Raw genomic sequence first — 56555 nt, forward strand, 5'->3', positions numbered from 1 at the left:
ACCCCGCAAACGCGAAGGTCGAGACGAAAATCGGGGGTCGCACCCTCACGGGTGCGTGAATTGAAACCCGTCCCGTTGACGTCTATCGTGTCATACTTGACGTCGCACCCTCACGGGTGCGTGAATTGAAACAACGTCTTCCCCCACAACACCGAATAGAGCGGTTGCGTCGCACCCTCACGGGTGCGTGAATTGAAACGTCCATGCGTGCGGTTACGTGGTGCGCCCGTCTCGGTGTCGCACCCTCACGGGTGCGTGAATTGAAACAAAAACTACTATGCGACATCGAACACAATATATGTCGTCGCACCCTCACGGGTGCGTGAATTGAAACACGTCCGACTACGCGATAACGCGCGTGTCAATGTCGCACCCTCACGGGTGCGTGAATTGAAACATCCGACGGCATGACGTTCATCCCGCACACCAGTCGCACCCTCACGGGTGCGTGAATTGAAACGATTCCGCGGAAAGCGTGTCCTATGAGTGGAGGTCGCACCCTCACGGGTGCGTGAATTGAAACGTCGGACTCTTTCAGCAATGCGGTATATATCGGCGTCGCACCCTCACGGGTGCGTGAATTGAAACTCAATCCCGCCGATTTTCTCGCTGATGAACGCGCGTCGCACCCTCACGGGTGCGTGAATTGAAACAAAATCATCTGAACCACCCTTTAATTTTTGCAAAGTCGCACCCTCACGGGTGCGTGAATTGAAACAAACTTCGTGGACTCCATCGAGACGCCCGCAAGGTCGCACCCTCACGGGTGCGTGAATTGAAACCCGTAGGTTTCGCAGTGGTGTACCGACGAATGAGGTCGCACCCTCACGGGTGCGTGAATTGAAACAAAAGCGTCGTCGCGCTGAAGTGGTTCGGCTTGTTGTCGCACCCTCACGGGTGCGTGAATTGAAACACCTCCATTACATTAGCAAGATGTATCGCATATAGTCGCACCCTCACGGGTGCGTGAATTGAAACAGCAGAGCCTATCATGATATTGCCTTTATTTTGCCGTCGCACCCTCACGGGTGCGTGAATTGAAACTAACACTCACATATGACGAAAAACACGTACCATAGTCGCACCCTCACGGGTGCGTGAATTGAAACTCGAATATTCCGACTACATCGCGGGCGTCTCTATGGTCGCACCCTCACGGGTGCGTGAATTGAAACTCGTCTGACTACATCGAGCAGTTGTATGCCAATAGTCGCACCCTCACGGGTGCGTGAATTGAAACTCGGAGATGGAACGGCGAAGCGCACCCGTATCGTCGCACCCTCACGGGTGCGTGAATTGAAACCGGCCGGAGAGACGGAGGGCACAATTTGCGTGCAGTCGCACCCTCACGGGTGCGTGAATTGAAACGCGTTCGCGTCCGAGACCGTGAAAATCGGCGCGTCGCACCCTCACGGGTGCGTGAATTGAAACCTCCTCGTCGAGGGCTTCAGCCTGCAACACGCGGGTCGCACCCTCACGGGTGCGTGAATTGAAACTACAATAAGGGAAGCTCGATTCTTTCTGATTTCGGTCGCACCCTCACGGGTGCGTGAATTGAAACTTTCATCTTCGCAGACGACGCTTTCCGCTTTCGTCGCACCCTCACGGGTGCGTGAATTGAAACTATCTGGTGCTGGTTCTCGTTGAGATACTGTTGGTCGCACCCTCACGGGTGCGTGAATTGAAACTCCTACTGCCAGGTATTTGAATTTTGCTGTGTTTCGTCGCACCCTCACGGGTGCGTGAATTGAAACTGTCCGTGTCGCTTTTGATTTGTCGTTCTTTGCGTCGCACCCTCACGGGTGCGTGAATTGAAACTGATATGTCGATTTCTGCCTGTCTTAAGTTCTCCAGGTCGCACCCTCACGGGTGCGTGAATTGAAACCTTCGCGCGACATCTCGATTGATATGTCGTATCCGGTCGCACCCTCACGGGTGCGTGAATTGAAACCGGATGACGGCACGCGAAGTCATGCTCCGTAATAGTCGCACCCTCACGGGTGCGTGAATTGAAACCGCGAATCAGAACGCGCTTGTCGAGGCGGTGAAGTCGCACCCTCACGGGTGCGTGAATTGAAACTTGAGCAACGACGAGTTGCTTGCAAGCGCGAAGGAGTCGCACCCTCACGGGTGCGTGAATTGAAACTACGGGATAATCCTCGGAAACACGAACGCGTTCAAGTCGCACCCTCACGGGTGCGTGAATTGAAACTACCAACGTATGAACGGAAACTGAATCTTTCGGGTCGCACCCTCACGGGTGCGTGAATTGAAACGTGTAAGACGCTGAAAAAGTTCCATCCGCTTTTGGTCGCACCCTCACGGGTGCGTGAATTGAAACACACAACTCGCACAACTCAAACACGACAGCAAAGGTCGCACCCTCACGGGTGCGTGAATTGAAACACGACATGGACAAAAAATTTCAAGAACTCTGGAGTCGCACCCTCACGGGTGCGTGAATTGAAACTTGAAAACGCAAATGTTCCGTTCAACGATGTCAAGTCGCACCCTCACGGGTGCGTGAATTGAAACCATGTCTTCACCTCCGTTTTTTTGCAAAGTATAGTCGCACCCTCACGGGTGCGTGAATTGAAACACATTTCGCGTCCGCACATCTCAACGCAAGCGCCGTCGCACCCTCACGGGTGCGTGAATTGAAACAGCGATGTCAAGTGGCTTTTGAACCCAATCGGCAAGGTCGCACCCTCACGGGTGCGTGAATTGAAACTGTTATCGCGCGGAGGTCACGGACGCGGGCGCGGTGTCGCACCCTCACGGGTGCGTGAATTGAAACCGGAGAGTATGGCGGCCGCACATTCCGCAAGCAGTCGCACCCTCACGGGTGCGTGAATTGAAACTCCGGATTCTTCCGGCTTTATTGCACGCTCAAGCGCGTCGCACCCTCACGGGTGCGTGAATTGAAACCCTATCGGCTCCTTTGGAGCCGCTCTCACGATGCGTCGCACCCTCACGGGTGCGTGAATTGAAACAAAGTGCAAATTGCGTCAAAAGTGACCGCCACGAGGTCGCACCCTCACGGGTGCGTGAATTGAAACCTTTTCCTCCTCCTCCGTTGTGGCGGGTAGTGGGTCGCACCCTCACGGGTGCGTGAATTGAAACTTTATGTTATCAGTGGGAGCGTGGATTATTTTCACGTCGCACCCTCACGGGTGCGTGAATTGAAACCTTATCGCCTCCTCTGGAGCCGTGAGCATTATGGTCGCACCCTCACGGGTGCGTGAATTGAAACATGGTCATGATACACTCTCCTCTGTAACGTCAGCGTCGCACCCTCACGGGTGCGTGAATTGAAACATAGTGAGATTCTGACCGACGCCATAGACGTCGTCGCACCCTCACGGGTGCGTGAATTGAAACCGTGAATTGCGTTGTATGAAGCGCAAGCATATTTGTCGCACACTCACGGGTGCATGAATTGAAACGAAGAAGCAATATTTCTTGCGGAAGCCGTTCACCATGAAAAGAGCTGCGTCAACCGTTTTCCGGACGGAGCCGAATAAAAAGGACTGCACGGAAGCGTGCAGTCCAAAAATGCTTAGGATCGGCATTTAAAATACGTGGCTTTCCCTTTTTTTGTGGGAGATATAATAGCCGTTCAGTTTTGAAACGGCTTCTTCTATCTCAAAGGGGGCTTCTAAGCAGTTCACCTTGTTTTCCTGAAGCAGGCGGTGGGGCTTGGGGCCGATTTTAGCAACAAGGAAATAGGTACAGTCGCTTACGACCTCTCCGACCTTCACCGCAAAGTTACTTCCGCAGGAGCAGCCGCTTTCACATTCCTCCTTTTCGGGGTCGCGGGTTATTTTCCGCTCTTCCAGAAAAGAATAGCTTCCGTCGCTTTCGTTCACCTCGTAAACTGAAACTGATTCAATTTCACCGAAGTGAAGGTTTACGCTCTTTTTGTCAGAAGTTCCGATTGCAATTTTATATGCCATAAATCCTCCGTTGGGCTTCTTTAGAGAACCTGAACGTTCTTGTCGATTGTTCCGTGCTTAAAGATTCCCGAATAGATTTCTTCGGTGAGTTTTAAGCCGCCCGTGTAGCCTGTGAAAGTTTTGTTCAGGATTACGTCGTCCACAATCGGCATGCTCAGGTGAATCAGCATATTGTTGTTCTTCTGGGCAACGATTTTTTCCCAGGTACTTCCGAAAATCACGGCTCTTTTTGAAGAACCAATCAGCTCGAAAAGTTTCTGCTGGATTTTTCCGCCGTCACTTTCAAAATAAACCACATCCCTGATTTCTTTGCCCAGAGTTTCGATTGTCTCAAGAATTTTTTCCTTTATTGTGTCCGTAGGTGGCACGTCAGTGATGAAAATTCCTTTTGGCTGAAGTCCAAGCTCGTTCACAAGATAATCCGAAACGCCGATTGCATATTCAGAATCAGCCACGAGATACAAATCATTCGGGATATTGCTCCTGAAATCTGACATGAAGTCAGCAAGGCCCACGATGTAGCTGTAGAATTTTTCTTCTTCCTTTTTGATTACGGCCGTAACTTTTTCAAGGTCAAGGTTTGCGAAGGCCGTAAGTTTTTTGAGGAAGAGGCTCGTCGCCTTTCCGCCCACAGGAAGATACGGGAAGTGGAAGAAAGGCGTTCCGTATTTTTTCTTCAAGAGCTCCACGGTTTTGAGTCCTACCCAAGGCGAAAGAAGGATGTTGAATTCAGCGTTGGGAATATTCTGCCACTCAAAAACGCCCGCACTTTCATATCCGAACAAAATATTAACTTTCAGGCCAATTGAAGTCAGAATCCGCTTGATTTCTTCAAGGTCGCCCCGCCAGAAAGGATCCTGATTTGGAACGACAGAAAAGACATTAACCAGCCCTTTCTGAACTTTTGGAGTCACGTTTCCAACGAACTGCTCGATAATCGAATTGACCACAAGCTCGTGTCCCTGATAGTTGTTGCCGGTGAAGCCGGAAGTTTCCGCACCCACGACAGGCCTTCCTTCTTCGCGAAACTCGTTCGCAATTGAAACGATGTCGTCGCCGATGATTCCCGAAGTACAGCCCGAAAGAAGGACAAACAAATCCGCATCCAGAACCTTGAAGGCATTTTCCGTAAGAGTGCGAAGCTTGTTTTCGCCGCCAAAAACGACTTCCTTAGTGCCTGTGTTGGTGCTTGAAATCTGTCCGCCGCCGCCAAAGCCTTCACCCTGGTTTCCGGCACACTGGGAAAGAGTCAGAAATGTTTTTGAAGCACAGCCCGGGCCTGCATGAACGATTGGCAATGCTCTCGGGATTGCAAGGACTGTAGTCTGGGCCGCAAGGGCACATGAAAATCTTGGTTGTTCAATCAATTTGCTCATTTTGTTTCCGCCTTTTTGTCAAAATAGAATGGGTCTTTCTGGTTAATCCACCATGAACTGTAAGGGAACTTAACGTGCTCCGAAATCGTCTTGAAGAATTTGTTTGAGTTCAAGGCATCGATGATTCTTGCTCCTAGATTTACAGAACCGTCGTAGCAGCTCAATACGTTGATGTCGTTTGCGCGGATTGAAGGGATTCCGAGTTTTGTTCCGATTGTGGCGATTGAGTCATGCCGTGTGATAAGGATATCCGGCTTGAGTTCGCTAAAGATTTTGTACATGATGAAAGGCTGCTTGTTGCAGACCGAGAAACGCTCGACATCGCCCGTGTATTTTATCATTTCACCAAGAGTGTCCAGGGACGGACTTTTTGTGTCCGTGGTCTGGTCGTGGTGAAGGGTCGTAACGCCAACGACTTCCATTCCGTATTCGCGGACCATGTTTGTAAGATAGTGGGCGAAAGAATCTCCTGAATAAACGTAGGCTCTTTTTCCCTTAAGGACTTTTCTGTAGCCTTCGATAATCGGCTTGATTCTCTCGTTTTCTTCTTTGATGAGTTTTTCTGCAAGTTCAGTGCGGTTTGTAAGTTTTGCAAGCTCGCGGAACCAGCGGTCAGTCCATTCAATTCCGTAAGGAGAAGAGACTTTAAGCTGGGGAACGCCGTAATTCTGCTCAAGGGCCGCCGCACCGTAAGTTCCCAGTGATTCACAGATTGAAATTGTGCAGGCAGCCTCAGACATTATTGCAAGCTGGTCTACGCTGGAGTTCGGAACGATAAGGTTCGGACGAAGATTGATTCTCTTGAACAAAGCCGTGTAAGCGTCCTGACCCGCAAAGTTGATGATGTTGACCAGATCTTCCTGTTTTTTGGTCGGCTTCTTTACGATTTTTCGCAAGATTCCATGGAAAACAGCATCGAAGCCGCTCGTCCAGGTCTTTGATTTGAAGCCTTCGCAGTAAATCGGCACAATCGGGATTCCAAGCTCGCTTTCCGCCTCGTCAACGACGCTTTCAATGTCATCACCGATAATTCCCGCCGCACAGGAAGAGTGAATCAGAATGGCCTTGGGATGGAAGCGGTCATAGGCTTCACGAACTGCCGCCTTCAGGATTTTGACTCCGCCGTAGACAGTTGAATCAATTCCAATGTTGGTGGAAATGACCTGAATTTTCGGAGCTTCGATTCCACGGACTTTGCTTGAAGCTTCAACGCGCTCGTAGATTGAAACAGGCGAAAGGCATCCCAGCGGTGAGTGAACGACGATTGCCGCGTCGCGAATCATGTAGGAAAGGACTTCCGCACAGCCCTGCGAACAGTCGCTGCACTGGGAGTAGATTCGCTCGTCCTCCTTTACCGCGCGTTTGCTCGAATCTTTCTGAAGCTCGCTCGCTTTTCCGTGGAACGCAAGCACCGCGCCGAGCCGGTTGTCCCGCGTCTCGACTTCCGATTTTGCAATGTCAATTGCCATTTTAGTACCTCCAGTTTTGTTTGAATCAGGCTAGATTTCCTTGTAATCAAAGCCCGGGAATTTGTTGTCGTTTTCAAGGAAATATTTCCACATGTCCCTGTAGAAATTGTCTTCCGGGAATTCCTTAATGATTTCAGTCAGCGCGCTGGCATAGACTTCGATGTTGAAGAATTCGTCAAGCCGCGCGTGGGATTCGATGTAGTTCCAGCCTGTCAGAATCTCGTAAATCGAAAGGACGCCGTTGTAGTTGGGGTCGGGATTGTAGGAGCGGTCGCCGTTCGAGTCTTTTGCGTAGATGTAGCGCGCGATGTAATCGATGTCCTCGCCGGTGAGGCGCGCAAGGCTTCTTATCGATTCGTCCGGGTTCGTGATGTAATCCTTGTACGCGCGGATTTGCCCTTTGAGGTACGCCTTGTACGCGTCCTTGTTTTTCTCGAACGAAGGACCGAACGCGTACTGGCGGCAGCAGACGTAATCTTTCTGCAGGTTCGTGAGATGGAACACAAGCTCAAGTCCGATCGAGCGCGCCGCCTCAAGATATTCCGAGGAAATCAGCCCGATGTCGAGCGTTCCTTTCGCGACGGCCGAGGAAATGGACGGGTAGCCGTCTATAATCCGGTAGTTCAAATCCTCGCCGACTTTGTAGCCGTAATTGTTTCCGAGCGCCGCCTTCGAGACCATTTCGGCTGTCGAAAGATGGATGACGCCGATTGTCTTTCCCTTCCAGTTTGCAGGATTCCTCAAGAATTCCGCGTCGGCTTTTTTCGCCACAACTTCCATTCCGCCGGAAAGTGTTCCCGCGAATATTTTGACGTCCGCTCCCTGCGCGCCGTAGCTGATTGGCGGGATAATCTGCTCGTATGCCGCATCGAGCTTTCCTGCGACAAGAGCTTCCGGCGTTCCAATCATCTCTAGCGTCGTGTAGTTCGGCTTGAATTTGTATTCCTTGAAATATCCCTTCTCCTCGGCAATCTGAATCAGCGGGTTCACGACTTTGTTTGCCGTGACCGCGATGTTGAACGAATAGAAGCCGTCCGAAGCCGTTTTCTCGTTGCAGCCGAAAAGCGCGATGGCGAGAACGAGGATTGCCGCGTTCAGGAACGACTGTTTTGCGATTGACTGTTTTTTGTTTTCCATTTTTTTCTCCTTAATTTAGGGAAATCCCTAATAATTCCATTTGACAAGATGCTTTTTCGCCTTCTGAATCGCGATGTTCAGAACCGTCACCACGAAACCGATGAAGATGATTCCTGCGATTGCCTTGGTGTAGTTCGCGTAGTTGAGCGAGACCCGCACGTAATAGCCCATGCCCGTGTCCGCGCCGAGCATTTCCGCCACCGTGAGCGTCATCAAAGACGTGGCGAGGTGAATCGGGAGCGCGTTGATGTATCGCGGGAGGTTGAACGGAATGATGATTCTGAAGAAAATCGTCGGAGTCGAAAGGTTCAGGACTTTCGCCGCGCTGATGATTTTCTTTTCGACGAATGCCGTGTTGTTGATTGCCCCCATGAAGCTTCCCCAGAAAATGCTCAAGAATATGACCGTGAGGGAAGCGAGCTTGAAAGTCGGCATGATGAGGACGATGTAGGGCGTGTAAATCAGTGCCGGGACCGTCGAAAGCGCCTTCGCAATCGGATAGACCGCGTTCGTGAGGCGCTTGTTGTAGCCGACGAGCGTTCCCAGAATCACGGAAGAAACGACAGAAAGGAAAAGGCCCGCCAGAATCAGTTCCATCGAGCTGAAAAAGCCGATAAGAATCGTCCTCCAGTCCGAGACGAAAATGTCGAACACGTTTTCTGGGGCGGGAACGAAAATGTAGGGGAGCAGGTTCAGCCGTGAGACGATGAACTCCCATGCGAACAAAAATATATGCACGGAAGCCGTCACATCCTTCACCGCCCGCGCCTTTTTTGAATTCGCCAGCTGCGAGAGGAAGAGAATTTCGACAGCCACAAGCACGACCGCGAACGCGAGCGGGGATTTCAGCCCGCCCCGCATTTCCGCCGCGTACCTGCTCGGAAGCAGGAAGCACAAAATCGTGAGCACGAAAAACAGGTTCGCCAGATTGAGCACATATTTTGAAAGAAATTTTTTCATAGAGCAGCCCCCTCGCTGTCGATAAGCTCGCTTGTCTCGTGGTAAAAATATTTGACGAGTTTCTGGTACAGCTCCTTGTACTCCGCGCTGTCCTGGATGTAGGGATAATGCCGCGGCCGGGGAAGGTTGTCCTCTATGACGGCGTAAATCTGCTTCGGAATCATGAACACAATTCTGTCCGCCAGAAGCTCCGCCTCGTTCAAATCATGCGTGACGAAGACGACGGTCTTTTTCTTCTCATCCTCGCGCCACATTTTCAGCAGAAGGTTCTGCAGATTCTCGCGGATTTTCGCGTCCAGCGCTCCGAACGGCTCGTCCATCAGCAGAATTTCCGGGTCGCACGCCATCGCACGGGCAATTGCGACCCGCTGCTGCATCCCGCCAGAAAGCTCGCCGGGAAGTTTGTCCTCAAAGCCGTTGAGCTCGACACGCTTCAGGAAACTGAGCGCGATTTCGGAAGCCTTTTTCTTCGGGATTTTCTTGCCGCGTTTTTTGCTCGTCTCGTACACGGCAAAGGCGACGTTCTCCCGCGCTGTCATCCACGGAAAGAGCGAGTAGCTCTGGAACACGACGGCACGTTCGGCTCCCGCGCCGTGGATTTCCTTTCCGTTGATTTTGACGCTTCCGCTTGTCGCGGTGTTCAGCCCTTCCAGAACGGAAAGCAGCGTGCTTTTTCCGCAGCCGGAAGAGCCGACAATGCAGATGAACTCTCCCCGATTTATAGTAAGGTTGATGTCTTTCAGCGCCTCATACGTCGCGTTCTCGGATTCATACAAAAGCGAAAGGTTTTTTATTTCGATTGCAGTTTCGTTTTCCACAAGGCGTTCTCCTTATTTCCTAGTAATGCACTATGTATACAATTTCTCAAAAACCTTGCCTAATACTTTTTTCAGATACGGGAAATAGGATTTTTTTATATGGACGCAAAAAAAACGGACTGCATCCAAAAAGAACGCAGTCCGTTTGATGGGGACGGGGATAGTTTTGCACGTGGAATTCCGTCAATCCGCGAACGCAAGGCGCATCTGGAACCATTTCGCGTCGCCGTGCGAGGACAGGGAGGGACCTTCGTTCCTGAAGCCGAACCGCTCGTAAAACGGAATCAATTCTTCCTTGCATGTGAGGACAAGTCCTTTCCTGTTTTGCGCGCGGGCATCGGAAACTGCCTTTTCCATCACTGCGGAGGCGAACCCGCGATGCCGGAATTCTGGCGCGGTGTCCACGCCGAAAATCATCTGCCATTCGCCCGACTCGTCGTGGAGGCCCTCGTCCTCGTACATCTCGTCGCGCAAATCCTTCTCCTTCGTGGAAAGCCCGTTCACGAAGGAGACAAGCTTCCCGCCGTAAAAGCCGAGCCAGAAATGGTTCGGGAACGCCTTGAGCCGCCGTAAAATCGACTCCGCGCCCGCCGCCTCCGATTTCGGGAAGCACTCGTTCTCAATTTCCGATATCCGTTTCGCGTCGCCGATTGACGCGTTGCGGATTTCAAGCCCAGTTTTTCCGTTCATTTTTCCATCGCCTTGAACAAATTCGGTGGGAGACGGCGCCCCAAAACGGAGCGCCGTGCAGGAAACGAGTGCCTGCTACCGTTTCCCTTCCGGATTGATGAATTTCTCGTTGCTCTGCTCGTACCACCATTTCGTGTACGGAAGCTTGATTCTGGCGGCAAGGTTCTTCTCGAACGAGCGGTTCGTCACCGTGTCGCGTATGAGCTTCGCAAAACTCAACGTTCCCTCGTAGCCGAAAACCGTGTACTCGTCCGCGACGAAGACGGCGGCATATCCCTGCTTGATTGCCCAGACCGTCGTTCCCGGGTGGCGGCTGAAGTAGACGTCCGGCTTGTAGCGGTTGAGGATGTTCAGAACCTCGTAGTTCTGCTGGTCGGCGACGGCGACTTTCATGTCCTTCGGGCTTGTCTTGAGCAGATGCTCCAGCGCCGGCGGAACCTGGCCGTTGTCGTACTTGTAGTCGTAGTGCCACGCGAGCGCGTAGTCGATTGTCATGCCGAATTCCTGCAGGACGCGCGCAATCTCGTACGTGAATCCCGGTCCCATTCCGATGACGGCGCGGAGACCGCGCAGCGGCTTTATCGCCTCCTCAATCTGCGGGATGTAAATCTCGCGCTGCTTCTTGATGTATGCCTCGACCTGCTCCTCGCGTCCGATTGCCTTGCCGATTCCGCGCAGCCACGTTTCGAAGCCGGTCACTCCCGAATGGTTGATTGTGCGCACATAAGGAACGCCGTACGTCTCCTCGAGCGCGTTTCCTAGATACGTTCCGAGCGTTCCGCAGATGCAGACCGTCGCCAGCGCCTCGCTCAAATGCGAAAGCTCCTCGATTGTCGAGTTGCAGTACAGAAACTGCGGCTCCGCGTCGAACACCTCGTTGAAAATCTTCGTGATTTGGGGGCGCGCGCTTTCGTAGAAGTTCTTGATGTTGATAATCCGGCGCTTCTCTTTAGGCGGCTTCACGATTCCCTGCAGGACAGCGTGGTCGGAGATGTCGAAGCCTGAAGCCCAGATGCGCGATTTGAATCCCTCGCAGTGGACCGGGATGACGGGAATCGGCAGCTCCTCGTTGATTTCGTCCGCAAGTCCGTCGACGTCCTCTCCGATGACGCCCGAAACGCATGACGTCGAGATGAAAATCGCGTCCGGCTTGTACGTGCTGTAGGTGTGCTCGACGATTTTCCTGAGGTCGTTCATCGCGCCGAAAACCGTGTCCTTCTCGTTCAGGTCGGTGCAGACGAAGACAGAATTCGTCGTCTTGTTGATTCTCGCGGCAATCTGTCCGAATTTCACGTTGTCGTTCGACGCCATCGCCGTGCATCCGGCAGGCGCATGGTAGACGACCGCGACGTTCCTTATTGCGGCGAGGGCGTTCAATGCGCACCCGGAAAGGCAGGAGCTCGACTGCGAGAAGCATCTCTCGCGGTTTTTGAGGGAGCCGCATTCCGAGCGGTAGACGAGCGTTTCGAGGTCGCCCGTGAAACCTGTGATTGAGCCGAGCCTGTTCTCGCGGACGGCAAGGTTAGCGTTTTTAAAGTTATATGGCATAAAAAGATTCCTCCGTTTATAAATGCCGAAACGAACTTTCGTAAGAAAAATTGTCCGTCATGGATGCGCCATCCCGAATTCGCTTCGGTGGCGCTCTTTACAATTTCAGCTTGCTCATTGCCGCCGAGAAAATCTGTTCCAGCAAATGGAGCCCGCCCGAGTAGCCTGCGATGTGGTCGTTGATTACGAGCTTTTCGAGCATCGGGTAGCTCACGTTCACGTAATGCGCCCCGATTTCGGCAGCAAGCTTCTTCTCCCAGTTCGAGCCGATTATGAGCGGCGTTCCGGCAAAATCAGTCTTCTTAATCTGCTCCTGGATATCGTGACCGTCCGTCGTGAACTGGACTTCCGCCTGGATTCCGTAGTTGAGGTTTGAAATCTCGTTCGCTATTCCCGTGCGGAACGCTTCCGGCGCATCGTCCGTGATGAAGACTTTCTCGGGGAACAAGCCCATGTCGTTCACGAGGAATTTCGTCACTGCCATCGTGTACTGGCTGTCGCTCACGACGGTGAATCGCTTTCCGAGGATTCTCGTCTCGAGCAGCGTGTCCGCGAAGCGCTCTATATAATAGTAGAATTCGGCTTCTTTCTCGGCGATGACCTTCTCGACCACGTTCTTGTCCGCGCCCGTGAATTCCTGGACGGCGCGCAGGAATTTCGTCGTCTCCGTCGCGCCAATCGGAAGAATCGGGTAATGGAGGAGGGGAACCTTGAATTTCGTCTCAAGGTACTTCGCGCTTTCCAGCCCGACCCACGGGGATATGAGAATCGTGAATTCCGCGCGCGCGGCGTTCTTTATGTTCTCGATTCCGCGCCCGAACCCGAAAATCGTGTTCGGCTTGAGGCCGATTGCCGAGATGAGGTTCTCAATCTCGCGGAGGTTCCCGAGCCAGTACGGGTCTTGCTGCGGAGGTCCCGCGAAAATGTTGACCAGGCCTTTGATTGTTCCGCCGGCTTCTTCACGCTCGTCGCGGATTTCAGGGCGGTTAAGGAACTGCTCGAAAATCGACTTCAGAATCCAGTCGTGCCCGACGTAGTTGTTTCCCTTGAAGCCGGGCGTTTTTGCCCAGATGACGGGCTTCTCCTCGTCCTCGAATTCCTGCGCGACTTCCTTGATGTCGTCGCCGATAATCTCGCCCGTGCATCCGGAAAGGACGACGAATAAATCGGCATCGATGACGCGGAGCGCGTTGTGGATTGTCGAGCGCAGTTTTTCCGCGCCGCCGAAAACAACTTCCTTCTCCGAAATCGAAGTACATGGGAAGATGTTCGGGCTGTATCGTCCGCTCGTTCCGTTGTTGTCGTTCAGTTTTGAAGCGCAGCCCGGCCCCGAGTGGAGGACAGGTATCGCACCCGTAATCGACTGAACAGTCTGCATAGCCGCAAGAGCGCATTTGTAACGCGGCTGGTCCAAGATTTTCGCCATAAAGTACCTCTTTAAATTGCCCCACTTCTGTGCGGCGTTTTTTTATTTGTTTTTTCTTTCTTCAGTTTTTTTTCTGTAGTCGTTGATTTTCGAAATCGCCTCGCCAATCGGAAGAACGATGTCGAAAGCCGTGACCCCGTATTTCGCCAATGCCCGTATCGCGTGCGGCCCGATTCTGGCGGCGAGAACGTACTGGACGTCGGAAAGGGCTTCCGCGATTTTGTCCATCGGAGATGAACCGTCCCCGCAGCCTTCCTGGCTGCCGCACTGACCGCCGGAACATGCCGCGCGCACGCTCCGCTCCCCGATATCCTCCGACCTTCCTGACTCCTCGTCGACCTCAAAAATCAGGAACGACTGTGCGTGCCCGAAATGGGAATCGACCGTTTTTCCGTCGCTTGTTGCCACAGCGACTTTGTATGTTCCGGACATAGACACCTCCATAAAAATCCGCCCGCAAACGGAAGTTATAACCTATTACTTTAGTAGGGTATAAATTTATTCTATCAACTTTTTTCCCACTTAATCAATAGGTTATATAAAAAATTCGCGGCGATTGTTGTAAACCTCCCCGATTTATGGTACAAGGGTTGTCCCTCCGCCCCGCAGGACGGAGAAACGTCGAAAAGGAAAGAAACATGACAAAACTCACATCGATATTCAGGCCGGAATCGAGGTTCCGCGCTTTTCGGCGGCTGGATTTGGAAAGTGCTCGGCATCGAGACGCTTTTCGCGATTTCGGCGGTTCTCGGGCTCTGCAACAGCGCCTACGCCGCGACGATACGCACGCGGGCGGGACGGTGAGCGGGTTTTTCGGCGAAATCTTTTATGAAACTGAAGAATCCGGGCGGACTTATGGTATAATGGGCGAGTTCGTAAATTTGTTATCGCTCGAAAGCGCCGGGGCAAAACCTCATTTGGAGAAAATGCGGATTGCGGGCCGGCGGAAATCTTGGCTTTTATAGGAAAACGCAATGGAAAGAACCACGGAAAAACAGCTCGGCAAGGAAGAATTCCTCAATTTTTTCAGGAAAATTCCCAAGGCGGAAATCCATCTTCATCTTGAGGCGGTGATAAGCCGCGATACGGTGCGCCGCTTCATTAGGCGCAGGAATCCTGAATTCGACGACGAGCGCGCCGAGCAGGAAATCGGGCGCATCTTCACCTATTCCGATTTGAACGGGTTTATCAAGGCGTACCTTGCCGTGCAGGATTTGTACGACAGCCCCGCCGACTTCAACGATGTTTTCCGCGATTTGAGGGATTACCTCGTCCGAAACGGAATCAAATACGCGGAGATTTTCGCGGCGCCGAGCGCGTTCATCAAAAAAGGCTGGGATTTTTCCGAAATTGTCTCGGTCTACATGAAAAACGTCATCAAAATCGAGACGGAGACAGGCATAAAGGTGCGGATTCTGATTGACGTCTCGCGGACATTCGGATTCGAGAACGCGGAGAAGAACCTCCAGCTTCTCCTCGCGAACATGACGCCCGTCATAATCGGAATCGGGCTCGGCGGCTCGGAGACAAACGGACCGGCGAGGCTTTTCGGCAGCGTTTTCGAAAAGGCTCGGTCGCGTGGGCTCGTCACGGTGGCTCATGCGGGCGAGGATGTCGGCCCGGAATCGGTATGGGACACCATCAACATTCTCCGCGCGGCGAGAATCGGGCACGGAATATCGTCGGCGGGCGACGAAAAGCTCATCGACGAGCTTGTGAGGCGGAACATCCCGCTTGAGGTATGCCCCACGAGCAACGTTTTCACGCGGAAATTCGTCAGCACGATGAAGGAGCATCCGATACGGAAATTCTTCGACAGGGGAATCACCGTGACGCTGAATTCCGATGACCCGCTTTTCTTCGGGGTGGAGCTTCTCGACGAATACTGGAACGCGTACGCGGAAATCGGTTTCAGCCTTGCGGAGCTGAGGAAGATTGCGGAGAATTCGTTCCGGGCATCGTTCATCGGCGACGACGAGAAGGCAAAATTCATCGATGCCGTCGGAAAGGCGTGGGACGGAAATCCCGCGACGGCACGGTAGGCTCTGTCGGCAAAAACGGTTGGTTCGTTTTTTTGTCATCTGGAAGTCATGCATCCGACAAAAATTCAGACGGAGCTTTTTGAAGATGAATTTACAATCTAAGTGCAACAAATGAAAAGACCCATAGAATCAACTATAATGGTGTTTAGTCAAGACATTATTACAGGAGATAAAATGGGTCACTACAAACATCTTAGCACAAAAGAGAGAGAATTTATACTGTGTGGAATCACAAAAGGAACTTCTCTGAGTAGAATTGCAAAAGAACTGGGAAGAAACAAGTCCACAATAAGTCGGGAGTTAAGACGGAACACAGGAGATGAATTTTACAGTCCTTGTAGTGCACAAAGCTTCTATTCAAATAGACGAAGAAACTGTTGTCCCAGAAAAAAACTTTTAAACCAGGATATATATAATCTTGTAAAGAATAAATTCCTGTGCCAGCAGTGGTCTCCTCAGCAGATTTCAGAAAGAATACGGCTTGAGAAACCAGAGCAGTTTGTAAGTTTTAATACAATTTATCGTGGAATATATTCAGGAATGTTTGATGCTAGAAATCTGTCCCACGGCGAAAAAGGAGCAAAAAGGCATTTAAGACACAAAGGAAAGCCAAGACATAGAAAAGGAAGTGAAGAACGACGAGGAAAAATTCAGATAAGCAACAATATTGTAGACAGACCTAAAGAGGCTAACGAAAGAGCTAGAATTGGTGACTGGGAAGCAGATACAGTATTGGGAAAGCAAGGGAAATCCTGTCTTGTGACTTTGGATGACAGAAAAAGCCGATTCCTTATCTGTAGGAAAGCAGAAGGTAAAAAATCGGCAGCTGTAAGGGATGTCATGATTGATGCTCTAAAGAATGAACCTGTAGAAACAATAACACCTGACAGGGGAAAAGAGTTTGCTGAACATAAAGCTGTTACTGAGGAGCTTGGCGGAAAACAATTCTATTTTCCTCTTCCTCATCAACCATGGCAAAGAGGTACAAATGAAAATACAAACGGTTTATTACGCGAATATTTTCCAAAGCAAAAAGACATTACTGATTATAGTGACAGCTATATAGCATTTGTTACCGAAAAAATAAATAAAAGACCAAAGAAATGTCTTGGCTACAAAACACCTTTCGAGGTCTATTATTCAAAAACGTTGCACTTGATTTGACAATTCAAGAACGGAAAAAATCCGCTTGTGCGGAAAAAAAGGAGTGTTTATGAGGACAATAGCAACATCGGCGGCGCCGGCAGCAATCGGCCCGTATTCGCAGGCAATCGTCGCGAACGGATTCGTCTACACGTCGGGGCAAATCCCGATAAACCCGGAGACGGGCAGCATCGACGGGAAAACGATTGAGGAGCAGGCGGAGCGCGCGATAAAAAACGTCGGCGCGATTCTGGAGGAGGCGGGGAGCGATTTCCGGAAAGTCGTGAAGACGACGTGCTTCCTTTCCGACATAAAGGATTTTGCCGCGTTCAACGCCGTCTACGAGAAGTATTTCACGGGAAAGCCGGCGAGAAGCTGCTTTCAGGTTGCGGCGCTCCCGAAAAATGCCCTCGTCGAGATTGAGGCCGTCGCCGTCGCCGAATAGCGCGCTGCGCGTGCCGCCGGATTTCCGCCGGGACGGGACGCGCACGCTCAGGAGAGCCCCGCGATATGCAGGATTCTCCTTACCGCGCTGATGTATGAAAGCGCGATTTTTTCCATCCGCCCTCCTTTTTTCGTGATGTACCCGAGCTCGAACGTCAGTTTCCTTCCGTCGCCGCTGTCTTTCAGCGGGACGAGGACGAAATCCTCGTTCGTCTCCTCTCCGAAAACGCCGGAAAGGAACGTGTATCCGTTGAGATTCTTTATGAGGCTAAGCTCCGTTGCCCTGTCGGCGACCGTAATCGCCTGATCGAGCGAGTAGCGCCGTATCGACTCGTCGGAGAAGAACGACTTGACGTCATCGGTATCGAAAGTCACGAATTTGTAATCGGAAAGCTCCTCGAGCGAAATCGACTCCTTTTCGGAAAGCGGATGCTTCCTGTGGAGGTACACGAAGGCATTGCATTCCGTCAGATGGTGGAATTCAAGGGCGGACGACCTGAGGCTCCTCGCGATTTCGTCTCGGTTTGATTCGCTTATGTACAGAATTCCGATTCCGCTTTTTTCGAGGGCGACATCCGCTATCACGTTCGACACCTTGTCCTCTCGGAACGCGAAGTCGTATCCGTCGTCGGAAAAGCCGTTCACGATTTCTACGAATGCCTTCCGCGCGAACGCGTAGTAAAGGGCAGACACGGAAAAATATTTTTTCTCGGAGCAGGTATGCTTCTTGAGCAGCATCTCGTACTGCGCGAAGAATTCCCGCGCGTCGGAGATGAACGAAATGCCTCGTTCGGTCGCCTCGACGCCGCGCGACGTCCTTCTGAATATCCTGAAGCCCAGCTCGTCCTCCGCATCCCGCAGGGAAGACGACAGCGACGGCTGCGATATGAAAAGCCGCTCCGACGCCTTGTTCAGCGAGCCGGAATCGGAAACCCCTATGATGTATTTTATCTGCTGGATGGTCATGTTTTTCTCTGCCGGAAAGTACGGAAGCCGTGCGCGAAGACGGGCCTCACGCACCCGCACGAAACGGGGCGCAAAGCCCGCCATCATAAAAACGCGCCGGAAACTTAGATTGAGTAGTTTCCTTCCGGCTCCATCATTCCGTTCTCGATGAGAATTTCCTCAAGGCGCTCCTGCGTTATCGGCGTCGGAATCGTGAAATTCGTGTTCTCGTCGATCGCCTGCGCCAAATCGCGGTACACCTGCGCCTGCGTGCTGTCGGGGGCGTACTCGATGACGGTCTTCTTCCTGATTTCCGCCTGCTGGACGATATTGTTGCGCGGGACAAAATAGATGAGCTGCGTGTTGAGCTCCTTCGTGAACGCGCGGAGCAAATCAAGCTCGCGGTCGACGTTGCGGCTGTTGCAGATGATTCCGCCGAGGCGCACGTCGCCGCGCTCAGCATACCGCGCGATGCCTTTGCAGATGTTGTTAGCCGCGTACAATGCCATCATCTCTCCGGAAGCGACGATGTATATTTCCTGCGCCTTTCCCTCGCGAATCGGCATCGCGAAACCGCCGCAGACGACGTCGCCGAGAACGTCGTAGAAAACGTAGTCCAAATCCTCGGTGTATGCGCCCAAATTCTCAAGCATGGAAATCGACGTGATGATTCCGCGGCCTGCGCATCCGACTCCCGGTTCCGGTCCGCCCGACTCGACGCAGCGCACTCCCTTGAACCCCGTTTTCTGCAGGTCGTCAAGCTGGATTTCCGTCTTGTTGTCGCGGATTGTGTCCAGAACTGTTTTCTGATGGAGGCCGCCCAAAAGGAGGCGGGTCGAGTCGGCTTTCGGGTCGCATCCGACGACGAGGACTTTCTTTCCCAGCTCCAGCAAACCTGCCGTAAGGTTCTGCGTTGTCGTGGACTTTCCGATTCCGCCTTTTCCGTAAATCGCTATCTGCCTGAGTTTCTTTGCCATTTTTGTATTCTCCTGTTTTCTTTTGTTTTTGCTTTTTTTTCAGACCGGAATTTCCTGTTCCTGGCTTTTGACCGGATTGAACAGCGTCTGTATCCTGTTGTATTTCCACACCCCGAGAATCGCATCGTCGATGCTTCCCGGAAGCTCCATCGGCGTGATTCCCACGGACGCGAGCGAAGACACCGCGCAGTCCCCGAACCGTGACGCCACGATGTAGCGGCAGTCGGAGAAAAGCCCGGCCCGCTCGTCCATCGCGCTTTTTATGTGCGAGCCGTCCATGCAGAGCTGGGAAACGGTTCTCCTTTCAAGAAAATCGTATCCCTCGTCGTCATCGACGGAATACACGAAAAAGCTGCGCGACTTTCCGTAGTGGCTGTCGACGCTTACGCCGGAAGCGCTTGCCACCGCGACTTTGTAGGAATCAGCCATGGGAGAAATTCTCCTTGAAATTCATCTCCCTCGGGAAAAGCGAGTAGACCTGCCTTGAAACGTCGGTCTTTCCCGGAATTCCTATCGCATCCGCGCGGCATCTGCTGCAGTGCAGGAAAAGCTCTATGTACTTTCCCGCCGCGCGCCGCGCCTCGTCTATGTCGAGGCACGACGGGGCTGGCTCGTTCTTCAGCTTCGCCTGCGGAATCAGCGGGATGATGTTGTATTTCTCTGCCCCCGCCTCCGCGACAGCATACGCGATGTCGGCGATGTGCTTTCCGTTTATGCGCGGGACGAGAACGGTGTTCACCTTGACGGTTATTCCCGCCGAGGCGATTTTCCTGATTCCCTCAAGCTGGTTCTTGATGAGGATTTTCGCGCCCTCGACGCCCTCGATTTTCTTCCCGTGGTAAATCACGTAATCGTTGAGCTGCGCCTCGATTTCGGGATCGACTGCATTGACGGTGACTGTCAGGCTGTCGATCCCCAGCTCGATGAGCTCTTCTGCCCTTTCCGAAAGAAGAAGCCCGTTCGTGCTCATGCATTTTATGAGGGAAGGGAATTCCCGCTTCACAATCCTGAATGTCTTTATGGCGTTGTCTGTCGCGAGCGTGTCCCCGGGGCCGGCAATTCCTGCCACCGTGATTTCGGGCGCGATTTCCAGAGCCTTCCGTATAAGCGGAACCGTCTCCTCCGGTTTCAGCACGCAGGCGGCGACGCCCGGACGGTTCTCCGTCTGGTTTATCGACCGCTCGCAGAACCTGCATGATATGTTGCAGCCCGGGCAGACAGGAAGATGAATTCTTCCCGTCTGTGCCGAATGTTGCCCGAAACAGGGATGTTTGTCCGTCAGTTCTGTAAAACTTCTTGGCATATCACGTACCTCTTCTTTGATATAACCCATATGTTTTATAGGAAATTGGGCAAAAGAACGACTCTCAGTTCTCGCTGAAGAGCGACGTGCTCAGATAGCGGTCGCCGGAATCAGGCAGGAGGACGACAATCGTCTTTCCCTTGTTCTCCGGCCGCTCGGCAAGAATGCGTGCCGCCTTAAGCGCCGCGCCGCTTGATATTCCGACGAGGATTCCCTCGCTTCTGGCAAACGCGCGTCCTTCCGTGAACGCATCCTCGTTCTCGATTGCGATAATCTCGTCGTACACTTTCGTGTTGAGGACATCGGGGACGAATCCCGCGCCGATTCCCTGGATTTTATGCGCGCCGGCTGTTCCCTTCGAAAGGACGGGGCTCGACGCCGGCTCGACGGCGACAATCTTGACGTTCGGGTTCTTCTCCTTGAGGAATTCCCCGACGCCCGTCAGCGTTCCGCCTGTTCCGACGCCCGCGACGAAGATATCGACTTTTCCGTCGGTCTGCGCCCAAATCTCGGGGCCGGTCGTCCGCTTGTGCACGGCAGGATTCGCCGGGTTGATGAACTGGCCGGGAATTATCGAGTTCGGGTTCAGCGAATGAAGCTCCTCGGCTTTCGCGATCGCGCCCTTCATTCCCTTCGCGCCTTCGGTGAGGACGATTTCGGCGCCGTATGCCTTGAGCAGGTTCCTTCTTTCGACGCTCATCGTCTCGGGAAGGGTGAGAATTGCCCGGTAGCCTTTGGCGGCGGCGACGGCGGCAAGCCCGATTCCCGTGTTTCCGCTCGTAGGCTCGATTATCGTCGCGCCCGGCTTGAGAAGCCCTTTCTGCTCGGCGTCCTCAATCATCGCAAGCGCAATCCTGTCCTTCACGCTTCCGGCGGGATTCAGGTACTCAAGTTTCGCGAGTATCGTCGCGTTCGTCGCGCCCGTTTTTTTCGAATAGTTGTTGAGCTGCAAAAGGGGGGTGTTCCCGATGAGTTCCAATGCGCTCTGCTTGATGTCTGCCATATTTTCTTCTCCTTGCTTTGATTTATCTTCGTTTTGTACTGGACTTTTTCATTTGACCGCGGCGAACCCGCTCTCGAGGTCGGCGATTATGTCGTCGATGTGCTCCGTTCCGATAGAGAGGCGGATTGTGCTTTCCGTGATTCCCTGATCGAGAAGCTCCTCCGCGTTAAGCTGGCTGTGCGTGGTGCTTGCCGGATGGATTACGAGCGACTTGACGTCGGCAACGTTCGCGAGAAGCGAGAAAATCTTGAGGTTGTCGATGAACGCCCATGCAGCCTCGCGCCCGCCCTTTATCTCGAATGTGAAAATCGACGCGCCGCCGTTCGGGAAGTATTTCTCGTAGAGCAGATGGTCGGGATGGCCGGGAAGGGAAGGGTGGTTCACCTTCTCGACTTTCGGATGGTTCTTGAGGAATTCGACGACCTTCTTCGTGTTCTCTGCGTGGCGCTCAAGCCTGAGCGAGAGCGTCTCGAGCCCCTGGAGAAGGAGGAACGCGTTGAACGGCGATATTGTCGCGCCCGTGTCCCTCAGAAGAATCGCGCGGATGTACGTCACGAACGCCGCGCCCTTTACCGCGTCGTAGAATGATATGCCGTGGTAGCTCGGGTTCGCCTCCGCGATGTTCGGGTACTTGCCGCTCTCCTTCCAGTTGAAATTGCCGTTCTCGATGATGACGCCGCCGAGAGTCGTTCCGTGGCCGCCGATGAATTTCGTCGCGGAATGGACGACGATGTCGGCGCCGTGCTCGAACGGCCTGATGAGGTAGGGCGTCCCGAACGTGTTGTCGATTACGAGCGGAAGCCCGTGCTTGTGCGCGATTTTCGCTATTTCGTCGATGTCCGGGATGTCGGAATTCGGGTTCCCCAATGTCTCAAGGTAAATCGCCCGCGTGTTTTCCTGTATCGCCGACTCAATCTCCGAAAGGTTGTGCGCATCGACGAACGTTGTCGTCACGCCGTACTGCGGGAGCGTGTGCGCGAGGAGGTTGTAGCTTCCCCCGTAAATTGTCTTCTGCGCCACGATGTGGCCGCCGTTCGCGGCAAGAGCCTGAATCGTATACGTTATCGCGGCTGCCCCCGACGCGACCGCAAGCGCCGCGCTTCCGCCTTCAAGGGCCGCAATCCTCTTTTCGAAAACATCCTGCGTCGAATTCGTGAGCCTGCCGTAGATGTTCCCCGCATCGGCGAGCCCGAACCTGTCGGCGGCGTGTTTTGAATTGTGGAAGACGTATGAGGTCGTCTGATAAATCGGAACCGCCCTCGCATCTGTCGCCGGATCCGCGCTTTCCTGTCCAACGTGAAGCTGCAATGTCTCAAACCTGTATTTCGCCATGTTTATCCCCCTGATTTCCTCTTTTCTGCTGATAGTCTGCTGCAACAAAAGAATTCATCAGCGGCGCATGAGCCCGTTGCGGAAGTTCTCCCGAACCAGTTTCTCAAAATAGACAGCCATTTTCGGCCCTCCTTTTCGTCCGTAATTCCTACTTAACTTATGGGTTTAATATATATTTATTTTCCTACTTGGTCAATAGGTTTTAATGCGAATCTGCTTTTTTCGCAATTTCCCTGATTCGAAAAAAAAGCGGCTCCCTCGGATTGGAAAAACCGGGGAAGCCGCACGAAGCAGCCCGGAAAATGCGGGGCAAATCCCAGAGCTGCTTTTCCGGAAACAAAAAACACCTTCTACAATGTCCGCCCTTCGACGGCCGCATATTTTGCGAGGATTTTCATCGTCTCGTCGAACTGCGCCGGCGTAAGCGACTGCTCACCGTCGCAGAGCGCTTTCTCCGGATTGTTGTGGACCTCGATGATAAGCCCGTCCGCACCGACGGCGACGGCAGCCTTTGCGAGCGTCGGAACCATCCACCGTATCCCGCACGCGTGGCTCGGGTCGATTATTACGGGAAGATGGGTCTCCTTCTTGAGGTACGGCACGATGCTGAGGTCGAGGCAGTTCCTCGTGTAGTTGTCGAACGTCCTGATTCCGCGCTCGCACAATATGACGTTCGGGTTTCCGCTCGCCATGATGTACTCGGCGCTCATGAGGAATTCCTTCACGGTCGAGGCAAGCCCCCGCTTGAGCAGAATCGGGTTCCGCAGCTTTCCGACTTCCTTCAGCAAATCGAAATTCTGCATGTTGCGCGCGCCAATTTGTATGATGTCCACGTCGGAGAAGAGCTCAATCTGGTTTATTGCCATAAGCTCCGTGACAATCGGAAGCCCCGTCTCCTTCCGCGCGACTTTGAGAAGCTCAAGACCTTCCGCGCCAAGTCCCTGGAAACTGTACGGGCTTGTCCTCGGCTTGAACGCCCCGCCGCGCAGGAACCGCGCGCCGCTTGCCTTCACCGCCTTCGCGACCTCGACAACCTGCTCCTCAGTCTCGACGGAGCAGGGGCCTGCCATGACGCAGACGCTTTTCCCGTCGCCGACAGAATTCCCGCCAACGCTGACGACGGTGTCCTCAGGATGGAACGAGCGGCTGACCTGCTTGTAAGGAGCCTTGACGCGCTGCGCGCTCTCGACGAAATCGTACGCGAGCATTTCCTCGGGCTCAACCTTGGAAGTGTCCCCAATCAGCCCCAGGACGGTCGCGCTCTCGCCTTTCGAGACGTGAACCTCGAATCCCCGTTCCCTGAGCTTCTGCATGAAACCGTCAACCTGTGCCTTCGGTGTATTGTTTTTCAAGACGACAATCATTTTTTTCTCCTCTTCCGGGAACAAAACTCCCGGCATCATTTTTCCGTCCCGTCGCGACTGCGCACATCGCGATGGGACGGATTTTTTTTCGAGCACGCTCTGTCAAGGCAAAAAAATAAGGGCCTCCTTTCGGAAGCCCTTTATTCTGCACTCGATTCGCATTTCGATTTACAGAAAAACGCACGATGCCCGGTTGATCACGTCGGGTCATTCGCATGACTTCCAGATACGGCAGGAAAACAAAAATAGCCGGCGTAATAGGAGTACGCCAGCGTAGTAGATGAGTAATATTCACCTGTCGTCCTGAAAGTGTTCTTCATGCGACGGAGTATCGCATTTCCGCCCGTCAGTGTCAACCCTCAAAAGACGCTCGGGGACCGGTAGGGCAAAAAAAAAGCCCCCGCGAAAATCCCAGGGGCTTCCTTTAATCCGCAAAAGCGTCACAAAACGAGGAGCGAAATCCTGTTGTTCTCGAGCGACGTGACCTCAAGCTCGAAGCGGGCGCCAGTCTCGGAATCCTGCATGGCGATTTTCGAGCCGAGCGAGATGTAATACGTGTAGCTTTCAACCGTGTGGCTTCTCCAGTCGTCGCCGACGATGAGATGGTGGTGAAGCTCAAGCTCCCCGGATTTGTCCGCCGTCGCCGCACGGATTCTGGCAATCGTGCAGTAGGACTCTATTCTCGGCTCCCCGTACTGATCGGTAAGAACGTCAAGCGGAAGAAATTCCATGGATTTTTCGCCCGCAAAGTAGCTGTACTCGTCTGCTTTTTTCATCATGTACTCCTTGAATTCGTGTTCGGCACGGTTCCCGACCTGGCAAACACGAAAAACTGCGTTATTTTTCTATTTTATCCCGTGAATTCCCAATCGTCAACGAAAGAATCCCCGGGGGAAGGAGCCGCCGCAGAATGCTTGTTATCCGACGGTTCCAGAGCGGTGCCCGGGACGCGACAGGAACGCGCAGACGGAAATAGGGACGAGCGCGATGAGGAAGCTCCAGCCTGGAATCGCCTTCCACGCGATGTAGCTGAAGGCAATCCCAGCGTGGAACGAAAGCAGCGTCGCGCCGAAGAATTTCGCCTTCGTCACGAACGAGCTGTCGCCGTTTATGAGGATTTCAGCAACGGATGAGACGAACATCCTCATGTTGTTCGTCGAGAAAATCACGGAGCTCGTGTAGCCGTATCCGCCTTTGAATGCGCACCAGTGGAATGAGAGCGAAAGGAACGTGGGGTAGAGATACACCGCGGGATTAAGACCTTTCGGGATGGCGCACATCGCGACCGCCGCCACCGAATCGACCGCCATCGCCGCGGCCTTGAGCGGGATGCGCGTCCGTTTTGGGATGAGCGTCGCGAGAAGAATGCCGAGGCAGTACAGCGACGCTCCGAACACGTGCATCGCGACTGTTCTCTTGTCGCCAGCAATCGCCGCGACGACAATCTCAATCAGGTTTGCCGTCTGCGCCGAGCCGAATATGTGCGCCGCGCTCACTATCGGGTACAACCCGAGAAAACCGCCGATGAACGCCGCCGCATAATGGGCGTGCGCCTCCCTCTGTGCGTCGTTTCCCGGTTTTTCGTTATTGCTCTCCATAATTGCTCTCCGAGCCGAAAAAACTACCACTTCTCGCGCATATTTACAACAATCGCGCGCAGGGATTCCCCTGTGACGGAATCGTGCTACAGATTGATTTTTTATTGTACGATATGCGAATGCCGGAATGATATTCTCCTTCTCAGAAAGGTTGAATGCACCTTGAAGGAGTTCAGTTTATGATTAAGAATGATTTTTACGAGCACGCCCGCGAAAAATACGCGGAGATTGGAATCGATACTGATGCCGCGCTCAAGACGCTCAGGGCGACTCCTGTTTCTATGCACTGTTGGCAGGGGGATGACGTCGGAGGATTCGAGCACGAAGGCTCGGCGCTTGGAGGCGGGAACGGAATCCAGGTCACTGGAAATTATCCCGGAAAGGCGAGGACGCTTGCGGAGTTGCGCGAGGACATAGAGAAAGTGTTCACGCTTGTCCCGGGCGCGAACAGGCTGAACCTCCACGCAAGCTACGCGGATTTTTCGGAAACGGGATTCGCGGACAGGGATTCGCTCGAGCCGAAGCATTTTGCGAGCTGGATCGACTGGTCAAAGCGGAACAACATTCCGCTCGACTTCAACTCGACGTTCTTCTCCCATCCGAAAGCCGGCGGAATGACGCTCTCGTCGAAGGACAAAGGGATAAGGGATTTCTGGATTGAGCACGCCAAGCGCTGCCGCGAAATCGGAGCCGCATTCGGGAAGGAGCAGGGCAGCGCCTGCATCCACAACATCTGGATTGCCGACGGCATGAAGGACATCCCCGCCGACAGGAACGGCTACCGGAAAATCCTCGAGTCGTCGCTCGACGAAATTCTCTCGGTGAATCATCCCGCGGATTTCATAAAGGACTGCGTGGAGTCGAAGGTTTTCGGAATCGGGACGGAAAGCTACGTCGTCGGCTCGCACGAATTCTACATGGGATACGCCACGAGCCGCAACCTGATGCTCACCCTCGACATGGGGCATTTCCATCCGACGGAGAACGTCGCGGACAAAATCAGCTCGATGCTGATGTTCGTCCCCGAGATAATGTTCCACCTTTCGCGCGGGGTCAGATGGGACAGCGACCACGTGACGATTCTGAACGACGACATGAGGCAGATTGGCGAGGAAGTCGTCCGCACCGGGAAACTCGACAAAATCCACCTCGGGACGGATTTCTTCGACGGCTCGATAAACAGAATCGGCGCGTGGGCAATCGGAACGAGGGCGACGAAGAAGGCGCTTCTTTTCGGTTTGCTCCAGAACAACAAAAAGCTCGTCGAGTACGAGGAGGACGGAAACTATTTCGCGCGCCTCGCGATGAACGAGCTTTACAAGACGCTCCCGTTCGGCGATGTCTGGGAGCACTTCTGCATAAGCGAGGGTGTCCCGACTGATGCCCAGCTCATAAACGCCGTCGCCGACTACGAGAAGAACGTAACGTCGAAGCGCGCGTGACGTCGCCATGCGGGGCATCCCGGAAAAAACTGGGAGCCGCCCCGCAGCACAAGATGCAAGGAGGATATTATGGAAGAGCAGGCATTCAGGATGAAGCTCAAGCCGGGATTCGCGGACGAATACAAGCGCCGCCACGACGAAATATGGCCGGAGCTGAAGAAAGCCATTTCGGAAAGCGGGGTCTACGACTATTCGATTTACCTTGACGAGGAAAGCCTCTCGCTGTTCGCGGTTCAGAAAGTCCGCGACGGAGGAAACCCGGACGCGCAGAAGGGAATGGCAATCGTAAGGAAGTGGTGGGATATGATGGCGGACATCATGGACGTCAACGACGACAATTCCCCCGTGTGCGTCAGCCTTCGTCCCATGTTCCATATGGACTGAAATCCGCTTTTGCGGAAGATGCGCCCGAACCCGCGCCTTGAAGGCGCGGGTTTTTTGTCCTGCCGAAAAAATCAGTCCGCTTACGCAAACCTCGCGGAAAACAAATTTTTCTTCTATAATTTCTGCCATCAACAAAAAGGAGTTTCTCAATGAAAAAGATTAACGCTTTTCTTGCGGGTCTTGTCGCAGCTGTCTTGTCGCTCGCAATCTCTTGCAACACGTCGTCCGTGCTGTCGTCCGCGGCGGCAAAACCGACGCTGAATTTCGACAAAGTATCGATAAAATCGCTCGACGCGGAGGGAATCACGTTCAACTGCAACTATTCCGTCAAAAACCCGTATCCGATAGGAATCTCGCTTTCGAAAGTCGCCGCGGACGTCTCGTGCAACAGCTCCAAGCTGACGTCGATAAGCGCGAACGAGGGCGTCTCGATTTCCGCGAACAAATCGAAGTCCAATGCGTTCGACTTCAAAATCCCGTACGATTCGATAATCAGTTTCGCAAAGACGTACAAGGAAAGCAAGACGCTTCCGTTCACCGTGAAAGGGAACGTGGCGCTGGGGAACCTGCCGCTCATCTCGTCGCTGAACCTTCCGTTCACGAAGAATTTCGATGTTCCCGTGTTCAAGCCGAACCTGAAAATCTCGAACCCCAAGCTCGTGCTCCCGTCCGTCTCGGAAATAACGAAATCCCTCACCGACGGCGGAATGAGCCTGTCGAAGGCGGGAAGCCTCGCAAAATCGATAGTGACGGGGCAGAAAATCGACGAGTCCGCGCTTTCCGGCGTGAACCTCAACATGAAGCTGAACTTCAACCTCGACGTTGCGAATGACGGCGGCTCCGACTGGAAATACGCCCTCAAGTCATGCGGAATAAAAGCCGACGGCGTTTCGGACATACTGTCGCTCGACACGTCAAGTGCCTCCGAGATTGGCTCGTCGGGCGGCTCGATTCCGCTATCCGCGACGCTGAATACGATGACCGCGGGAAAATTCATCGCGCAGCTGCTGAACAAATCCGGAAATAATCCGACATTCTCGCTTGACAGCGCGCTTTCATTCCCCAGCCTTCCGTCATACGCCTCGAACCTTCCTCTGACGTGCACGAAAGAGCTGAGCCTTTCGAAAATCGCCCGGTAAGTCTCCAAAATCCTGAACCAGGCCGCCGCCATTTTTTATGGCGGCATTTTTTTGCGTACCGAAAATTACCTATTGGCAAAAAAATAACTATACATAAAAGACGATATTAAAAATGCCGTTTTGATACAAAATACTAATATTGACACTATTTGCCATTTTATGATTCACATTTTATACCCCTATAAAATAAGGAATTTTTGGGAATGTTATGTTTTTACTATTGGCTATCTTGAGAAATATAAATACAGCATTCATAAAACACGGATATTTTAGACTAGTAATTATTGTTTTGCGAGTAGACAGAATCATCCTTATAAGAAGTCAATAAAAATCGTCGGGGAATCATGTCCTTCGTCATGTTATTGACAAATGTCAGAAACATGAATAAAATCGCGGAAAATTGCTGACAAATGTCAGAAACCCGAAAAAGGAAAAACGATGCCAAGACCAGTCAGATGCAGGGAAATTCGCTCGCTTCCGGAATTCTACAGTTTCGCGCCGGAGGAAGGAGGAAGCGGCGAGACCGTCACGATGACGCTCGACGAGCTTGAGACGATACGGCTCCTCGACTGCGCCGGAATGACGCAGGAAGAAAGCTCCGTCATGATGAACGTATCGCGGACGACCGTAACGGCCGTCTACGAGTCGGCACGGCGGAAAATCGCGGACTGTCTTCTAAACGGAAAGCGGCTCGTAATATCGGGCGGAAACTGGCACGTCAGCGGACAGAACATACCGCGCGCATTGGCGCGCAAAGGAGAACGCACTATGAGAATAGCTGTCACCCATGAGAACGGTCAGGTGTTCCAGCACTTCGGGCACACCGCGGAATTCAAGATTTACGATGTCGAGGACGGCAAAATCGTAAAGTCGGAGATAATCGGAACGAACGGCCATGGACACGGAGCGCTGGCGGGATTCCTCAAGAACGCATGCGTCGATGCGCTCATCTGCGGAGGAATCGGCGGCGGCGCGAAATCCGCGCTTGCGGAGGCGGGAATAACGCTTTACGGCGGCGTCGTGTCATCGGCGGACGATGCGGTCGCAGCCCTTCTCTCGGGGTCGCTGAACTACAATCCGGACGTCGTATGCAGCCATCATGCGCACGAGCACGGCGATGGGCATACATGCGGAACATGCGGGAAGAACGAATAAACGGAGGGGGATTATATGACAACTGATGAAAGGGCAGAAAAAGCGGCATCATACAAAACAAGCGGCCAGTGCAACTGTTGCCAGGCAGTGACGAAGGCGTTTGCCGACACCGTTGCCGTTGACGAGGAAACGCTCCGCGCTATATCCTCGGGATTCATGGCGGGAATGGGATGCATGGAGGCGACGTGCGGCGCGCTCATCGGCGCGAACATGATAGCGGGGCTGCGGACGGCTGGAAACGGAACTGCGAAAGTGTCGCGCGAGCTGCTCGCAAAATTCAAGGAGAAAAGCGGGGCGACAATCTGCCGCGAGCTCAAGGGCGTCGGGACGGGCAAAGTCCTCTGCGAATGCGACGACTGCGTAAGGAACGCCGTGCGCTCTCTCGAGGAGCTTCTCCCGTCGTCGTGACGTCTTTTTTTTTCGGCTTCATGCATCATGGTTCCGGAACGCGTTCGGAATGACGATTTTTAGGTGCTGCGCCATGAACCGGCCCGGGGCGCTTTCCGGGCCGGTTCGTTTTTTTGGAGCTGCAAACAATATGCAAACAAGGCGGCTGGGCGTGGTCGAATTGTTCATTGCCATGCAAAAATCGGCCATTTCGATAAAGACCTGTTTTGTTTCAGCGCTCAGTTTACGACGGCTTTCACGGACAATTCCTCGCCGGAGCGGAGGTACGAAAGCTGTTCCCCCATGATTTCCTTCATCACGGAGAACGGCTCAAGCCCCGTGCAGTGGCAGGTGACGAACGACGTAGGATATCGGAGCAGCGCCTCGGCTATCTTGCGCACCTCTGTGACGTCGTCGTCTCCGTAGCCGTTTTTCCGCATCAGATGGAAGCCGCTTATCGCGATATCCGGCGCGCCTCCGAATTTCCGCTCGAATTCTTCCATTATGTTGAGGATTCCGCTGTGCGCGCAACCGGAAAGGAGAATCCTCGCCCCGCCCGAATTCACCACGACGCACTGCTCGTGCGAGAAGTCGTCCGGCACGAGCTCCCCGCCTTTTTTCATCAGGATGCGCGCGTTAGTCGAGGGAAGTGCATGCGCGCGCCGTGCGACGGTGAAGACTGAAATATCGTCGCCGATATCGGCATCGCCATCAAGGACTACGACGGAGGAAAGCGCCGCGAAATTCCGGTCAACGCCGATAAAGCGGAACGAGCCGCCGTCGTCCGCAAAATGGTCCCCGAACGCGTTTTTCTGAACGTAAATCGGGGCACTTCCGTTCGCGGCGCGGAAATCCGCCATGCCCCCGGCGTGGTCGTAGTGGCCGTGGCTCAGAAATGCCGCGTCGACGTTTCCGACATCAATCCCGAGCCGCCGCGCGTTTTCGAGAAACGCGCCGTCCGGGCCGAAATCGACGAGAATTGCCCGTTTTCCGCTCTCGACGTAAAGCGAAAGCCCGTGCGCCCATGCGCACCCTTCCCTTCCGCGCTCGTTCTCAATCAGGCTTACAATCCGCATTCCCCATCCCCTTCGTGAAAAAGCTCCGACTCCCATTTCTCCGCCTCTCCCTCGTCCTTTTCGGTTCCGATTCCCTCGCGGAGGCAGCGGACGACGTTCACGATTCCCGTCCTGTGGCCCTGCGATGCCGACGCGAGGTAGAAGGTGAATGCGAGGTTCAAATCGCGGAAGCCGATGCAGCCGTGCTCGATTCCGCATTCGTAGCACCAGCCGAGGTCGTTCTGCGCGGGCGCAAAGCCCATCTCCGCCGCGCGCTTTATGTTGTCGAAATATCCGGCGGGATTTTTCTCCGTGCCGATTCCGAACCCGATGCAGATGCCTTTGTTGTAGATGCCGTTTGCGCATCCCTTCTCCGCCGACGCCTCGTAAAGCGAGAACGCCCGCGACGCGTCCTTTTCGACGCCGATCCCGTTCTCGTAGCAGTACCCCAGCGCGACCATCGCCTCCGCATCCCCCGCCTGCGCCATCTCCGAAAGCTCGGCCGTCCCCACCGGCGACAGCCCGTAAACCGTATATTCTTCCCCGTGCTCGTGTTCCATGAATCGATTATACAGCAATCACATTTTTGGAGCCATTCGCGGAACGCTCCGCCCGGAAAAGTGGACGGCTTTCGTAAGAGGTCGTGGCTTTCGGCATCTATGTGTTATAGGCATGGATGCCGAAACAAGCTCGGAATGACGGGGGAAAAATTCTCAGCGAGATTTTTCCGCACTGGAAAGGACGCCATCCGGAACGGACCTACTTTATCAGCCGTATGTTGTCGACGTAAAAGCGGCCGTTCATCGGCGTTTTTTCGTGGTAGCAGATGTTCACGCGATTTACGAGGTACAGGTTTTTCTGGAAATTCGCAAGGGAGAAAACGAGCGTATGGCTTCCCGGCGCGATTTCGACGGCCGTCGTCTCGTCCCAGTTCCACGCGTCGGTCGTCTGGAAGATGATGCTGAGAAGGAATGCGTCCTTTTCCGGATTGTGGACGTCGAGGACGACGTATTTCGAGCCGCTGAAATTCCACCGGTAATCCATGAAATACGTTCCGATGTGGTCGGAATCGGGCGCGGATTTTTTGAAGCGGCATTCGAGGGAATGCCGTCCATTCGAAAACCAGGTGCTGGCAATCCTGGCGGACGTCGAAAGTTTTTCGGGCCCCCACTGCTCCCAGTCGAATGCTGCCCAAATCCAGTAGTTCCCCTTCTCGAAATCGTCGAGCGTCTCGACCGTTCCGCGGGGAATTTCCGTCTCGTCGCCGATGACGTCCTGCGCGGCTGCGGGCAACGCCGCCAAAAAAAATGCGAAAACCGCAAATAGAATCGTTCCTTTCATCTCCGCTCCTCCTAGCACTTGAATTTGTTCATCTCGTCCTTGAGGCTGTTTATCGCGACGACGCTGGCATTCACGCTTTCGTGCGCCTTCCGCGCCGCTTCTGAAATCGTGTGCGCCTTGCCCGACATCTCGCCCATGCTCGCGTTTACGGTCTCCGCCATGCTCGCGAGGTTGTCCATCTCCGCGGAAACCTGGCGGCTTCCTTCGAGCATCTGCTCCGAGCCGTCCTTGACGTCGCCGGTGATGGCGTTTATCCGTTTCATCGCATCCAGAATCTGCGCGCCGCCCTCGTTCTGCTGCTTCATCGCGTCGTCGATGACGCGCTCCTGCTCGCCGACGGTCTTCGTGAGGTCGAAAATCTTGCCGAACTGCTCCTGCACCGTCAGGTTGGAATCGGAGACTTCGTTTATCGCGTTGTAGACTTCCTTCAGCGCCTGCTGCATCTTTATTCCCTGCGACGACGACTCCTCCGCAAGCTTCCTGATTTCGCCTGCGACGACGCTGAACCCCTTGCCGCTCTCCCCCGCGTGCGCTGCCTCGATTGCCGCGTTCATCGCAAGCAGGTTCGTCTGGCTCGCTATGTTCTTGATGACAGAAGATGCCTCCGAAAGGTTCTTCGACTTCGCCTGTATGTCGCGCGAAAGCTCCACCGTCCTGTTCACCACAGAAAGCCCGTCCTCGCTCGCCTTCTCGAGCGCGTCCATCGCGATTTTGTTCTTCCCGAGAATCTGCGTCACGGAGTTGATGTTCGCCGTCATCTCCTCGATGGAGCTTGACGACTGCGAGACGCTCTCCGCCTGCGTGTCGATGTTCGCGCTCAACGTCTCGATGTTCCGCACAATCTGGTCGACGACCGCCTTCGCCTCCGTCACGCCCGAGGCGTGGTTCATCATCTGTTCCTTTACGGAAACTATGCTTCCCGTGATGTCGCTGACTGCCGCGGACGTCTCGCTCATGGAGCTGTCAAGCTCAATGCCGATTTTCTCCATCTTGCCGCTCGTCTTCTTCGCGCTGTTTATCGACGAGCCTATTTTTTCCATCGTCTTGTTGAAGCTCCTGCACATCGCGCCGATTTCGTTCTCGCCGGGAACGGCAAGCCGCACCGTCAAATCGCCGTCGCCCTCGCTGATGTTGCGGAGCGCCTTCTCGCTCGCCGAAAGAGGTTTCGTCAGGCGCGAGACAATCACGAACACAAGGAACATGACGAGAACAATCTGCGCGAGGAACGCGGACGCGACCGTCCAAAGCGCGGTGAAGGCGCCCCTCAGCATCGCCGACACGGGCGTTTTCGAGACGAAATACCACGCGGCCCCCGTCTTGTCCGGATGGATGGGCGAGACGACGATGAAATCCTTTCCCGAGAAGAACGTCGCCGACTCGCCCTTGTTTTCAGAAAGCCATCCGCTGATGTCCGGCATGGAGAAGACGGCGCTTTTCGAGCCTGTCTCGGAGCCGTCCGTCGCGCCCATTATCATCCCGGACGAGCTTATGAACTGAGTCCTTGTGCCCTCGAAAATCGAGCTTCCATCGAGGATGCTTCCCAGGTTCGAAAGTACGATGTCCATTCCGGCAAGCCCCACCGTCTTGAAAAGCGAATTCTTTATTGCGACGGACACCTGCGCGGAAAGGACGCGCTCCCCGTCAATCGTGACCATCACGGGATCCGTTATCGTCGCCACCTGGTCGATTATCTCTTCCTGCGCGCTCAGCGGCGGAAGCCCCGTCGTGCTGTCGTTCTTTATTCTGCCGTCAACGTCCTTTATGTAGTGGACTTTGAACTGTCCCGTCGGGTTCGTCTCCGCGTCGGCGTCCTGCGCATCCCTGTGGTCGAAAAGTCCGGGAATCCATATTCCCCAGACGGACTTGAAGCCGACGACGTTCACGATGGAGCGGATTTGCTGTTCGATGGCGGTGCGCCTCATGTCGTCGGGAATCGCCCACGAGCCGCCGAGAATTCCGCCCAGCGCCTCGACGGTGCTCACCGCCGACATCATTTCCTTCTCGACGACGCTCGCCTTTTTTTCGGTCAGAGAAACTATGAGCTTCTCTGATTGCCTGGAATTCATGCTGAATACTGTCCTGCCGATTATCGCCGTCATTATCAACGAAATAAAAAGCATTCCGACGCCAATCATAATAAGGAAACTTGTCCTGATTGATTTTTTTGTGTCCATGTCGCCCATGGAAAATCATAATAGACTGAACGTTTTTGTCGTGCAAGAAAAATCCTGTCGCTCTCATTGAAGTGTACCCCAAAAGTTGGAGACAATTTTGGAGGTACACTTTTTTTATGTCTAAATTAAGTTTAGAAAAGAAAGCAGAAATTGTAGCTCATTATTTAAGTTCAAATGATGGTTATAGTATAACTGCACAGAAATTCGGGATTTCAGATTCAATTGTAAAAATGCTGGTAGCACAATTCAAAACAAATGGAATTGAAGGGTTAATTCATAAGAATGGAACTTACAGCGGAGATTTTAAGATACATGTGCTACAATATCAGCAAGAAAATAATCTCTCTGATAAAGAAACGGCTGTTTATTTTAAGATTCCAAACAAGGGAACAATCTGTACCTGGCGAAAGAAATACAAAAAAGGCGGTTATGAACTTTTAAGCAGAGACGGACGAGGAAATCCTAAGAACATGGCTGCAAAAAAATCAAAAAAGAATGCCGAACCCAAAACTGAACTTGAAAAACTGAGAGAAGAAGTTGAATGGCTCAGAATGGAAAATGCCATACTAAAAAAATTGAACGCCTTAATTCAGGAAGAAGAGAAATCCGAACAAGGGACAAAGCTAGAGTCATCGGAGAATTAAGGCAGAAATTTTCTCTTCAAATGCTTATGAAGTACTTTGAAATGTCTTCAAGTACTTTCTATGCAGCAATAAAACCTAAAAATAATAAATATTCTCAAATCGAAATCAGAATTACTGAATTATTTCATGAACATAAAGGGCGTTATGGAGTCAGGAGAATAACTGCCCAGCTACGAAACGAAGGAATCTTTATAAACCATAAGACTGTTCACAGACTGATGCAAAAACTGCATCTAAAAAGTGTTCAGCGACGGGTAAAATACCGTTCATACAAAGGAACTGTCGGTAAAGTTGCGCCTAATATTCTTCAACGGAATTTTTATGCGGAAAAAGAAAATCAGAAATGGACGACCGATGTCACACAGATAAATATTGGTGAAAACAAACTTTATCTTTCCCCAATCCTTGATATGTACAATGGCGAAATTATCAGCTACAACATTTCTTCGCGGCCTGATTTTGCACAGGTAATGGATATGCTTGATAAGGCATTTGAAAAGATTCCAGATGGGACAAGACTTATACTTCATTCAGATCAAGGCTGGCAATATCAGCAAAGAAAATATCAGGAGAGACTTCAACAGAAAGGCATCATTCAGAGTATGTCTAGAAAGGGAAATTGTCTGGATAATTCAGTTATGGAAAATTGGTTTGGGATTATGAAGTCAGAATTGCTTTATCCAAATAAATATACTGACATTGAAGTTTTCAAAAAGGATTTAATCGATTACATTGATTATTATAACAACAGACGGATTAAGTTAAAATTAAAAGGACTCAGCCCTGTTGATTACAGAACTAAGTCCTTTAAGTCCGTTAGTTAAAGTGTCCAATAAATGGGGTACACTTCACATAAGATAACGAGCTTTTTTTTTCGATTTCGTCCCGTATGCCGTCTCCGAAATCGGAAAGGAGCGCGCGGCGGGCTTTCCCTGCCGCATTATCGCATCGAAATATCCGCGGTCAGCGACGTTCGTCATACTGTTCTGGTCGTTGTAGAAATCCCCCGAAGAATCTATGAAGCCGATTCTGTCGAAATCGGGCGTCATCGAAGAAGCGTGTTCTATGAGCCATGACTGAATTTCCACAGGGTCGACAGTCTTCGTGACATCGGCCTCGGTGTACATCCGCATCTGCTTTATGTACTCGCTCAAGCGTATCGAAACAACATCCGCGTAAGCGTCCGTTATTCTCCGGCAGACCTCCTCGTACGAAGCGGCCACGGATTTTTTCGCCCGCTCCTTCACGACAAAAAACTGCAAAGAACTAAGCACCGCGATAATCAAAACCGTTATGGCTATGATGTAGTAGACAAGTTTTCCCTGTTTCTTTTCATTTTGTTCAATCATGGAAGCATTATAACATAAAACAAAATCTATAGAGAAATATAGAATTTATACAAGCTAATCATGTAGCAAATTTAAAAAATCTGTAAATGAAGAAGCCAGAAAAGTCGATGTATCACTTTCATGATTCCATAAATGAATAGCATTATTTTTCAAAACGAAATAATCTCCACCAGAGTTAGATGCAAATGGTATTAATGTAGAGTCGGCAGAATCCAAAGGATAGCATTTGAAAATCGTTTCAATATCAGACTCGTTGAAAGACAGAAGCGTTTTAAATTCTTTGTCCTTTTCCGTATCTGTATCAAAATATCGCAAAGAAGGACGACCACCGTTATATTTTAAAAGAATATCTTTTAAATCCTTAGGAAAAGAAAATCCATGCTCTTTTTCAAAAACGTCAATGACAGCTTTATCTTTTAGCTCTTTGACATATTTCCATGATAATTCACTCATATAATCCTCCATAGCTAGCGGTTCTCATTACCGCCACCCCAAATTGTTTTTCCGCCAGTATGCCCTGTTTTAGCATGGACATCAGAATCTACCAATTGAATTTTTCCTCTCTCCTCATTGTGATGCCAAGTGTATCCATCTGGAGTATCACCATTTTTGATTTGCTCAAGTTGCTCTGGTGTAAACTTCTTTGCAAGTTCAGGGTCTTTTTCAACAGCCTCTTTCAACTGCTTATTGCATTCATTGAATTGTTCCTTATCGCTTGCTTTATATAAGTTTTCAGGCAACTGTGCATCATATTCAGAATCGAATACAGGGAAAATTCCTGTAACTTCATTTCCATCTGCATCTTCAACAGTTTTTCGTTCAAATGAAACACCCGTTCTTGGATGTTTATCGCCTTCCAAAGATTCATTCCTAGTATGTATCTCATAAGAGATTTTTTCAGTATTACTAGAATCTTTCTCTTCAGTTTCACCTGTTTGCTCTGAATTCTTAGCTTTTTCCACCTTGTCGTCTGGATTATAAGGCTTATCAGAGCTTTTTGTTTCAGAGCTAGGAGAAACTTCACTCTTGGCGATTTTTGCGTCGGGGTCAAAAGAGGACTTTACACTGTCTAGCGTTTTCTGCCCTACTTCCGCAACTTTTGATAATGCTTCAATCACATCACACCCCCTTCTTTTGACCATTTTTCCAGAAGATCCGCTTTGTTCAATTCGTTGTACAGATAATCTGTGATAATGCACTGACGAATATCACGGAGCAACTCTTCTTCAATCTGGTTCTGCACAGCATTTTTGATTGCATTGTCCACATCAATCGTCCACTGCACAGTGTCGCTTGTGCGATTGTACGAAGAAACAAAGGAACTTCTTACACTTGGATAAAGTTCAGCAATGACAGGAGCAAGTCGTGTATATCTAGGCTTTTCAAGAGGAGAAGAGAGCATTTTGTAAATCGAGACTTTTGCAGAGGCCTTTATGCTATACAGTTTCCGTAAAAGTTCCTTTCGCTCTTCGTCATTGCTTATTGAAAGCCCTGAACAAAGCAACTCTGCAATTTTGAGCCGCTGCACCGTATCGTCAGAATGTTGTTCTGCGTTTTGCTTTTCATAGTGATACAAGCCGTCTTTTGTTTCTGCATTCTCCACTTTGCACAAAACAGCCTGCACCCATTCATTCTGATAAACAGCAGCAACACCACGAGGAAGTTTTGCAAGCTCGATTATCTGGTCGTCGTTCAAGTTTGCAGCCTTACCAACAAGCTCACGGTCTGCTTGGTCTGGTAAGCGCATGATGATTTTTGTGTTTGTGTTGCGAATAACCGCCATATCAAGCAAAGCTGGAGCTTGGTCTGCAATGATAAAGCCCTCGCCATAAGTGCGCATTTCCGCTATCGAGTTCGTCAGCATTTCCACAGACTTTCCGAGCAAGTTTGCACTTTCTTGCCCTTGCTCCGTATTAGTGCGTTTCAAAAGATTGTGAGCTTCTTCAAGAACAGTAACATGGCGAAGATTTGCGTTCATAACTCCGCTGGTCATTCGGTGCTCCTGCAATTTCAATACAAGCAAGCCCATAATAAGCGATTTTGTTTCGCTAGAACCGACACGGCTTAAATCCACAATGACATTTTCGTCGAAGAGCTGTTCTGTAGGGATTTCGTCTGTTGTGAAAATCAGACCGTTGATTCCGTTTGTCAGCGACTTCAAACGAGTAATCAAAGAACCTTTGTACGCTCCTTTGTTTTCTACATCGTATTCAGAGCTGTCGATAATTGAGCGGATATTGCGAGCCACATCTGCAAAGGTCGGATACAAATCATCGCCGTAGTCGTTCGTTGATTCCGTCAAATTCCAGCCACAATCCTCATACGATTTTTCAACCGCCTCTTTTAGAACGGCAGGCATTGCGGCATACATGGGCCAGCAGACATTGAAAATCTCAATCAAGCGGTCAAGATGTTCCAAGATGTGAATGTTCTTTGCTTCGTCTGCGTTTCCGTGCGGAAAACTAAACGGATTTATCCGCAAAAGTGGCGTCAAGGCGGGATTTGTGCCATAGACGCTTACCGCAGAATCGTTGCCAAAGACGTTTTTGTATTCGCCTTTTGCAGGTTCGACAACAAGGAACTTCACGCCGAGCCTGCGACATTCACCAAGCATTTTGTAGACAGTGTTGCTTTTTCCAGCTCCAGTCGAGCCTGTAATGAATGTGTGCGAAGCAAGAGAATCAGGATTCAGTGAAACGTTCAATTTCTCTTCCTGGTTCATGTGCCAAATTTTGCCCAAGTTGACAGCATAGTTTTTTTCATCCGCAGTATCGTCGTTGTCATAGCTCGACACAGAACGAGCGAATTCAGCGCACTCCAGCACAGGAATTCCAGGCACGGAATGGTTTGGCAAACCTGCATGAATGGCGAGTTCTGCACTTGAAACCAAAGTCCCTGGGGTAAGAATCAAACCGCTATATTTTATTTGAGGATGCTCAATGTGAGAAAGATAATTCATCAAATCAGGTGTTTTCTCTCTCGGCCAAATAGTGACTCCGCTTGATTCAAGCGCAGAATTCTTTCCACGAATAATTGAGCGATAGATATTCGCCGCAACCTGCGCATTCGACTTGTCAGAAATGCAGTACATGGCACAGTTCCACATGCCAAGGTCTGCACACTCGTCATATCGCTCCAAAATTTTGTCAATCCGCTTCATCATCTGCGAAATAGAATGGTTCTCAAATTTCACCTGATATGAAAGACTTTCACCTACAGAGTCAGTTGTGCCATCAGTTACATTTTTGCTTGCAGAAACAGACTTTCCAGAAGTGTTTGTGTTGCCAACTGTTTCCGATTCAGTTGTACTTTTTGAAAAAGAATATGTAGAGCCAGAAGAATGGGAATGGCTTGTTCCGCTTGAGACTGAATGATTTTTTCCTTTGCTGAAAGAACAAATTCCACCTATTCCGCCACCAATAGCAGCACCTATTCCGGCTCCAGCAGGTCCACCTAATGCAAATCCTATTGCACCGCCGACAAAAGCAGCAGAAGCCCCAGGATTTATGTTCATATTAGAACTAGTTCCATCCGTTACGGTGCTAGATGTCCCCACAGTCTCAGAACTGCTCGTTCCGTGAGATTCAGAAAAAGTCTTGCCTTTTGAGTGACTAACAGAATGCGATACACTTTCGGACACTGTCTTTGTAACACCTTCGCTAACAGCATGGTTTACAGCGTTGCTTTCACTCTGAGAAACGGTGCACTGCCCTTCAGACAACGGAACAAGTGATGAATAAATCGCTTCGAGAGATGCCCTGTTAGAGTTCAAATCTGTAGGATGAATCGGGTCAGCAATCAGGAACATCGTGTATTCTTTTCCGCGCATAGCGTCTATGAGTTTTTCAACACCCTGCATGAACTGCTTTTCTTTTGACTCTTCATCACTTCTAGTCCCAGCAATATCAGTTATGGAAACGACAGATTTGTTCACATTGAAATTTTCAAGAACCTTTTCTTTCAATTCAGAAGAATCAAGCCTGTGAAATTGAGTTCCATGAAAATTTCCTGAAAGACTACTTTCAAGAACATTTTGAGCAAGAAGTGTACTTTCAGTGTTATTATTAGGGCTTTTTACACCGAGTAAAATCGAAACGTTGGTCTGAGTCCCTTTTATTTGGAACAAAAGCGATGCTCCTGTATTACCAACTGCATGAAAAACACTTGCCAATTTATCACGCATATTTTCATTCTTGTTCAGCACAATCTGAGAGATGTCTATAAAGCGAACACTTTTGTTGAGTTCGCTAGCAAGTTTTTCCTTGTTGAGTTCAGACTCCAGCGGCACAAGCTCGCAATTTGGGAATTCTGGCAGATATTTTTTCTGCAAAATTATATCTGCCATTGAAAGAACGTTTTCTAGTTCAAATTGTGCTTTTTCCTTTACCAAAATTTCATTTGCCATTTTTATCCCCCTTAGCATGAGATAACAACGACAGCGGCAACAACAGCGGCAACAACAACAACCGTCCCCACTAAAACAACAGGATTCACATCTGAATCCTGTCGGGGTTTTTCATTGCGATGCTCGCGACGGAGGTTGCGGCTCCGCTTATTAGAGTTGCGCTCTTCATCTTCATCATAAAGCGGAGTTTCGCTCAGTATGCGCTCTTCTCCGATTATGCGTCCGCCATCTTCCGTTAAGACTCTGCCCCTACTTTCTTCGTGTTGAGAATTTTCAGTGTGAGGTCTTTGCGATGATGACGAAGAAGATGATGATGAAAATGTACTGGCCTGGCTTGCGCTTTGTTCTTCAGGCCAAATGTTTTTTGCTATTGAGATGACTTTTTCAAGTCTCTCGCGTGAAAAATTGGTCGAGAGCTGTCCGACAAGTTTTTTGAAATTTTCTTCCGTGTTCTCGCTCGGAATCTCTCTGTCGTCCTGCATTTCATACAAAGAATCCAAAATGCCTTCCTTGCGGCAATAATCAAAACATTCACGGAACATTCCGCCCGTAACGTTGTGGTCAATCTGGATTCTGTTGCGGAGCATGTCACGAATCTCCGTAATGTTGCCACCGGAAACAGCATCTGAAAATTTTTTGTCCACCATGTCTTCCTCCTATGCCTCAAACATCTTGTTAAGGCGGCTCTTGAAGTCAGAAAGCCATGCAAGTTTCTTCTCGCTTTCACGCACTTTTCTTTCCAGTTCCTCTTTGTCGTCGAGAGTGCACTGCATTTCATCCATCTTTCCACGGATTTTCTGGTTGAGTTCATCGAATGAGGCGTTGAATGCTTCTTTGAGAGCCTTCTCCTGATTTTTTGCCTCGCTGAAAGCAAGTTTTCTGGCATTCGCGCCGAAATCATCAAGTTTTGCCGCAATGATGTTGTTGAACATCTTTGTGAAGTTCACATACTGGCGGTTCTCGAACTTGTCTTTCTCAACCTGAACCTGGTACTTGACTTGAACAGGAACTTCTTCCGTGTATGTGTAATCTTCGTAGCCCCAGTCGTCAGTATCTGCACCGAACACTGAGGAGAAGAAACCGCCAATTCCGCGTTTTATAGCTCCACCAAGTCCGCCTTGCTTTCGGCTTCCAGTACGAGTCTTCGTACGCATTTCAGTACGGGTGCGAGTCTCTGTGTCAATGTATGTTCCCGTCTTCTCTTTCACGCTGAATTCAAAGTCGGAAACATTCGAAGAATCAAGCTTCATTGTGGCGAGTTTTCCAAGAATTGAGGCAGATTTTACCTCATGTCCGAAAGCACTGCCCAGCAAGTCGCTCACATAGCCGTTGTATTCGTCCATATATTTCTGTGCCTCATCTCCAATCTTCTCGTTGATGAGATTTTCGATGTCGATTGCGAATCTGTTCCGCAAGGTCTCCAAATCTTTCTGGATTCTGCCGACACGGTCTTTAGTTTCCTCAATGGTGATTTTGTCGTCGCAGTACTTTTTTCGAGCCTCGCTGATAAAGTCGCCGATTTTTTCTCCGCTCAGTTCCTCGAATTCTTTTGTAAGAGCCTCGTCCACATTGAGAGCTTCGATTTTTGCTTTCAGTTCCTCACCCTTGTGACCATTCTCAATCGCTTCCTTGATGCGCGCGATGGCAACTTTAGTTTCTTCGATTTTGGCAGAATTGTCTTTCAAAAGGCCAGTTTCTTTAGCCTCCGCCCCCAAATCGTTGATTGTCTGCAGGAATGAATGCAGTGCCTCCGTGATTTTCTGCGGTTGTGCGTATTTTTCAAGATATTCGGAAATCGTTGCCTCCACTGCCGGAATTCCAGTGTGAATCAGAGCCTCTGCGTATTCGTCATTTGTTGATTTCGCCTTTGCAATTTCAGCGTCGAGTTTTGCCCGAACATTAGCGGAAACTTCAGCCATGTCTGAGAAATGCAGACTCTCATCATCGATGAACAGTGAAAGCATTGCCTGTAAATCGTATTTTTCTTTTCGGGTAAATTCAAAACCAGATTTGTACTGACGAATCAATTTTGCCAATTTAGCCGAACATGGGAAAACTTTTGGATTTCTTATACCATGTTTTGCAAGATATTTTTTCGTATCTTCAACTTTTCGCCTTGCAGACTCTCCTTTCTCGCTGTCGAATTCATCTGCCTTGTTCAAGACGAAGATAAAACGGTCGCTTGCCTGCCTGTTTCCTTCGCTCATCGCCGTTGCAATGTCCTTCAGAAGCAGGTTGTCGTCGTTCGTCTCAAGCTGAGTTCCGTTCAAAATGTAGAGAATCATCGGCTTGTACTTCTCTTTGATGAGACGGTAGGTGTGGTTCTTGTGCTCGTCCGTGCGAGAATTGTTCGGTCCCGGAGTATCGGTGAGGACAAGCTTCATGCTCTGAGAAGAAATACCCACGATATTGCCGTGGATTTTTATTTCAGCGACTTTATGATTATCATTCAGACGGTTCATATTTTCCAAGGTTAGCGGGTCAATTCGCTCCCCTATCTGATTTTCATCCTTGTCATAACTTTCGCCCCAAAAATGATCGGCTTTGTCATCATCGTAGATTTTTGCGATTGTAGCTGTCGTTGCTTCAGCTCTTGCAGGCAAAATTTCATTTCCAAGCATTGAATTTATGAGGGTTGATTTTCCGCTGGACATCGTGGCGACGACTGCAATCTCAAAGTCTGAATTCAAGGCCGTGTTGAAGGCATTTTCAATGTCCTTGTCGTTTCGGATTTCATCGAATGGGCAACTCTCACTTGTCAGCTCCCTGTAAAAATCTTTGAGTTTTTCAATCTTTGACCCAGATTCCGCGTTTTCATTTTGACGGAGAATCTTTTTTGTGAACGGTTTGATTTTCTTGCCGCTTTTTTCGTTGAATCTCTCCACTGCATCGGCCATCGTGTCGCAGTCGCGCTCGATTCCTGTGAAAGAAAGAGCTATGTCCTCGTTGTAGGTTTCAACAAGGTGACCAAGAAGCTCCCCGCACCATGTAGAAAGTTCCGAGCCTGACTTTGATGAGATGAAATCATCCTCAGTTCTCGTTCCGTCACTGAAAGCACACTCTTTCGTGCCAAAATTGTACTTCAATTCTATGTTTGTCATTTTCTCCTCCTAGAACAAACTTTCAATATACTTTTCTACGTTCTGCAATCCAGAACGCAATAATGCAGTTTCAATTTCCGATTCGCACTTTCGCTCGCCTCCACAGCTGAAGTCGTGCAAATCTGTAAATTCGGCAATGGCAGACTTTAAATCGCTCTTTTCCCTTGCAGTCAGATTTTCCGTTCTTCCGTTCTTTGCCATCTTCAAAAGGCGGGCAGCCTTTGCCGATAGCAAAAATAACTTCGGTTCTTTGAAACCGATTTCGTTTAGATACTCGACATATCGCTTTTGAATATCCGAAATGCTTTCTTTTTCCTCGTCCAGCTCGTCAGCCTTGTTCAAAATGAATATCACAGGCAATTTTGACGACTCCACCACCTTGTTCAGCAGCTCAACAAGTAAAATCCTCTCGTCGTTCGTGCAAAGCTGCGTTGCGTTCGCCACGAAAATCAGAGCGTCCATTTTGTTGTTCTGCAAAAAATCCATCGTTACTTCGTGATGGCTCTTATCGCCAGAATTGTTCGTTCCAGGAGTGTCGTGAACAACCACAACAAAGCCGTCGTTTTTAATGCCGTCCAAATCACCCTGCAGATAGATTCTTTCTAGGTTATTAGAAGAATTCCATTTATTGATGACTTCAAGCGTTACATCAGCACTTTGTTCCGTGATTTTGCCGTTTTGGGTAACATAACCAACCATCTTTTCTGCACCGTCTTTGTCGTAAACGCTCGTGATTTTTGCGGTTGTCGCTTCGTTTCTTGCAGGCAGGACATCACGTCCAAGAAGTGCATTTACAAAAGTCGATTTTCCCGCGCTCATTGTGGCACAAACGGCAATGTTCTTTATGTTAAACATCGAATAATCCTTCAAACTCCGCTTGAATTCTGCAAATTCCGTATAACTTTTTGCAGAAAATTTTGCTTTCGGAAGTTTTTCATGAACTTTACGGACAAACTTGTCAAAATTTTTCTCCGCAACATTGAAAACAAGGGCAAGGTCGCTTTTTGAAGGCAAGGCTTTTTCATGAATTGAAAAATAGAATTCCAATTCTGCATATAAAAGCCACATAAGAGTTTTTCGTCGTAGGGATTTGCAATATATTTTTGCCTCAGAAAATTTGCCATCAACAAAAAACTCAAAGGCATGCTTGAAATTCTTCGTATACAATGCGTTTTTTTCGATTCTATCTCTATATTCCCTTATAGTCTGAGAACTGAAAAAATCATCTGTCCTCATCTGACGAAAAGCAAACTGTTCTCCACATGCATCAACTTTCATTTGGCGCATATTCATTCTGTCAAAGAGAAAAATCCGAAAATCCTTTTCCAAGTTTTCCAGCTCCAAGTGCAGAGTCTCTTGTTTCAAAGCTATTTCACGCTCTTTTTCTTGTTTTGTCCTGAACCTAAAAAAAGTCATTTTTTTGAATCTCCTTTTTCCGTTATTCTAGCAAGGCAGCTATGACATCTAGTGTCATGGGTACAAAAATTTATTTATATATTTCTGCTGTCCTTTCCAGTTCCTCTTTCACCTCATCTACCAGTTGTTGAGGACCGAGCACTTTTACAGTATGCCCCTGGCCGAGAACCCATCTGAGAACTTCCTGTTTTTGGGTGGTCTGGAATTTTACATACACGCTGCCGTCTTTTTTTTCTTCGACTACCTGTTCCGAGTGCCAGACACGGTTCAGGGCGTATGTGGCAATTTCTTTGGAGAAAAGGAGTTCAACCGTAAAAGGGGTTTTGTCACTCAGCCACACGCCCATTTCTGAATCAAAATAGTCAGATGGCTTGAAGTCCTTTGGAACTGTAAATTTCTTGTTTGTAATCAGAGGATTTTTCATTCGCCCTATGGAGAAAATCCTCACATCATTTTTGTCATGGCATTTTCCGATTACATACCAGTTTCCCCGTTGGCAAACGACATGGTAGGGATCGATTTTTCGTTCCATGTAGGTGGATTTTTGCAAAGGACGATACTCAAAACTTAAAGTGCAGGATTTTTTCAGAGAGTCCAAGACTGTTTTGAAGAATTCTGTATCAATTTTTTCGCTGCGGTCTGGAATGAATGTAATTTTTGGATTTAAGAAAGACGCATCCACTGTAACATGGTTGGGCAGGCAAGCCACGATTTTCTTAAAAACAGAGCGTAGCTGATTTTCCAATGGGGTGTTGCGGTATTGTTCCAAAAGAGGATTCAGAATTGCGACAGAAAAAGCCTCACCTTCTGTAAGGGGAATGCTCTTCACGAAAAAGTTCGGCTCGGTGTAACGGTAACCGCGGGTGTCACTTTCAATAGGAGCGTTGAGTGTATCCCTCATGTAATCGAGGTCTCGCTGAATTGTACGGGGGCTGTAGCTGCCGCCTTCGATTTTTTCTGAAATTTCTTTTGCTGTATACCACTCGCCTGTCTGTAAGAGCCTGTCAATTTCGATAATGCGCCAATTGTTTATTTTTATCTGCCGTTCCATGTCCAAATATTTTTTGATTAAAATCGTCAAGTGTTAATCAAAACCTAAAAAGCAAAAATATGTTTTATGATACATTTAAATATGTGACATTACAACACTTTATTAACCAAAATGTTGCAATTTACCATTCAGAAAATCAATCTATCGTTGAAAAATATGTGCATGACTTCGGATGATATTCAAAATCGACTTGGAGAGAATGTGCGACGCATACGGAAAGCTCAAAATCTGACACAGTTTCAACTTGCGGAAAAAGCAGAACTTTCGGAAGAGACTGTGAAGAATATTGAGCTATCAAGATGCTGGACAAGTGACAAAAATCTTTCAAAGATTACAAGGGCCTTGGGTGTGGACATACACTGTCTATTTCTGCCGATTTGCAGTTCTTTTGACGACGATTCAAAAGATTTAGGCATAATCAAAAGAGCAATTGCTGAGAATATAAAAAACTATGTCAATTCTGTATTGGGAGAACTAACCCAAAAAAGCTAATTGAATATTTTAGTAAAGAAGATTGTGGCAAATAGCCTTGTGCTGGCAATCTCTGCAAAAGCATGACATAAAAATCTTTCTGGCTCTTCAATACATAAAAGCCATGTTCTGTTGCGTTTTTCTGCTTCCACATTTTGGGCACTTTGGATGTATATTTTGCAAATCGCTCAAAAAAGGGATATCAAGTATTGACATCTTCTTTCCTTCTTCCGTATCTCTTCCTGTAAAGTCGTGTCCGCAGTTATTACAGATAAAATGAGTTCCATTAAAACTCGGCTTAATAAAATTCCCCATATTTCTATCCTCCTCGTATATTAATGTTATTGAATTATCTTATTCGATTTGGGATAGTATACCCGTGACATATGACCCGATAACCCGTTTCCTCCTTGGGGCTTTCCCCGTAACTAAGACTGGGGTTCCTGCTCTTTCGTAAACATTCCGCGCTCCCCGTTTCGTTTTATGGAATCATATCATAATTATCGATTCTTCCGCGAATTGTAAAAAAGCATAAAAAGTGTTTTTCATGGCGTGGCATTACCGCTTTGTGAATTCATAAGTCTGTATTGTGAACGTGCCGCCGGTAACGGTAATTTCTGAAGGCGCCGGCGGTATCGGAGCGCAGCCGAACGGGTTTTTGGCGGTGTTGGTTGTGGTGCAGTTCAAAGTGCCGTTCGTGTAGTCGCCGGTTTTTGTGAACGCGCCTTCGTAAATCGTCATCGTTACGGGAATCTTCTGCCCGTTCTGCGTCCATTCCGCGGCAGCTGTCATGACAAACGTTTTGTCGCCGAAAAAATAGAACGCATACGTTCCGCTGTAATTGCGCACGTTTTCGGAAGGATAGTCGCCGCTTTCGGATTTGACGTACAGCGCATCCACATTTTTTGACGAAAACTCGTCCGGCAGATACGGCTCCAAAGTTCTGCCGGAAACGGAGATTCCGCCGTCATCGTCTGACGAACACGCGGCAAGCCCGACGCAAAATGCGGAAAGCAACAGGAACAACACGATTTCGCTCAATTTTTTCATACGGTACTCCTTGGGGAAACAGATTTTCTCCATAGATAAATTATATGCACGCTGAAAGAAAATGACTTTGGGTATTTTTTCAGTAAAAAGCCGTTCAGCATACAAGCGTGTTTTATTTCTCCGCGTCTCCGTCCGTGCAATGCACCACTTTGGCTGGCACTTTGTCGTCCCAGTCCGGGCACTTTGGCATTTTGTTCCATTGCTCAACAGTTCCGTCGAACTCGATTGAAGAAAGATTCTCACTGTCTTGAAATGCGCAAGGGTTTATCTTCACCACGTTCTTCGGAATCCTTATGGATTTTAGCGATATGCAGTGCTCAAACGAGTGCATTCCGATTTCCGTCACGCCTTCGGGGATTTCCACCGACTCAAGAGAACGGCAGTTCAAGAAAAAGAACCCGTCAATTTTGGTAACGGCATCGGAAAGTGTAACGTGCTTTAGGAATTCGGGAATCATGAATATGTCTTTGACTCTCAGGCTTTTCGGAAGCCTTAGAGAAGTCAGTTTTTCACAATCTTTGAAAATATCACTTCCGCATTCCGTCACGCTGTCTGGAAGAGTTGCGGAAACGAGATTATCAAAACAGAACGCGGCACTTCCGATTTTTTTCACTCCGTCAGCAATGATTAGCGTTTTAAGCTTGTAATCTTCAAATCGATGATAAAGAGCCTTTTCCTCGATTTCCGTCATTCCAACAAGCTCAAGTTCTTTCACGCTTTGGAAATTGATATTCTTCAGAATTCCTTGTGCAAATAATCGGGCTTTTCCGTTTTTGTTGCGTCTTAGAGTTACCTTATTCGCAAGCTTTTTTGGGATTTCGAGAGGCGGGAGGCTTGTTTTCATCAGTGCGTCAAAAATCTCATTCGAGCTTTTTGTTTCGTCAGAAAGCGCGTCCACGATTTTTTGAACATCTCCAATCCATTCCTGAACGTTCGCACTCGCTTTCAAAAGCACGTTGTTTCCTTTTACGTTCACCAAAAGGATATTTTCCGCCATTGTGGATTTGATGATTTCCACAGAGCAATCCTTAATGCCCTTTTCTTTGATTGCCTCAGAGAACAAGGATGTTGCGGTGACCTGCTGAATCTGCTTGATTTTATTCAGTTTTGCGTTTTCTTTTTCAATGTCGTTCATTTGTTCTTTCTCCTCATAATCTATATTCTCATTCCAAAACAGCAGCCTGTCATTCCGAACTTGTTTCGGAATCTGTGCTTCGGCTTCGCTTTAGCAACCGAGATGCTGAAACAAGCTTTCTTACGAAAGCCGTTCAGCATGACAAAGCCTTATTTTTCTGGCACAACAAATTCAAATCCTTTGGGAAGATTCAACGGATGCCCGTATTTAAGGATTTCTTCGTTCATTTTCTCAAGGTCTGCTATTGATACAAGTGCAAAAATACCGTCAGGTTTTGTTTTTACTATATCCTTGAACCGTTCTGGCACTCCGAATTTTTTTACATTATGCCCGTCTTCGCTATAAAAATAGGCAGAAATCAAATTATCATCATAAGTAATCGATATAGCCTTGAACGCTCCGCTTGGATAATATGACACACCAAATCCTGAAGTTCTATTTCCCCTTGTTTCATCAATTTCAGTAAGAATTCCATTCTCATATTCTTTTTGAATTCCATTCCGCAATCCGTCCACGATATCAAACTCCTCTTCAAGTTTGCCGTTATAAATGACCTCAACATGACCCGTATAAGGGATTTCGCATTTTTCATCTGCATAATATGTTGGATTGCCGTTCCCGTAGATATTGTCTTCGTATAAATCATCTGCGTTCATAGTGTTTCACCCTCAATAAAAATCTGATTTCGTCATGTTGTCGCGCTCGCTCATACTTTTATATCCGCAATTTTACTGCACTAAAGAAAAAGAAACACCTTTGGCATTTGCTTCTATCAGTTGTCTTCTGTCTTTTGCTGTGCAAATGATTCTCTCTCCTGCATTATACAAATCCTTTGTGTCTTTTACGATTTTGCAAAGAGATTCAAATGAAGTGCTTGCCGTGACTTCAAACAGCTTGGCATCAGCAGTTTCTTTTTCTATGAGATAATCATATACATCTTTTGTTCCCCATTTCTTTGCCCACTCGCAAGCGTCGCAGTTCTCAATTTCTCCGATTTTATATGTCGCATAAATATCAATGCCTGCGTCTATCAAGTATTTTGCTATTTCTACATTGCGTCCTGAAATTGCAACAAATAGTGGGTTGTTTCTTGTATTTGAAACATCAAGTTTTGCTCCATTTTGCATTAAGAGCCTTACAATATCAAAATTTCCACTAAACGTAGCAGCCACAATAGCAGAATCATGACTTACTCCACCAACCAAATCAATATCAATTCCATTCTCAATAAGTAACTTGCATATTTCGTATTGATTATACCGTGCTGCCATTCTTAAATTAGAGCCTAGGGCAGAAACTTTATTAAGCAAGTCTTTATCAATAGAAATAATTTCTTTTACCTTTTCATAATTTCCATCTCTAATAGATTGTTTTAATTCATCATATAGATTTTCAAACATTTTCTTTATTCTCCCAATTACTTACAGCAATGTTTTTTCATGAAAAGTCACAGCAATTCAATGGCATTATTAACTTCATTACATTCTAGTCTTCGTGCAAGTTTTAATGATTTGATTTCTTCGTACTCTATTGAATAAACTCCTTTTTCTATATCAAGCTCCAAAATACGCTCCATTTTCAAATCAGGATAGGAAAGGCATTGCAACAACTCACTTGCATTAACTAAAATCAGTTTTCCAGACTCAATATTGATAAATGTTCGTGAGGACTTTTGAGAATCAGAAATAGTTATTTCACCATTTTTCTCATTTTCATAATACAAAAAAATCACCATCTTTCCTGAATTACAAAATTCTACAAGCTCTTTTGTTTCTCTTTTCCTGACATCATTCCAATTTTCATTTGGAAAATCGTATGCTAATTCACTTTTTCCATAATAATCGATAAAAATATCTAACTCGCGTAAAAGTTCGTCATCAATTTTATCAAGATACTGCTCATCTATTAAAATAAGAGCGTCCATACTATCGCATTCATAACAGAAGTTCATTTTTGTCTCCATTTTTGAAAAAATGCCGTCAAATCCACTCACGACAAATGCAGGCTGACATTGGCGAACAAGTTTTCGGAATCTCTGCTTCGGCTTCGCTTTAGCAACCGAGATGCTGAAACAAGCTTTCTTGCGAAAGCCGTTCAGCATACAAGCGTGTTTTATATTTCCGCGTCTCCGTCCGAGCATTTCACGGTTTTGATGGGTGTATTAAAATGCCAATCCTTCCTCTTTTCCATTCTTCTCCATTGTTCTATCGTACCGTCGAACTCGATTTCCGTAAGAGCTGTGCAGAACTGAAACGCACTTTCACCGAGTGTCCTCACGGAAGCCGGAATCTTTATGGATTTGAGGGATTCGCAGAAACTGAACGCATAGCTTCCGATTTTCCACACGCTGTCAGGTATCGAAACTGAAACGAGGTTCTTGCACTGTGAGAACGCAAAGTCGCCGATTGAAGCCACGCTGTTTGACATGATTACCGTTTCAACTTCATGAGAAGCTTTTTCCTCCCAAAACACATCATTGTTCACCCTCACCCAGCTCACGCCGACAATCTCCAGCTCTTTTATGGCGGAGCTGAATCTGAGTTTCGGCAGCATTCCCTGACTGAAGAAGCGCACTTTTCCGTTTTTGTTCGGCTTCAAGCTCAGTTTTTCCGAAAGCTTGTTGTTGATTTCAATGGGCTGGAGAGGTGTGCCCATGAGCGTGTCGAAAATCTCATTGGAACTCTTTTTCTCGTCGGTGAGCGCGTCCACGATTTTCGGAAGTTCGCCAAGCCATTTCTCCGTTTTAACCGGCACTTTGAAAACCACGTTGTTTTCGTTTGCGCACACAAGAATCGTGTTCGTCGTTTTTGCGGAATCTACGATTTCCACAGAACAATTCTCAATTCCCTTTTCGTTGAGTGCCTGCGAAAACAATGCCGTCGTGCTGACCTTTTGAATCTGCTGGATTTTCGCAACCTTTGCATTTTCTTTTGCCGCGTGCAGCTCAAGGACTGGCTTTTTCGTTTTGTTCGTCGCGTCGTAGAGCTTTCGAGTCTTCTCGTTGAACGGGTACAGCGCTGAGCGCGACACGATTTTCTCGACCGAGCCGCAGTCGTCGAATGCGCCTCTGTACATTTTCTTCAGCGTCGAAGGAATTTCGATGTATTTGAGGGACTTGCAGCCCTTGAACGCAATATCATAGATTTCCAATAAGCCCTCGGGAAAGACCACGCCTTCAAGCGACTCGCACTTGTAGAACGCACTTTTGCCTATATAGCGCATTGTCGAAGGGAAGACGACGGACTTGAGCGACTTGTGTTTTTCGAACACGTCTTTTGTAATTTCAGTCACGCCTTCAGGAATGATGAGGTTTTCTATGTTTTTGTCGAAGCACGCAATAAGGAAACGTCCATTTTCCACCAGAATGGAGCCTTTCTTCCATTCGCCGTCAGAGCATTTCACGCTCGTCGCAGGCACATCGAACAAAAGATGTTGCCGACCTTCCATTTTCTCCCATTCTGAAAGAGTCCCGCGGAACTCGATTTCACAAAGCGACGTGCAGTCATGGAACGCATTTTCTTCGATTTCAGTCACTCCGCTTCCAATCACGACTGACTTGAGCGATGTGCAGCCATAAAACACTCCGTATTTTATGCAGTCCACGCCGTCGGGAATAACCACGGACTCAAGCGACGTGCATTCCTCAAACGCACCATCGCCGATTTCCTTTACGGTCGAAGGAATCTTGACGGACTTGAGCGACGTGCATTCAGAAAACACCTGCTTCCATATTTTCGTCACGCCCTCCGGAATGTTCACCGACTCAAGCGACGTGCACCTGTCGAACGCGCTCCAGCCGAGTTCCTTAACGCCGCTTCCAATCAAGACAGATTTGAGAGACGTGCAATTCGCGAACGCGCTGGTTATCAATTCCGTAACGCTGTCGGGAATAACAACGCCTTCAAGCGACTTGCAACCATAGAACGTGTGCCATCCGATTGTCTTCACGCTCGAAGGAATCTCGACCGACTTTAGCGACTGGCATTCATTAAACGCAATGTCGCCGATTTCAGTCACGCCCTCAGGAATATTCACCGACTCAAGAGCCTTGCATCTAAGGAACGAAGATGCTTCGATTGTCGTCAAGCCTTTTCCGATATGCACCGATTTTAGAGCGTTGCAGTCCATGAATGTCTCTTTTTCCATTTCCGTAACGCTGTCGCTGATTACCACCGATTCAAGCGTGTCGCGGCAGTTCGTGTCCTTTAGCAGCGTGTTTCGGATTCCCGTCACGCCGTCAGGAACAACCAAGTTCACCAAGCCTTCTTTGCACTTGGTCAAAACGCCGTCTTCTATTGTCAAAACATCATCTTCTGTGTTTTCCATTTGTTCTTTTTCTCCAGAATTTTAAATTTTCATAGTGTCATTCCGACATCGTAAAATCATAAAAGCGGAAGGGCTTTTCGCTTTCGTCAGAAATGCTTTTCACGAGGCTTATCCAGCTTGCAGAACGCTCAATCACCATTGCGTCGCTTGAAATGACGTTCTCAAGGTTCACGAGCGCTTGGTCGGCGTCGTTTACGATTTGCACGTCCGTCTCAAAATCGTATTTTTCCAGCACCTCAAAGATTTTCGCCTTGAGCCGTCCTGAGTTTGAGACAGGCTTGTCCAAAAAGAAGACGCACTTTTTGATTTTCATCTTGCAAAGTTTCTGCCCGATTATGTCGATTGCCGTTTCCGTTTTTTCAATCAGTCGGTAAGTGCCGCGAAGTCCTGCCAAATCGCGTATTGTACCGTCCATGCAGTGCAGCAGCGTCGAGTCGGAAAGCGCGACTTCAAGCGTGATTATGATGTTGAAGCCGTCGATATACACGGTTTCGTTTTCGCTCAATGTTTTGATTTCTTTTTGAGCGCGACTTTTTATGGACTTTTCTGAGGAAGTCGCACGAATCAGAGCCATTCGCTGCCGCTCCGAAAATGCGAAGTGATTTCCCACGAAAGCGGCAATGCTCTGCATGGGATATTCTTGGTTCATCAGATAATAAAAGTCTTTTTGTGCTTTTCTTAATCGCTCAAGGTTCTTTTCGCTAAAATCCGTTTCGTCGCTGTCAAAATATCCGCGTCTAACTTGCTCGCTCATTTTAATTTCCTTGCGGCTTAGGTCGTTCCGCCGCTTTTCCGCTTGCAATTTTTACAATTCCAAAATCATCTGACTTTGCTTCAATAAGCTTTCTGAACTTCTCGCCAAAAATATAGACTTTGCCTTCATTTACAACCCAACCGAACTTAGCATTCTGCAATCTCCATAAAAAACTTCTGTCCTTATAGGCATTAAAAAAAGTTGGAGTTTCAAATTTTTCATCTAAATGCGGTTTGTACCAGAAAGCATTCCTATTGTTAGATAAGTAAACATAAATTTTGTTTTTTATTCCCTCAAAACATTCAAAAAGAATTGGTGCAAGGAGCTTTATAAAACCGCTTACATTTTCTTTTTTTATTGAGTAGCAGTCATAATCAACATAAAAGGTGAGTGGCTTTTCTTCTTCATGATAGGAACAGACATATCTTATTTCTTCATACCACCCTAAACTTGCATCAGACCACGGATTTTCATCTTCGTTTTTGAAGTGTGCATATTCGTTGTAGGAATCTATTACGTAATCTGCAAACGTATATGAGCTTGAATCATTGCCGTCATACTCACAATTCAAATCCAAACAGAAAATGTTCGGGTTGTCGCTTTCACCAAGTTTGAATATGTAAAAAGCGTATCCCTGATGGCTTAGAAAGATGCAGGAATTTTCATCGGAAAATCCATACTTTTCATAAAGTTCTTCCAAATCCTCATCATTATGAATATGCCTTGCCATGTTAAAATAACCTTCGGAATCAACTATTGAATAGTCTGAGCCTACCCACGGCTTGAACTCTCTTCCTGCTGCTTCCAAAAATGCCACATACTGAGACGGAAGTTCGTGATTTGGATAAGCGTTCTTTATCAGCTGTATTTCATCGTGAGAAAGTCCTTTTGATTCCTCTACGTTTTTGTAAAATTCCAAAAAACTGTAGATGTCCCGTTTGCCTGTGTAAAGTGGTATCATTCAGCCGCTCCCGTCAACTCTGCGTCGCCGTCTGAGCAATGCACCACTTTCGCAGGAACGCAATAGTTCCACTTATCGCCTTTAGAGACTTTTTCCCACTGACTCTTTGTTCCTCTAAACGTAATTTCAGTAAGAGAGAAGCAATAGTAAAAAGCTTCACGATGTATTTCCCACACGTTCTCAGGAATTACCACAGACTTAATCCCTGAATTCGTAAACGTCAACGTAAAGATTCTCTCCACGCTCGAAGGGATTGTCACCGACTCAAGCGAATGGCAACCATAGAACGCACCTTCCCCAATTATCTTCACACCATCGCATATAACAACAGATTTGAGATTTTTGCAGTCTTGAAATGCCCTTTCTCCGACAGCCGTCACGCTCGAAGGAATTACCACCGACAAAAGCGAGTTGTTAAAAGAAAACGCCCATTCGCAAATTTCCACAACATTGTCAGGGATTACAAGATAAGTTGCATTAGAACGAAGACCTTTCAGCTCACCGTACTTTGAGATTTTCAGGCGGTATTTGCTTGCGTCGCTGAGCTTTTTCTCCGCCATGTATTCGCGCAATTCTTTTTCTGTCGCTCCGCCGCTTGCCATATCCAAGAAAGAAGGGAGCGTCTGCCGCCATTTTTCAGCCTTCGCGCTCTCAAGGCACACTTCCACACCTCCGTCTTTTGTGGGAATGACCAAATAGAACTCTTTTGCTCCATACTCAACTTTCATGTTTTTCAAAGGATGTTCCTGAACAATCACATCAAAAAATGCTTTTGCTATTGCAAAGTCTATTTGCTTTTTCTTCTTCTGCTTTGCTTCTTCTTTTTTGGATTGCGCCCTGTCTCCGCCATCAAGCAGCTCAAGAAAATCATAGTAGTTCATGATTTTTGTTCCGTAGCGTTTGGCTTTCTCCACTTTCTCTGTTCCAGAATCAACGTCCTCGCAAACAAGAATGTCCACCTTTTTTGTCAGGGTTGAATGCACGTCAAACTGTTTCCAAGCCTTTTTTTCAAGTTCCTCTCTGGACATTTCCGGGCATTTTCCAGAAAAGCATACTGTTTCCATAAATCTTTCTCCTTATAATTTCATTTCTCTTGTGAGCGCGTTTTTGCAACAACGCTGACAATCGATTCGTATTATTTTTTTTTAAAACTCATTAATTTCTGAAGTTATTTTACATTCTGAATCATTAAAGCGCCAAGTTGCATTTTCTTTTTTTCCTCCGCTTTTAATAGCATTTTAGTAAGCGTGTTTTATATCAATTATTTCATCGTGAACAACATCT

Annotated in this window: 54 protein-coding genes, 1 pseudogene and 1 CRISPR repeat array (1 of these 56 running past the window's edge); of the genes and pseudogenes, 11 read left to right on the forward strand and 44 right to left on the reverse strand. The window is 49.0% G+C overall.

Features of this window, described 5'->3' with window-relative positions; genetic code table 11:
* Positions 1-36: 36 nt before the first annotated feature.
* Positions 37-3446: direct repeats of the CRISPR family, unit length 31 nt; unit sequence GTCGCACCCTCACGGGTGCGTGAATTGAAAC.
* 126 nt (positions 3447-3572) lie between these two features.
* The 10 genes from TRESADRAFT_RS09010 to TRESADRAFT_RS09055 all read right to left on the reverse strand — a co-directional run bounded on the left by TRESADRAFT_RS09010 (position 3573) and on the right by TRESADRAFT_RS09055 (position 13812).
* Positions 3573-3956 (reverse strand): NifB/NifX family molybdenum-iron cluster-binding protein, encoded by a 384-nt coding sequence (locus tag TRESADRAFT_RS09010; RefSeq protein WP_002704979.1) that lies wholly within the window; start codon positions 3954-3956, stop codon positions 3573-3575.
* Between the two features lie 20 nt (positions 3957-3976).
* Entirely contained in the window at positions 3977-5332 is a 1356-nt protein-coding gene (locus tag TRESADRAFT_RS09015) for a nitrogenase component 1 (protein ID WP_002704981.1), read from the reverse strand.
* Positions 5329-6801 (reverse strand): nitrogenase component 1, encoded by a 1473-nt coding sequence (locus TRESADRAFT_RS09020; protein ID WP_002704983.1) that lies wholly within the window; start codon positions 6799-6801, stop codon positions 5329-5331. Before TRESADRAFT_RS09020 ends, TRESADRAFT_RS09015 begins: the two co-directional genes overlap by 4 nt.
* Positions 6802-6831: 30 nt before the next feature.
* Positions 6832-7938 (reverse strand): ABC transporter substrate-binding protein, encoded by a 1107-nt coding sequence (locus tag TRESADRAFT_RS09025; protein WP_002704985.1) that lies wholly within the window; start codon positions 7936-7938, stop codon positions 6832-6834.
* A 27-nt stretch (positions 7939-7965) separates the two neighbouring features.
* A complete protein-coding gene (locus TRESADRAFT_RS09030) occupies positions 7966-8898 on the reverse strand; it encodes an ABC transporter permease (protein WP_002704987.1) in 933 nt (310 codons plus the stop codon).
* The gene (locus TRESADRAFT_RS09035) at positions 8895-9716 is read right to left on the reverse strand and encodes an ABC transporter ATP-binding protein (RefSeq protein ID WP_002704989.1); all 822 of its coding nucleotides are present in this window, start codon (positions 9714-9716) and stop codon (positions 8895-8897) included. Before TRESADRAFT_RS09035 ends, TRESADRAFT_RS09030 begins: the two co-directional genes overlap by 4 nt.
* A 183-nt stretch (positions 9717-9899) precedes the next feature.
* Positions 9900-10406 (reverse strand): GNAT family N-acetyltransferase, encoded by a 507-nt coding sequence (locus tag TRESADRAFT_RS09040; RefSeq protein WP_002704991.1) that lies wholly within the window; start codon positions 10404-10406, stop codon positions 9900-9902.
* Positions 10407-10481: 75 nt separating this feature from the next.
* A complete protein-coding gene (locus TRESADRAFT_RS09045; protein WP_002704993.1) occupies positions 10482-11954 on the reverse strand; it encodes a nitrogenase component 1 in 1473 nt (490 codons plus the stop codon).
* Between the two features lie 97 nt (positions 11955-12051).
* Complete coding sequence (locus TRESADRAFT_RS09050; RefSeq protein ID WP_002704995.1) at positions 12052-13380, reverse strand: nitrogenase component 1; 1329 nt, start codon at positions 13378-13380, stop codon at positions 12052-12054.
* Positions 13381-13422: 42 nt separating this feature from the next.
* Positions 13423-13812 (reverse strand): NifB/NifX family molybdenum-iron cluster-binding protein, encoded by a 390-nt coding sequence (locus TRESADRAFT_RS09055; RefSeq protein ID WP_002704997.1) that lies wholly within the window; start codon positions 13810-13812, stop codon positions 13423-13425.
* A 542-nt stretch (positions 13813-14354) separates the two neighbouring features.
* Between TRESADRAFT_RS09055 and add the strand changes: the two genes are divergently transcribed.
* From add to TRESADRAFT_RS09070, 3 genes are all read left to right on the forward strand, one after another.
* Complete coding sequence (gene add, locus TRESADRAFT_RS09060) at positions 14355-15422, forward strand: adenosine deaminase (protein WP_002705000.1); 1068 nt, start codon at positions 14355-14357, stop codon at positions 15420-15422.
* A gap of 174 nt (positions 15423-15596) precedes the next feature.
* On the forward strand, positions 15597-16586 hold the full coding sequence (locus TRESADRAFT_RS09065) for an IS30 family transposase (RefSeq protein ID WP_002705001.1): 990 nt from the start codon (positions 15597-15599) through the stop codon (positions 16584-16586).
* Between the two features lie 49 nt (positions 16587-16635).
* The gene (locus TRESADRAFT_RS09070; RefSeq protein WP_002705003.1) at positions 16636-17010 is read left to right on the forward strand and encodes a RidA family protein; all 375 of its coding nucleotides are present in this window, start codon (positions 16636-16638) and stop codon (positions 17008-17010) included.
* A gap of 47 nt (positions 17011-17057) precedes the next feature.
* Here the strand turns inward: TRESADRAFT_RS09070 and TRESADRAFT_RS09075 are convergent, their stop codons facing one another.
* From TRESADRAFT_RS09075 to TRESADRAFT_RS09115, 10 genes are all read right to left on the reverse strand, one after another.
* A complete protein-coding gene (locus TRESADRAFT_RS09075) occupies positions 17058-17975 on the reverse strand; it encodes a LysR family transcriptional regulator (RefSeq protein WP_040842834.1) in 918 nt (305 codons plus the stop codon).
* A gap of 104 nt (positions 17976-18079) precedes the next feature.
* Positions 18080-18931: a nitrogenase iron protein gene (gene nifH, locus TRESADRAFT_RS09080; protein ID WP_002705005.1), complete on the reverse strand. Its 852-nt coding sequence runs from the start codon at positions 18929-18931 to the stop codon at positions 18080-18082.
* A 39-nt stretch (positions 18932-18970) separates the two neighbouring features.
* Complete coding sequence (locus tag TRESADRAFT_RS09085; RefSeq protein ID WP_002705006.1) at positions 18971-19360, reverse strand: NifB/NifX family molybdenum-iron cluster-binding protein; 390 nt, start codon at positions 19358-19360, stop codon at positions 18971-18973.
* Entirely contained in the window at positions 19353-20234 is an 882-nt protein-coding gene (locus TRESADRAFT_RS09090) for a radical SAM protein (RefSeq protein ID WP_002705007.1), read from the reverse strand. The genes TRESADRAFT_RS09085 and TRESADRAFT_RS09090 overlap by 8 nt, the downstream gene beginning before the upstream one ends.
* A 64-nt stretch (positions 20235-20298) precedes the next feature.
* A complete protein-coding gene (gene cysK, locus TRESADRAFT_RS09095; RefSeq protein ID WP_002705008.1) occupies positions 20299-21237 on the reverse strand; it encodes a cysteine synthase A in 939 nt (312 codons plus the stop codon).
* A 48-nt stretch (positions 21238-21285) separates the two neighbouring features.
* Positions 21286-22569, reverse strand: coding sequence for an O-acetylhomoserine aminocarboxypropyltransferase/cysteine synthase family protein (locus TRESADRAFT_RS09100; protein ID WP_002705009.1), 1284 nt, complete (start codon positions 22567-22569; stop codon positions 21286-21288).
* Positions 22570-22919: 350 nt separating this feature from the next.
* On the reverse strand, positions 22920-23933 hold the full coding sequence (aroF, locus tag TRESADRAFT_RS09105) for a 3-deoxy-7-phosphoheptulonate synthase (protein WP_002705010.1): 1014 nt from the start codon (positions 23931-23933) through the stop codon (positions 22920-22922).
* Positions 23890-24228, reverse strand: coding sequence for a hypothetical protein (locus TRESADRAFT_RS16055; RefSeq protein ID WP_141607297.1), 339 nt, complete (start codon positions 24226-24228; stop codon positions 23890-23892). Before TRESADRAFT_RS16055 ends, aroF begins: the two co-directional genes overlap by 44 nt.
* Before the next feature lie 145 nt (positions 24229-24373).
* Positions 24374-24709 (reverse strand): hypothetical protein, encoded by a 336-nt coding sequence (locus TRESADRAFT_RS09110; RefSeq protein WP_002705011.1) that lies wholly within the window; start codon positions 24707-24709, stop codon positions 24374-24376.
* A 141-nt stretch (positions 24710-24850) separates the two neighbouring features.
* On the reverse strand, positions 24851-25531 hold the full coding sequence (locus TRESADRAFT_RS09115; RefSeq protein ID WP_002705012.1) for a YoaK family protein: 681 nt from the start codon (positions 25529-25531) through the stop codon (positions 24851-24853).
* A gap of 179 nt (positions 25532-25710) precedes the next feature.
* On the opposite strand from TRESADRAFT_RS09115, the gene TRESADRAFT_RS09120 reads away from it, so the two are divergent.
* The 5 genes from TRESADRAFT_RS09120 (at position 25711) to TRESADRAFT_RS09140 (ending at position 30059) form a co-directional block, all read left to right on the forward strand.
* The gene (locus TRESADRAFT_RS09120; protein WP_002705013.1) at positions 25711-26973 is read left to right on the forward strand and encodes an L-rhamnose isomerase; all 1263 of its coding nucleotides are present in this window, start codon (positions 25711-25713) and stop codon (positions 26971-26973) included.
* Positions 26974-27042: 69 nt separating this feature from the next.
* A complete protein-coding gene (gene rhaM / locus TRESADRAFT_RS09125; RefSeq protein ID WP_002705014.1) occupies positions 27043-27357 on the forward strand; it encodes an L-rhamnose mutarotase in 315 nt (104 codons plus the stop codon).
* A 149-nt stretch (positions 27358-27506) separates the two neighbouring features.
* Positions 27507-28496 carry an LEA/WHy family protein gene (locus TRESADRAFT_RS09130; RefSeq protein ID WP_002705015.1) on the forward strand — a complete coding sequence of 330 codons (990 nt, stop codon included), beginning with the start codon at positions 27507-27509 and terminating at the stop codon, positions 28494-28496.
* Between the two features lie 438 nt (positions 28497-28934).
* Positions 28935-29651, forward strand: a complete 717-nt coding sequence (locus TRESADRAFT_RS09135) for a DUF134 domain-containing protein (protein WP_002705016.1) — start codon at positions 28935-28937, stop codon at positions 29649-29651.
* Positions 29652-29666: 15 nt separating this feature from the next.
* On the forward strand, positions 29667-30059 hold the full coding sequence (locus tag TRESADRAFT_RS09140; protein ID WP_002705017.1) for a C-GCAxxG-C-C family protein: 393 nt from the start codon (positions 29667-29669) through the stop codon (positions 30057-30059).
* A 218-nt stretch (positions 30060-30277) separates the two neighbouring features.
* Here the strand turns inward: TRESADRAFT_RS09140 and TRESADRAFT_RS09145 are convergent, their stop codons facing one another.
* The 4 genes from TRESADRAFT_RS09145 to TRESADRAFT_RS09160 all read right to left on the reverse strand — a co-directional run bounded on the left by TRESADRAFT_RS09145 (position 30278) and on the right by TRESADRAFT_RS09160 (position 34617).
* Positions 30278-31114: an MBL fold metallo-hydrolase gene (locus tag TRESADRAFT_RS09145; protein WP_040842785.1), complete on the reverse strand. Its 837-nt coding sequence runs from the start codon at positions 31112-31114 to the stop codon at positions 30278-30280.
* Positions 31102-31653, reverse strand: coding sequence for a tetratricopeptide repeat protein (locus TRESADRAFT_RS15215; RefSeq protein ID WP_002705020.1), 552 nt, complete (start codon positions 31651-31653; stop codon positions 31102-31104). Before TRESADRAFT_RS15215 ends, TRESADRAFT_RS09145 begins: the two co-directional genes overlap by 13 nt.
* Before the next feature lie 199 nt (positions 31654-31852).
* On the reverse strand, positions 31853-32434 hold the full coding sequence (locus tag TRESADRAFT_RS09155) for a hypothetical protein (protein WP_002705022.1): 582 nt from the start codon (positions 32432-32434) through the stop codon (positions 31853-31855).
* Between the two features lie 11 nt (positions 32435-32445).
* The gene (locus TRESADRAFT_RS09160) at positions 32446-34617 is read right to left on the reverse strand and encodes a methyl-accepting chemotaxis protein (RefSeq protein ID WP_002705024.1); all 2172 of its coding nucleotides are present in this window, start codon (positions 34615-34617) and stop codon (positions 32446-32448) included.
* A 107-nt stretch (positions 34618-34724) separates the two neighbouring features.
* Between TRESADRAFT_RS09160 and TRESADRAFT_RS09165 the strand changes: the two genes are divergently transcribed.
* Both TRESADRAFT_RS09165 and TRESADRAFT_RS09170 read left to right on the forward strand, forming a co-directional pair.
* Positions 34725-35252, forward strand: a complete 528-nt coding sequence (locus tag TRESADRAFT_RS09165; RefSeq protein ID WP_002705026.1) for a helix-turn-helix domain-containing protein — start codon at positions 34725-34727, stop codon at positions 35250-35252.
* On the forward strand, positions 35150-36076 hold the full coding sequence (locus TRESADRAFT_RS09170; protein WP_081478542.1) for an IS3 family transposase: 927 nt from the start codon (positions 35150-35152) through the stop codon (positions 36074-36076). Before TRESADRAFT_RS09165 ends, TRESADRAFT_RS09170 begins: the two co-directional genes overlap by 103 nt.
* 24 nt (positions 36077-36100) lie before the next feature.
* Here TRESADRAFT_RS09170 and TRESADRAFT_RS09175 read toward each other — a convergent pair whose 3' ends face one another.
* From TRESADRAFT_RS09175 to TRESADRAFT_RS09210, 8 genes are all read right to left on the reverse strand, one after another.
* Positions 36101-36601, reverse strand: coding sequence for a hypothetical protein (locus tag TRESADRAFT_RS09175; RefSeq protein WP_002705029.1), 501 nt, complete (start codon positions 36599-36601; stop codon positions 36101-36103).
* A gap of 54 nt (positions 36602-36655) precedes the next feature.
* On the reverse strand, positions 36656-37054 hold the full coding sequence (locus TRESADRAFT_RS09180) for an SMI1/KNR4 family protein (RefSeq protein ID WP_040842793.1): 399 nt from the start codon (positions 37052-37054) through the stop codon (positions 36656-36658).
* A gap of 14 nt (positions 37055-37068) precedes the next feature.
* The gene (locus TRESADRAFT_RS15220; protein ID WP_050985074.1) at positions 37069-37719 is read right to left on the reverse strand and encodes an HNH endonuclease; all 651 of its coding nucleotides are present in this window, start codon (positions 37717-37719) and stop codon (positions 37069-37071) included.
* Positions 37716-41006, reverse strand: a complete 3291-nt coding sequence (locus tag TRESADRAFT_RS09190) for an ATP-binding protein (RefSeq protein WP_002705033.1) — start codon at positions 41004-41006, stop codon at positions 37716-37718. The genes TRESADRAFT_RS15220 and TRESADRAFT_RS09190 overlap by 4 nt, the downstream gene beginning before the upstream one ends.
* A gap of 11 nt (positions 41007-41017) precedes the next feature.
* A complete protein-coding gene (locus tag TRESADRAFT_RS09195; RefSeq protein WP_002705039.1) occupies positions 41018-41653 on the reverse strand; it encodes a hypothetical protein in 636 nt (211 codons plus the stop codon).
* 9 nt (positions 41654-41662) lie between these two features.
* Positions 41663-44107, reverse strand: a complete 2445-nt coding sequence (locus TRESADRAFT_RS09200) for a dynamin family protein (RefSeq protein WP_002705041.1) — start codon at positions 44105-44107, stop codon at positions 41663-41665.
* Between the two features lie 9 nt (positions 44108-44116).
* Positions 44117-45523 carry a dynamin family protein gene (locus TRESADRAFT_RS09205; RefSeq protein ID WP_002705043.1) on the reverse strand — a complete coding sequence of 469 codons (1407 nt, stop codon included), beginning with the start codon at positions 45521-45523 and terminating at the stop codon, positions 44117-44119.
* 70 nt (positions 45524-45593) lie between these two features.
* Entirely contained in the window at positions 45594-46574 is a 981-nt protein-coding gene (locus TRESADRAFT_RS09210; RefSeq protein WP_002705045.1) for a helix-turn-helix transcriptional regulator, read from the reverse strand.
* 162 nt (positions 46575-46736) lie between these two features.
* On the opposite strand from TRESADRAFT_RS09210, the gene TRESADRAFT_RS15225 reads away from it, so the two are divergent.
* The gene (locus TRESADRAFT_RS15225; RefSeq protein ID WP_050985075.1) at positions 46737-47066 is read left to right on the forward strand and encodes a helix-turn-helix domain-containing protein; all 330 of its coding nucleotides are present in this window, start codon (positions 46737-46739) and stop codon (positions 47064-47066) included.
* A gap of 87 nt (positions 47067-47153) precedes the next feature.
* Here the strand turns inward: TRESADRAFT_RS15225 and TRESADRAFT_RS09220 are convergent, their stop codons facing one another.
* From TRESADRAFT_RS09220 to TRESADRAFT_RS09270, 12 genes and pseudogenes are all read right to left on the reverse strand, one after another.
* Complete coding sequence (locus TRESADRAFT_RS09220) at positions 47154-47360, reverse strand: hypothetical protein (RefSeq protein WP_002705047.1); 207 nt, start codon at positions 47358-47360, stop codon at positions 47154-47156.
* Between the two features lie 243 nt (positions 47361-47603).
* Positions 47604-48095, reverse strand: a complete 492-nt coding sequence (locus TRESADRAFT_RS09225) for a hypothetical protein (RefSeq protein WP_002705059.1) — start codon at positions 48093-48095, stop codon at positions 47604-47606.
* Between the two features lie 112 nt (positions 48096-48207).
* A complete protein-coding gene (locus TRESADRAFT_RS09230; protein WP_002705061.1) occupies positions 48208-49230 on the reverse strand; it encodes a leucine-rich repeat domain-containing protein in 1023 nt (340 codons plus the stop codon).
* 149 nt (positions 49231-49379) lie between these two features.
* Positions 49380-49886, reverse strand: a complete 507-nt coding sequence (locus tag TRESADRAFT_RS09235) for a toxin-antitoxin system YwqK family antitoxin (RefSeq protein ID WP_002705063.1) — start codon at positions 49884-49886, stop codon at positions 49380-49382.
* Between the two features lie 72 nt (positions 49887-49958).
* The gene (locus TRESADRAFT_RS09240) at positions 49959-50630 is read right to left on the reverse strand and encodes an ankyrin repeat domain-containing protein (RefSeq protein WP_002705065.1); all 672 of its coding nucleotides are present in this window, start codon (positions 50628-50630) and stop codon (positions 49959-49961) included.
* Positions 50631-50677: 47 nt separating this feature from the next.
* Positions 50678-51331: a hypothetical protein gene (locus tag TRESADRAFT_RS09245; RefSeq protein ID WP_040842795.1), complete on the reverse strand. Its 654-nt coding sequence runs from the start codon at positions 51329-51331 to the stop codon at positions 50678-50680.
* Positions 51332-51342: 11 nt separating this feature from the next.
* Entirely contained in the window at positions 51343-53556 is a 2214-nt protein-coding gene (locus tag TRESADRAFT_RS09250; protein WP_002705069.1) for a leucine-rich repeat domain-containing protein, read from the reverse strand.
* Positions 53557-53593: 37 nt separating this feature from the next.
* A complete protein-coding gene (locus TRESADRAFT_RS09255; RefSeq protein WP_245534342.1) occupies positions 53594-54061 on the reverse strand; it encodes a DUF5616 domain-containing protein in 468 nt (155 codons plus the stop codon).
* A 24-nt stretch (positions 54062-54085) separates the two neighbouring features.
* Positions 54086-54310 (reverse strand): annotated as a pseudogene (locus TRESADRAFT_RS16825) (DUF434 domain-containing protein); the annotation flags it as partial.
* A 1-nt stretch (position 54311) separates the two neighbouring features.
* Entirely contained in the window at positions 54312-55271 is a 960-nt protein-coding gene (locus tag TRESADRAFT_RS09260; RefSeq protein WP_002705072.1) for a hypothetical protein, read from the reverse strand.
* Positions 55268-56335 (reverse strand): leucine-rich repeat protein, encoded by a 1068-nt coding sequence (locus TRESADRAFT_RS09265; RefSeq protein ID WP_002705073.1) that lies wholly within the window; start codon positions 56333-56335, stop codon positions 55268-55270. Before TRESADRAFT_RS09265 ends, TRESADRAFT_RS09260 begins: the two co-directional genes overlap by 4 nt.
* Before the next feature lie 174 nt (positions 56336-56509).
* Positions 56510-56555 carry the end of a hypothetical protein gene (locus TRESADRAFT_RS09270; protein ID WP_002705074.1) on the reverse strand. 359 nt of this gene lie beyond the right edge of the window, so only the last 46 of its 405 coding nucleotides appear in the window; its start codon lies off the right edge, out of view; the stop codon is at positions 56510-56512.

Source organism: Treponema saccharophilum DSM 2985, from assembly GCF_000255555.1.
Lineage (GTDB): Bacteria > Spirochaetota > Spirochaetia > Treponematales > Treponemataceae > Treponema_D > Treponema_D saccharophilum.

Bases quoted from the DNA above. Each gene is read 5' to 3' on its own strand.
- TRESADRAFT_RS09010 (WP_002704979.1), bottom strand. From the start codon at position 3,956: ATGGCATATAAAATTGCAATCGGAACTTCTGACAAAAAGAGCGTAAAC.
- TRESADRAFT_RS09015 (WP_002704981.1), bottom strand. From the start codon at position 5,332: ATGAGCAAATTGATTGAACAACCAAGATTTTCATGTGCCCTTGCGGCC.
- TRESADRAFT_RS09020 (WP_002704983.1), bottom strand. From the start codon at position 6,801: ATGGCAATTGACATTGCAAAATCGGAAGTCGAGACGCGGGACAACCGG.
- TRESADRAFT_RS09025 (WP_002704985.1), bottom strand. From the start codon at position 7,938: ATGGAAAACAAAAAACAGTCAATCGCAAAACAGTCGTTCCTGAACGCG.
- TRESADRAFT_RS09030 (WP_002704987.1), bottom strand. From the start codon at position 8,898: ATGAAAAAATTTCTTTCAAAATATGTGCTCAATCTGGCGAACCTGTTT.
- TRESADRAFT_RS09040 (WP_002704991.1), bottom strand. From the start codon at position 10,406: ATGAACGGAAAAACTGGGCTTGAAATCCGCAACGCGTCAATCGGCGAC.
- TRESADRAFT_RS09045 (WP_002704993.1), bottom strand. From the start codon at position 11,954: ATGCCATATAACTTTAAAAACGCTAACCTTGCCGTCCGCGAGAACAGG.
- TRESADRAFT_RS09050 (WP_002704995.1), bottom strand. From the start codon at position 13,380: ATGGCGAAAATCTTGGACCAGCCGCGTTACAAATGCGCTCTTGCGGCT.
- TRESADRAFT_RS09055 (WP_002704997.1), bottom strand. From the start codon at position 13,812: ATGTCCGGAACATACAAAGTCGCTGTGGCAACAAGCGACGGAAAAACG.
- add (WP_002705000.1), top strand. From the start codon at position 14,355: ATGGAAAGAACCACGGAAAAACAGCTCGGCAAGGAAGAATTCCTCAAT.
- TRESADRAFT_RS09065 (WP_002705001.1), top strand. From the start codon at position 15,597: ATGGGTCACTACAAACATCTTAGCACAAAAGAGAGAGAATTTATACTG.
- TRESADRAFT_RS09070 (WP_002705003.1), top strand. From the start codon at position 16,636: ATGAGGACAATAGCAACATCGGCGGCGCCGGCAGCAATCGGCCCGTAT.
- TRESADRAFT_RS09075 (WP_040842834.1), bottom strand. From the start codon at position 17,975: ATGACCATCCAGCAGATAAAATACATCATAGGGGTTTCCGATTCCGGC.
- nifH (WP_002705005.1), bottom strand. From the start codon at position 18,931: ATGGCAAAGAAACTCAGGCAGATAGCGATTTACGGAAAAGGCGGAATC.
- TRESADRAFT_RS09085 (WP_002705006.1), bottom strand. From the start codon at position 19,360: ATGGCTGATTCCTACAAAGTCGCGGTGGCAAGCGCTTCCGGCGTAAGC.
- TRESADRAFT_RS09090 (WP_002705007.1), bottom strand. From the start codon at position 20,234: ATGCCAAGAAGTTTTACAGAACTGACGGACAAACATCCCTGTTTCGGG.
- cysK (WP_002705008.1), bottom strand. From the start codon at position 21,237: ATGGCAGACATCAAGCAGAGCGCATTGGAACTCATCGGGAACACCCCC.
- TRESADRAFT_RS09100 (WP_002705009.1), bottom strand. From the start codon at position 22,569: ATGGCGAAATACAGGTTTGAGACATTGCAGCTTCACGTTGGACAGGAA.
- aroF (WP_002705010.1), bottom strand. From the start codon at position 23,933: ATGATTGTCGTCTTGAAAAACAATACACCGAAGGCACAGGTTGACGGT.
- TRESADRAFT_RS09110 (WP_002705011.1), bottom strand. From the start codon at position 24,709: ATGAAAAAAGCAGACGAGTACAGCTACTTTGCGGGCGAAAAATCCATG.
- TRESADRAFT_RS09115 (WP_002705012.1), bottom strand. From the start codon at position 25,531: ATGGAGAGCAATAACGAAAAACCGGGAAACGACGCACAGAGGGAGGCG.
- TRESADRAFT_RS09120 (WP_002705013.1), top strand. From the start codon at position 25,711: ATGATTAAGAATGATTTTTACGAGCACGCCCGCGAAAAATACGCGGAG.
- rhaM (WP_002705014.1), top strand. From the start codon at position 27,043: ATGGAAGAGCAGGCATTCAGGATGAAGCTCAAGCCGGGATTCGCGGAC.
- TRESADRAFT_RS09130 (WP_002705015.1), top strand. From the start codon at position 27,507: ATGAAAAAGATTAACGCTTTTCTTGCGGGTCTTGTCGCAGCTGTCTTG.
- TRESADRAFT_RS09135 (WP_002705016.1), top strand. From the start codon at position 28,935: ATGCCAAGACCAGTCAGATGCAGGGAAATTCGCTCGCTTCCGGAATTC.
- TRESADRAFT_RS09140 (WP_002705017.1), top strand. From the start codon at position 29,667: ATGACAACTGATGAAAGGGCAGAAAAAGCGGCATCATACAAAACAAGC.
- TRESADRAFT_RS09145 (WP_040842785.1), bottom strand. From the start codon at position 31,114: ATGCGGATTGTAAGCCTGATTGAGAACGAGCGCGGAAGGGAAGGGTGC.
- TRESADRAFT_RS15215 (WP_002705020.1), bottom strand. From the start codon at position 31,653: ATGGAACACGAGCACGGGGAAGAATATACGGTTTACGGGCTGTCGCCG.
- TRESADRAFT_RS09155 (WP_002705022.1), bottom strand. From the start codon at position 32,434: ATGAAAGGAACGATTCTATTTGCGGTTTTCGCATTTTTTTTGGCGGCG.
- TRESADRAFT_RS09160 (WP_002705024.1), bottom strand. From the start codon at position 34,617: ATGGGCGACATGGACACAAAAAAATCAATCAGGACAAGTTTCCTTATT.
- TRESADRAFT_RS09165 (WP_002705026.1), top strand. From the start codon at position 34,725: ATGTCTAAATTAAGTTTAGAAAAGAAAGCAGAAATTGTAGCTCATTAT.
- TRESADRAFT_RS09170 (WP_081478542.1), top strand. From the start codon at position 35,150: ATGGCTCAGAATGGAAAATGCCATACTAAAAAAATTGAACGCCTTAAT.
- TRESADRAFT_RS09175 (WP_002705029.1), bottom strand. From the start codon at position 36,601: ATGATTGAACAAAATGAAAAGAAACAGGGAAAACTTGTCTACTACATC.
- TRESADRAFT_RS09180 (WP_040842793.1), bottom strand. From the start codon at position 37,054: ATGAGTGAATTATCATGGAAATATGTCAAAGAGCTAAAAGATAAAGCT.
- TRESADRAFT_RS09190 (WP_002705033.1), bottom strand. From the start codon at position 41,006: ATGGCAAATGAAATTTTGGTAAAGGAAAAAGCACAATTTGAACTAGAA.
- TRESADRAFT_RS09195 (WP_002705039.1), bottom strand. From the start codon at position 41,653: ATGGTGGACAAAAAATTTTCAGATGCTGTTTCCGGTGGCAACATTACG.
- TRESADRAFT_RS09200 (WP_002705041.1), bottom strand. From the start codon at position 44,107: ATGACAAACATAGAATTGAAGTACAATTTTGGCACGAAAGAGTGTGCT.
- TRESADRAFT_RS09205 (WP_002705043.1), bottom strand. From the start codon at position 45,523: ATGACTTTTTTTAGGTTCAGGACAAAACAAGAAAAAGAGCGTGAAATA.
- TRESADRAFT_RS09210 (WP_002705045.1), bottom strand. From the start codon at position 46,574: ATGGAACGGCAGATAAAAATAAACAATTGGCGCATTATCGAAATTGAC.
- TRESADRAFT_RS15225 (WP_050985075.1), top strand. From the start codon at position 46,737: ATGACTTCGGATGATATTCAAAATCGACTTGGAGAGAATGTGCGACGC.
- TRESADRAFT_RS09220 (WP_002705047.1), bottom strand. From the start codon at position 47,360: ATGGGGAATTTTATTAAGCCGAGTTTTAATGGAACTCATTTTATCTGT.
- TRESADRAFT_RS09225 (WP_002705059.1), bottom strand. From the start codon at position 48,095: ATGAAAAAATTGAGCGAAATCGTGTTGTTCCTGTTGCTTTCCGCATTT.
- TRESADRAFT_RS09230 (WP_002705061.1), bottom strand. From the start codon at position 49,230: ATGAACGACATTGAAAAAGAAAACGCAAAACTGAATAAAATCAAGCAG.
- TRESADRAFT_RS09235 (WP_002705063.1), bottom strand. From the start codon at position 49,886: ATGAACGCAGATGATTTATACGAAGACAATATCTACGGGAACGGCAAT.
- TRESADRAFT_RS09240 (WP_002705065.1), bottom strand. From the start codon at position 50,630: ATGTTTGAAAATCTATATGATGAATTAAAACAATCTATTAGAGATGGA.
- TRESADRAFT_RS09245 (WP_040842795.1), bottom strand. From the start codon at position 51,331: ATGCTGAACGGCTTTCGCAAGAAAGCTTGTTTCAGCATCTCGGTTGCT.
- TRESADRAFT_RS09250 (WP_002705069.1), bottom strand. From the start codon at position 53,556: ATGGAAAACACAGAAGATGATGTTTTGACAATAGAAGACGGCGTTTTG.
- TRESADRAFT_RS09260 (WP_002705072.1), bottom strand. From the start codon at position 55,271: ATGATACCACTTTACACAGGCAAACGGGACATCTACAGTTTTTTGGAA.
- TRESADRAFT_RS09265 (WP_002705073.1), bottom strand. From the start codon at position 56,335: ATGGAAACAGTATGCTTTTCTGGAAAATGCCCGGAAATGTCCAGAGAG.